Here is a 55,674-nt window from a genome sequence, read left to right as displayed (position 1 = left end):
CAGCACGGCCGGAACCTGGGCTCGCGCCCTGCGCGAGTCCGGCCTGCTGCGGCTGTCCCTGCCGGCTCAACTGGGCGGTAGCGCCAGTCCCTGGCAGGACATCCTGCAAACCCTGCGCGATCTCTGCGAGCGGGACGGCGGGCTGGCCCGGCTGTTCGCCGTCCACCACCTGCAGCTGGCGCGGGTCAGCCTGCTGGGCAGCCGCGAGCAGGTGCAGCGCCTGCTCAACCTGACGCTGTTGCGCGAGCCGCTGTGGGGTGCGCTGGGGGACGGGCAGTCGCTGCAGGCCGCCGAACATGTGCGCGGTGGTTTCCGCGTCAATGGCGCGGAGTGGGACGCCTTCACCGTCGAAGCCGCCGACTGGCTGGTGCTGCGCGCCTGGTACGAACCCGGTCGCGATTTCCTCCTCGCCGCGCTGCCCGGCGCCCGTGCGGGCCTGGTGCTGCGCGGCGGTGCGCAGTGCAACGAACTGCGTCTGCACCCGGAAGACATCCTCCTGCCGCCGGGGCTGGCGATCACGCCTCGGCGTTCGCTGTGCGATGGCCTGGCCCTGCTGCTGGAAGCCAACGTCGCCCTCGGTCTTGCACTGCATGCGGCAGAGCGGCTGGAACTGGCGCAGAGCTCTGAGTTGTTGCGGCTTCTCGGGCTGGGACTGGTGCTCAGCGAACAGGCCGCCGCGCAATTGGACGACGACATCGCCGCTGGCGCCGGGCTGAGCTTCAGCCGCAGCAGCCATTTCTCCAACCTGGCCATCCAGGCGCTGGCGGTGGCTCGTGAGGCCGCGCAGTCGAGTCTCCGCGCGGAAGGCTTGAGGGCCCGGCTGCTGGGGGCTGCGCACTGATCGGCGGGTAAATCCGTCCGGCATTAGTTAAGAACTAAAAATTATTTATTTTGGATTTTTTATACCTGTAATCTTCGCTCTACCGGACCACCGGACTCATCCAGCATCACCTGACCTGTCCAGTGGTCCGCCTCGCTCTGCGGGCGGCCAACCCGTACCCGAGGAGCCGTATCCATGTCCCGCAGTCATTTCCTGCGCCGTTTCGCCGTTGGCCTCAGCGCGTCGGTCGCCCTGTTCGGCGCCCTGTCCGCCCAGGCCGAGCAGACCCTGCGCATCGGCTTCCAGAAGTCCTCCACGCTGCTGACCGTGGTGAAAGCCCAGGGCAACCTGGAGCGCGAACTGGGCAAGCAGGGCATCAAGGTCACCTGGCATGAGTTCCCCAGCGGCCTGCCGCTGCTCGAATCGCTGAATGTGGGCAACGTCGACCTGTCCGCCGACGTCGCCGATACCGTACCCGTCTTCGCCCAGGCCGCCGGCGCGCAGCTGACCTATTTCGCCCGCGAAACCCCGTCGCCCACCGCGCAGTCGATCCTGGTGCCGCACGATTCGCCGCTCAACTCCCTGGCCGATCTCAAAGGCAAGCGTGTGGCCGTGACCAAGGCCGCCGGCAGCCACTACCTGCTGATCGCCGCCCTGCAGAAGGCCGGGCTGAAGTTCTCCGACATCCAGCCGGCGTACCTCACTCCCGCCGATGGCCGTGCCGCCTTCGAGAACCACAAGGTCGATGCCTGGGTGACCTGGGACCCGTACGTGGCCAGCGCCCAGCGTCAGCAGAACGCCCGCGTGCTGGTCGATGGCAAGGGCCTGGCCAGCTACCAGCGCTACTACCTGGCGTCCACCGAGTACGCCAAGGCTCACCCGGAAGTGCTCAAGCAGGTCTTCGCCGAACTGCAGAAGACCGGCCGCTGGGTGAAGGAACACCCCAGCGACGCCGCCAAGGTGCTCGGCCCGCTGTGGGGCAACCTCGATGTCGCCACCGTCGAACAGGCCAATGCCCGCCGCAGCTATGACGTTCAGCCGGTGCGCAAGGACGGCCTCGACGAGCAGCAACGCATTGCCGACGCCTTCTACGCCGAAGGCCTGCTGCCCAAGCCTGTCGATGCCCGCGCGGTGCCGGTGTGGCAGCCGGACGTGGCGAGCAACTGATCCCCTATTTCCCGCTGCTCTCCCGAGCGGCCCGTCACGGCCCGGCCGGCCGCCTTTGTACGCATTTCCAGGAGCTCCACATGAAACACATCAGTGCCCCGCGCCGCCTGCTGGCCGCGCTTGCCCTGGTCGGCGTCGCTGGCGCCGCCCAGGCCGATATCACCCTCGGCTACCAGACCGGCATCGACCCGACCAAGGTGCCCCAGGCCGACGGTACCTACGAGAAAGTCATCGGCGAGAAGCTCGACTGGCGCCGCTTCAACAGCGGCCCGGAAGTGGTCGCCGCCATTGCCTCGGGCGACGTGCAACTGGGCAACCTCGGCTCCAGCCCGCTGGCCGCCGCGACTTCCCGTGGCCTGCCGATCGTCGCCTTCATCGTCTCCGCGCAGATCAACGCCGCCGAGGCCCTGGTGGTGCGCAACGGCAGCAAGATCGAGAAGCCCGAGGACCTGGTCGGCAAGACCATCGCCACGCCCTTCGTGTCGACCTCGCACTACAGCCTGCTGGGCGCGCTCAAGCACTGGAACATCGACCCCGGCAAAGTGAAGATCGTCAACCTCAACCCCACCGAGATCGCCGCCGCCTGGCGCCGTGGCGACATCGATGGCGCCTTCGTCTGGTCGCCCGCCCTGGGCGAGATCAAGAAATCCGGCAAGGTACTGACCGACGCCGCCGAAGTCGGCCAGTGGGGCGCACCGACCTTCGAGGTCTGGGTCGCTCGCAAGGACTTCGCCGAGAAGCACCCGGAAGTCATCGCCAAGTTCGCCAAGGTCAGCCTGGACTCCTTCGCCGACTACAACGCCCACAAGGCCGAGTGGACCGCCGATTCCGAACAGGTGAAGAAGATCGCCAAGCTGACCGGCGCCGATCCGAAGGACGTGCCCGAGTTGCTGGCCGGTTCGGCCTTCCCCGAGTCCCAGGCGCAGCTGTCTTCCGCGCTGCTGGGTGGTGGCACCGCCAAGGACATCGCTGGCACCGCTGCCTTCCTGAAAGAGCAGAAGCGCGTGCCTTCGGTACTCAAGGACTACTCGCCCTACGTCAGCGCGGAATACGTGCGCCAGGCGGAGAGCGTGCAGGTGGGGCAGCGCTGATCGACCTGCAGCGGGGCACCCTCTCCCCAACCCTCTCCCTTCCAGGAAGAGGGTTGGGCGGAGGGTTGGCACCGCAGCATCCCTTTCTCACCCTACGGAGGGCAGAACATGAGCCGTCTGACGGCCGAGGCGGTCAGCCTCACTTTCCAGCAGCGCGGACGCGAGCGCGTCGTGCTGCAGGACCTCACTCTCAGCCTGGCCAAGGGCGAATCCCTGGTGGTGCTCGGCCCGTCCGGCTGCGGCAAGTCCAGCCTGCTCAACGTGCTGGCGGGCTTCCAGGCGCCTGACAGCGGTCGCGTGCAGATCGATGGCCGGACCCTCGAAGGTCCTGGCGGCGAACGCGGCGTGGTGTTCCAGGATGACGCCCTGATGCCCTGGCTCAACGCCCTGGACAACGTGGCCCTGGGCTTGCGCATTCGCGGCGTCGGCGCTGCCGAGCGCAATGCCCGTGCCCACGAAGTATTGAAGCTGGTGGGCCTGGGTGAGCACGCGGACTACCGCATCTCGCAACTTTCCGGCGGCCAGCGGCAGCGCCTGGGCCTCGCCCGCGCACTGGCGGTGGAACCGGATTTCCTCCTGCTCGACGAACCCTTCGGCGCGCTCGATGCTCTGACCCGCGAACGCATGCAGGTGCTGACCCTCGACTTGTGGCGCAAGACCGGCAAGGGCCTGTTCCTGATTACCCACAGCGTCGACGAAGCGCTGTTCCTCGCCACTGACCTGGTGGTGATGGACGGGCCACCGGCGCGCATCGTCAAGCGCCTGTCGCTGGACTTCGCCCGCCGCTACGCCGCCGGCGAGCCGGTGCGCAGCATCAAGTCCGACCCGGAATTCGCGCGTCTGCGCCAACTGCTTCTCGATGAGTTCCTCGAAGAACCGGAGGCCGAGCATGCCCACTGAAACCCTCGCCGCCAAACTCCCCGCCGCCGCGCCGAAACCCCGCAGCGTACCGGGTGATTACCGCCGCTGGGCCGCCGCCGGCAGCATCGTCGGCGTCTTCGCGCTCTGGTGGCTGGCCACGCATCTGGGCTGGGTCGACACCCTGTTCCTGCCGGCCCCGGAGCAACTGGTGGAGGCCTTCCAGCGTGTGCTGGCCGAAGGTTACGTCGACGCCTCGCTGTGGCAACACGTCGGCACCAGCCTGATGCGTGTGCTGCTGGCGCTGGGCGCGGCGGTGCTGACGGCAATTCCGCTGGGCATCCTGATGGGCCTCAATCCGCTGGTCAGCGCGGCGTTCGATCCGCTGGTGGAGTTCTATCGCCCGGTGCCGCCGCTGGCCTACCTGCCGCTGATCGTCATCTGGTTCGGCATCGGCGAGCTGTCCAAGGTGCTGCTCATCTACCTTGCCCTGTTCGCGCCGCTGCTGATCGCTACTGCCGCCGGTGTCCGCCGCGTGGACAAGTCGCGCATCCAGGCCTTGCGCTGCCTGGGCGCGAGCCGCCTGCAGGTGGTGCGTCACGTCATCCTCCCCAGCGCGCTGCCGGAAGTCCTGACCGGCCTGCGCATCGCCCTGGGCGTGGGCTGGTCGACCCTGGTCGCCGCCGAGCTGATCGCCGCCAACCGCGGCCTGGGCTTCATGGTGCAGTCCGCCGCGCAGTTCCTCGCCACCGACGTGGTGGTGCTGGGCATCCTGCTGATCGCCGCCATCGCGCTGAGCTTCGAGCTGGGGCTGCGCTGGCTGCAGAAACGGTTTGCGTCCTGGGAATAACCGCTTCCTTCTTCAAGAACACTGATCCGACGCCCTCACCACGCAGGTGAGGGACAGGGCAGAGCACGCCTCTTCCCGTGAACCTCACGAGAGAACACGAACATGACCACCCTGAGCATCGAACCCATCAGTCCGGCCCTGGGCGCCGTCGTTTCCGGCGTGCGCCTGGCCGATCCGCTGGACGACGCGGCGCAGCGCCAGATCGAGCAGGCCCTGCTCGATCACCACGTGCTGTTTTTCCGCGATCAGCCGCTGACGCCGAGCCAGCAGGCGAACTTCGCCGCGCGCTTCGGTGACCTGCACATCCACCCGATCTACCCCAGCTCGCCGGAACAGCGCGAAGTCATCGTCCTCGATACCGCCGTCACCGATGTGCGCGACAACGCCATCTGGCACACCGACGTGACCTTCCTGGAAACCCCGGCCCTGGGCGCCGTGCTCGCCGCCAAGCAGCTGCCGCCCTACGGTGGCGATACCCTGTGGGCCAGCGGCATCGCGGCGTTCGAGGCGCTGTCGAAGCCACTGCAGCAACTCCTCGACGGCCTTACCGCGACCCACGACATCAGCAAGTCCTTCCCGCAGGAGCGCTTCGGTGCCACCGACGCGGATCGCGCGCGGCTGGAAGAGGCGCGGAGGAAGAACCCGCCGCGCAGCCACCCGGTGATCCGTACGCACCCGGTCACCGGGCGCAAGGCGCTGTTCGTCAGCGACGGCTTCACCACCCGCATCAACGAGCTGGAGCCGGCGGAAAGCCGCGCCATTCTCGACCTGCTGTTCGCCCACTTCGCGCGTCCTGAGTTCACCGTGCGCTGGCGCTGGAAGGAAAACGACGTGGCCTTCTGGGACAACCGCGTGACCCAGCACTACGCGGTGGACGATTACCGCCCGCAGCGGCGGGTGATGCACCGGGCGACCATCCTCGGCGACAAGCCGTTCTGAGTTCGCCACACGGAATTGGCGGTTTGATTTGTAGGAGCGAGCTTGCTCGCGAACCGCATAACTCCGGAGTCATCCTGGAATCCGTTCGCGAGCAAGCTCGCTCCTACAGGCGGCGCGGCGACTCGGAAATTACCGTCATCCCCGTGACTTAAGGCAACAAAGCCGCACGGCAGACCGCATTCGTCGCCATTCTGGGTCGCGGCGGCTGGCGCACTGTCCTACGCTTTGGCAGTTGCGCTTTATGAAGAGACTGCCTACATGCAAGAACGGATTCCCGACGAGTCCAACCTCGCCGAGCTGACGGTTCGCGGCCTGATCCTCGGCGCGCTGATCACCGTGGTGTTCACCGCTTCCAACGTCTACCTCGGCCTCAAGGTCGGCCTGACCTTCGCCTCGTCGATTCCCGCGGCAGTCATTTCCATGGCCGTGCTGCGCTACTTCTCCGGCTCCAACATCCTCGAGAACAACATGGTGCAGACCCAGGCCTCGGCGGCCGGCACCCTGTCCTCGATCATCTTCATCCTTCCGGGCCTCTTGATGATCGGCTACTGGAGCGGCTTCCCGTTCTGGCAGACGGCGGCCATCTGCTCCATCGGCGGCATCCTCGGCGTGCTCTACACCATCCCGCTGCGTCGGGTCATGGTGGTGCAGAGCAGCCTGCCCTACCCCGAGGGCGTGGCGGCGGCGGAGATCCTCCGTGTCGGCAGCCAGGACGAGGAAGAGGAGAAGGCCGGCAAGCCTGCGAAAGCCGGCGGCCCGGGCCTGCGCGACATCCTTGCCGGCGGCGTGGTCGCGGCGGCCTTCAGCCTGTTCAGCAGTGGCTTCAAGGTGCTCGCCGAAGGCTTCAGCTTCTGGATCACCGCCGGGCAGGCGGCGTTCCGCCTGTCCACCGGCTTCTCCCTGGCGCTGGTCGGCGCCGGCTACCTGATGGGCATCACCGCCGGCATCGCCATCCTGATCGGCGTGGTCATCGCCTGGGGCGTGGCCGTGCCGCTGCTCTCGGTGAACAGCGTGCTGGCGGCGGGGCAAACGCTGCCGGAGCTGGCCACCAAACTGTGGAGCAGCCAGGTGCGCTTCCTCGGCGCCGGCACCATCGGCATCGCCGCACTGTGGACCCTGGCGACGCTGTTCAAACCCATGGTGCAGGGCGTCTGGTCGTCGCTCAGTGCCGTGCGCGGCCGCGGCGAAGCCAGCGACCTGCGCACCGAGCAGGACCTCTCCGCCAAATGGATAGTCGCCATCGCCGGCTTCCTGCTGGTAGCGCTGTTCGTGGTCTTCTCCTACTTCCTCAGCGACGCGGCGCCGGACCTGAAGGGCGTCGGCTTCTGGGGACTGGTGGCGGTCTGCGTGATCTTCGCCTTCTTCTTCGGCTTCCTGATCGCCGCCGCCTGCGGCTACATGGCGGGCCTGGTCGGCTCGTCGAGCAGCCCGATCTCCGGCATCGGCATCATCGCGGTGATCCTGGTGTCGCTGCTGATTCTCGGCGTCGGATCGCTGGAGACCGGTTTCCTCGACCAGCAGGGCGGCAAGCTCGCCATTGCCCTGGCGCTGTTCACCACCTCGGTGGTGATCGCCATCGCGGCGATTTCCAACGACAACCTGCAGGACCTGAAGACCGGTTATCTGGTCGGCGCCACGCCGTGGCGCCAGCAGGTGGCGCTGATCGTCGGCTGCCTGGTCGGCGCGCTGGTGATCCCGCCGGTGCTGGAGCTACTGTTCAACGCCTATGGCTTCACCGGCGCATTGCCGCGCGAGGGCATGGACCCGAACGCCGCCCTGGCTGCACCGCAGGCAACGCTGATGACCGCCATCGCCAGCGGGATTTTCCACAACGCGCTGAACTGGAACATGATCCTCATCGGCGTGGCGCTGGGCATCGCGCTGATCCTGGTGGATGTGCTGCTGCGTCGCACCGGCAAGGCCAGCCTGCCGGTGCTCGCCGTCGGCCTGGGCATCTACCTGCCGCCCACCATCGGCATGACCCTGGTGGTCGGCGCGGTGATCGCCTGGCTGCTGGAAACGGCGCTGGCCAAGCGCGCGGCAGCCGCCGGCAAGGATGTGGAGAAGTACTCCGACGAGCCCAAGCGCCGTGGCGTGCTGCTGGCTTCGGGCCTGATCGTGGGCGAGAGCCTGATGGGTATCCTGCTGGCGGCCGTGATCGGCACCACTGGCACGGACGCACCGCTGGCGCTGGTCGGCGGCGGCTTCGAGGACACCGCGCAGTGGCTTGGCTTGGTGGTCTTCGTGGCGATCTGCGTGCTGTTCTACCGCAAGGTGCTGGGCGGCACACGCGGCTGATCCATCGCCGTGATGTGAAAAAGGCGCCTGTGGGCGCCTTTCTCGTTTCAGCCTGGTTCAACGCACCAAGTGCAGGAACTGCAGGTGCCGCTCGTACTGGTCGAGCATGTCGTTGATGATCTGCTCCTTGCTGTAGCCCATCAGGTCATAGTCCTGGCTGCCTTCGGAGAGGTGCACCTCGGCGCGGAAGTAGCGGCGGTTCTTCAGGTGCAGGCCGCCCATGCCGGCGCGGGCGAAGGACGGGGTGAAGTAGCCGCGCATCGACACTTGGTAGAGGAACGTGTGCTGCTCGCCGTGGCCGATTTCCAGCACCAGCTCCAGGTTGCTCAGGTCCAGGTCCGAATCCACCTGCAGGCCCTTCTCGCGGAAGACCTCGGAGACCTCGGCGATCGCCGGGCTGACCACATCGACCATGAAGCGGTACACCTCGTCGCGCGTGGGAAAGTGCACGGCCTGGGAGATACGCCGCTTCCAGCCGCCGGGCTTGGCCGAGGGCGGTGGCGCCAGGGAGTGGGTGCGCGCGCGCTGGCGCTGGGATTCGAGGTAGAACGCCTTGTGCAGGCCCCACATCATCAGCAGCAGGATCAGCGAGAAGGGCAGCGAGGTCAGCACCACTGCGGACTTCAGCGCATCGATGCTGCCGGCGAACAGCAGGCCGCCGGTGACCAGCGCGGTGGCCACGCCCCAGAACACCCGCAGCCACTTCGGGCCGTCATCGTCGGCGTTGCCGCCGTGGGCGGAGAGCGTGGAGAGCACCACGGTGCCGGAGTCCGCCGAGGTGACGAAGAAGACGAAGCTGACCAGCACCGTCACCGCGATCACTACACGGCTCGCGGGGTAGTTCTGCAGCATCTGGTACAGCGCCATGGACGGATCGGCAATGGCCACGCGGCCCAGTTCGCTGAAGCCATGGTTGAGTACCTGATCCAGTGCGCTGTTGCCGAAGATCGACATCCACGCCAGGGTGAAGCCCAGCGGGATGAAGAGCACGCCGAAGACGAACTCGCGGATCGTCCGCCCGCGCGAGATGCGCGCGATGAACAGCCCGACGAAAGGCGCCCAGGCGATCCACCAGGCCCAGTAGAACACCGTCCAGCCACCCAGCCAGTCGCTGCCGTCCTTGCCGTAGGCGTAAAGGTCGAAGCTCTTGGTCGGCAGGCTGCCCAGGTAGTCGCCGATATTCTGCACCAGGGTGTTGAGCAGGTGCTGGGTGGGGCCGGCGAACAGCACGAAGAGCAGCAGCGCGCAGGCCAGCAGCATGTTGATGTCAGAGAGCAGGCGGATGCCCTTGTCCACGCCTGATACAGCGACCAGAATCGCCGCGCCCATCATCAGCGCGATCAACGTCATCTGCACCGGATGGCTGTGGGCGATGCCGAACAGGAAGTCCAGCCCGGCGTTGAGTTGCAGCACGCCGAAGCCCATGTCCGCGCCCAGGCCGAACACCGTGGCGATGATGCCGAAGCAGTCCACGGTGTAGCCGATGGGGCCGTTGATGCGCTTGCCGATCAGCGGGTAGAGCGCCGAGCGCAGCGCCAGCGGCAGGTTGTGCCGGTAGGCGAAGTAGGCCAGGGCCATCGCCACCAGGGCGAACACGCCCCAGCCATGCAGGCCCCAGTGCAGGAACAGCAGCTGCATCGCCTGCCGCGCCGCTTCCGGCGTGCCGGCTTCGCCTTGCGGTGGCTGGGCGAAGTGGGTCAGCGGCTCGGAGACGCAGAAGAAGAACAAAGTGATGCTGATGCCGGCGGCGAAGAGCATGCCGGCCCAGGACAGATAGCTGAATTCCGGCTCGTCGTGGTCGGCACCGAGCTTGATCTTTCCGTAGCCGGAAAGCGCGGTGACCACCACGAAGATCAGGTACAGCGTCATCGCCAGCAGGTAGTACCAGCCGACGGTATCGGCGGCCCAGGACTGTGCGGCGAGCAGCCATTCACCGGCCCGTTGGGGCAGGCTGATGACGATCAGGGCGAAGAGAAGGATCAGCGCGGCCGCACCGTAGAAGACCGGTGGGTTCATGCGCATGGAGGGTGAGGGTGTTACGGACGGGGGCGATTGTGCAACGGACAAAACGGGCGGGGTCCCTCTGACTTTTCCTTGAACAAGCATTCAATGAAAACACGGGATGGCCCTGGAAAGCCAATCGGCGGGACCGATGGTCCCGCCGCCGGCCCTGTCAAAAGGGCCGAGCGGAGCGGGTACTGCTTACTTGCGGCGGTTCTTTTTCGCCTCACGGATCTCACGGCGTTCCGGGTCGGCCTTCGCGGGCGCAGTCAGGAAAGCGGTGGCGGCGAAGAAGTTAGCAAGAGCGGCAAAGCTGGTCACGATAGTCTCCAATGGCGCCGGGGAAAATGGGTCCCGACCGCCTGTTAGCCATTTTCCCTGAAGATTGTGACAAAAAGAAGTGAATGATCTCGATGGCAGGTATTGATATGGTCGATGAGACTGATTTTTACGATATTTGCGAGTAATAGTCATGTTTTTGACTGTTTGCTCAGGATTCCCTCCTGCCGACCTGCGGGTCGGCCCGGCCTTTCACTGCGACCATTCGTCGCCAAAGGTGAAACGGTTCAGCGCAGGCTCTGGCTTTTACGCGATAGACGGCTGTCAACGGCGAGAAACAGGTATTCCCTTAGCACAATCGCCGAAATAGAGCGGGTTCAAGTCTGGAAGCTTGAACGAGTGTGCAGTTTTTCGTGAAAAACTTGTGAATCGGCTATGGCGATTGACTTGTTGATTCCGTTAGTCTCCCCCGGCAGGACAAAAAACCACCAACAGGGAGCATCATCGAGATGGACTTCAAACGCATCGCCCTTGCCACTGCACTCTTCGCTTCGCTGGCTGGCTGCCAGACCATGACCACCAACCAGGCCATCGTTCCGCTGCAGGCCGCCACCGCCCAGATGATCGGTCTGGCTTCCTCCGACGAGTTGGTCGTCAGCGACGTCAAAGCCGGTCAGCCGGACGCCCTGGGTGGCCAGGAACTCTCCTACGTCGCCACCACCACCAAAGGCCGCGTGTTCAACTGCACCTCGCGCATGATGCCGGGCCTGCTGACCGATCCGGCCAAGCTGACCAACCCGTCGTGCACTCCAGTGGTCGCGCACTCCAACACCGCCACCAAGTAAGACTGCCCCGTCGCCCGTGCGCGGCCCTTCGGGTCGCGCTGGCGACTACAGCGCGGCATCAGCCGCGCTCGCGCTCCAGGCGTTGCAGCAGCGCACGCAACTGCGCCTCGACGCCGGGCTGGCGCACCAGGCGTTCCAGTGCCGCTTCGTTCACTTCCGTTTTCCCGCCTGGCCCCGCTACGCCGCCTGACCCGGCCGCGCCGCCCGAAAAATTCAGGTGCTCCGGGCGAATCTCTTCGTCCGGGCTGACCAGCAAGGCGAAGTGGATGACGTTTTCCAGCTCGCGGATATTGCCCGGCCACGAATAGCTTTCCAGCGCGCGCTGGGTGTCGCTGGCGATCTGTGGCACCGGCAGTTCCAGGCGTTGCGCGTGCACGCCTAGGAAGTACTCGGCCAGCGGCTGGATATCGCCGCTGCGCTCGCGCAGCGGCGGCAAGGTCAGGTTGCCGTCGTGCAGGTATTGCTGCAGTCCTTCGAGGAATTTCCCCGCCTTCACCGCCTGCCCCAGGTCGATACTGGTGGCGGCGACCAGACGCACGTCCACCGGCACCGGCTCGCGCGCGCCGACGCGCAGCACTTCACGTTCCTGCAGCACGCGCAGCAGCTTCTGTTGCAGCGACAGCGGCAGGTCGGCGATCTCGTCGAGATAGAGGGTGCCGCCATTGGCCGAGCCGAACCAGCCGGCGCGGCTGCCCACCGGGCCGTTGTGCGCGCCTGGCGCGTAGCCGAACAGCTCGGCGTCGGCGTAGTTGCGGCTCAGCGCGCTGCAGCTCACCGCGACGAACAGGCCGGGGCGCTCGCTGGCGCGGTGGATGTGACGGGCCAGCAGCTCCTTGCCGGTGCCGGTCTCGCCATGGATCAGCACCGGTTGCGGCAATGGCGCCAGGCGCTCTACCTCGTCGCGCACTTCGTGGGAGCGAGGGTCGAAGAACACCAGCGCCTTGGCGCGGATGCTCAGCGGGCTCTTGTCGGCGTCGGGGAAGGTCAGCAGCGGTAGCGGTGCGTGGGGGGCGTTCATGGAAAATCTCCTTCTGCTCTTACAGCGCGTCCAGCGCCTGCAGGAAGTCACTGACGATGTCCTGGCTGTCCTCGATGCCCACCGAGACTCGGATGGTGCCGTCGTGGATATCCAGCGCGGTCAGCGCCTCGGCGGACAGCGCACGGTGCGAGGTCTTGCCGGGGTGGGTGATGCTGCTGGCGACACCGGCCAGCGACGGGGCGAAGGCGGCCAGTTGCAGCGCGCCGATCAGCGTGTCGACCTGGTCCAGGCCGCCCTTCAGGGTGAAGCTGAGCATGCCCGAGTGGCCTTTGCGGAACAGGCGTTGCGCCAGTGCATGGTCCGGGTGCGAGGGCAGGCCGGGATAGTAGACGCGCTCCACCTGCGGGTGCGCCTCGAGGGCCTCGGCCAGTGCCTGGGCGTTCTGCGAATGCGCGCGCATGCGCAGTGCGAGGGTTTTCGCGCCACGGAAGTTCAGCCAGCTCTCGAAGGGACTGGCGCTGCCGCCGGCGTTGATCTGGAAACGCCGCGCCGCGGCGATCCATTGTGCGTCGCCGACCAGTGCGCCACCCATGGCGTCGCTGTGGCCGTTCAGGTATTTGGTCGTGCTGTGGATCACCAGGTCGGCACCATCGCGCAGCGGCTGGTAGAGCACCGGCGAGAGGAAGGTGTTGTCCACCAGCAGCTTGAGGCCCTGGCGATGGGCGAGATCGGCCAGCGCCGGGACATTGCTCACGCGCACCAGCGGGTTGGAGGCGGTCTCGGTGTAGATCAGTTTCGTGGTCGGGGTGATCGCCGCTTTCACCGCGGCCAGGTCGTTGAGGTCGAGCAGGGTGGCCGCGATGCCGAAGCGTGTCAGCTCCTTCTCGATCAGGCTCTGGGTGGTGCCGTACAGCTCGCGGCTGGCGATCAGGTGATCACCGGCGCCGAGCACGCCGAGCAGCGCGGCGGAAATGGCCGCCATGCCGGAGGCGGAGAACAGCGCGTCCTCGCCGCCTTCCAGGTCGCGCAGCAATTCCTCCACGGCGCGGTGGTTGGGGTTGCCGATGCGCGTGTACATGTAGTTGTCGGGGTTGCCGGCGAGAAAGTCGTCGACCTGCTCCAGGGAGTCGTAGACGAACACCGAGCTCTGGTAGATCGGCTGGCTCTTGGCACGGGTGACCATGCGCCGGTCGGCGTCGTGGCCGCTTTGTACGGCGCGGGTGGAAGGGCCTTTGGCGTGGTCGCTCATGGCAAGTCCTTGGGAAAGAAAAACGCCGGTGGAACCTGCCCACCGGCGTTGAAGCGGGTGCGCCAAGGGCGCGCCCAGCGTGGGAGTCGTTGCGCCCGGCGGATGGCCGGGCGACGGATCAGAAGGCGGGCACCACGGCGCCGTTGTACTTCTTCTCGATGAAGGCTTTGACTTCCGGGCTGGTCAGGGCGGCGGAGAGCTTCTTCAGCGCATCGCTGTCCTTGTTGTCCGGTCGCGCCACCAGGTAGTTCACGTAGGGCGAGTTGCGGTCTTCGAGGATCAGCGCGTCCTTCACCGGGTTGAGCTTGGCTTCCAGCGCGTAGTTGGTGTTGATCAGGTCCAGGTCGACCTGGTCCAGCACGCGCGGCAGCAGGGCCGATTCCAGCTCCTTGAACTTCAGGTGCTTGGGGTTCTCGGCGATGTCTTTCGGGGTGGCCAGGGCGTTGCTCGGGTCCTTGAGCTTGATCACGCCGGCCTTCTGTAGCAGGAGCAGGGCGCGGCCGCTGTTGCTGCCTTCGTTGGGCAGGGCGACGGTGGCGCCGTCCGGCAATTGGTCGATGGACTTGTATTTCTTCGAGTAGCCGCCGAAGGGCTCGACGTGCACGCCGGTCACGGTGACCAGGTTGGTGCCCTTGCCCTTGTTGAAGTTATCCAGGTACGGCTTGGTCTGGAAGTAGTTGGCATCCAGGCGCTTTTCGGCGACCTGCACGTTGGGCTGCACGTAGTCGGTGAAGACCTTGATCTCCAGGTCCACGCCTTCCTTGGCCAGGGTCGGCTTGATCAGCTCGAGGATCTCGGCGTGGGGGATCGGGGTGGCAGCGACAACGAGCTTCTCATTGGCGAAGGCAGAGGTGCTGAAGGCAGCGGCGAGGGCGGTCAGAAGCAGCAGCTTTTTCATTGCGATGTCCTTGTGGGGCAGATGACCGCTGGCGTCCGGGCCGGCCGGGATGGGGCCTTCGTACGGGCGGTGGATTCTAGTTCCGCAGCTCACTTGGCAGCGGTTGAGACGAAAGTTACCCGGCTTTTTTATTCCAATAAAATATTAATTTTTCATTTTCATATTCGATTTTGTTCATATCGAACGGGCTGATCGGATGAGACATCCTGTCGCGCGACACCCCGTCGCGCGGCAACCCACCACTCCAGCCCGCACCGCGGGCACGCGTAAAATCGAGTCGTTTTCTTGAGCGGCGTCAATGCGGATGGCGGTCCATTCTGATTGGGCGGCAAAAGAAACCCGAACTGACAGGAGATCGGCGGCTCGAAAAAGATCCATCAAGCAACACAGACATCACGCAAGAACGCCCTGCGCATGCGCAAGGTACGGTGCCGACCCTCCGTGGGGTGGGCGTCAGCCTGAAGAGGAATCGTCATGTTCGGATTAGAGGCGCTCGACCTGGCCCGGATCCAGTTCGCCTTTACCGTGTCCTTCCACATCATCTTCCCTGCCATCACCATCGGCCTCGCCAGCTACCTGGCAGTGCTCGAAGGGCTGTGGCTGAAGACCCAGGAGGAGGTCTACCGCGACCTCTATCACTTCTGGTCGAAGATATTCGCCGTCAACTTCGGCATGGGCGTGGTCTCCGGCCTCGTCATGGCCTATCAGTTCGGCACCAACTGGAGCGCCTTCTCGGCGTTCGCCGGGAGCGTCACCGGCCCGCTGCTGACCTACGAAGTGCTGACCGCCTTCTTCCTCGAGGCCGGCTTCCTCGGCGTCATGCTTTTTGGCTGGCACCGCGTCGGCCCCGGCCTGCACTTCTTCGCCACGGTGATGGTGGCGATCGGCACGCTGATCTCGACCTTCTGGATCCTCGCTTCCAACAGCTGGATGCAGACCCCGCAGGGCCACGAGATCGTCAATGGCGTGGTGGTGCCGGTGGACTGGGTGGCGATCATCTTCAACCCGTCCTTCCCCTATCGCCTGCTGCACATGGCGATCGCCTCGTTCGTTGCCACCGCCTTCTTCGTTGGCGCCTCGGCGGCCTGGCACCTGCTGCGTGGCCGTGACAACCCGGCGATCCGCAAGATGCTCTCGATGGCGATGTGGATGGCGCTGATCGTCGCGCCGATCCAGGCCATGGTCGGTGACGCCCACGGCCTCAACACGCTGAAGCACCAGCCGGCGAAGATCGCCGCGATGGAAGGCCACTGGGATAACAGCAGCGGCGAACCGACCCCGTTGATCCTGTTCGGCTGGCCGGACATGGAGCGCGAGGAAACCCGCTTCAAGGTCGAGATTCCGGTACTCGGCAGCCTGATCCTGAATCACAGCCTGACCGAGCCGATCCCGGCGCTGAAGGATTTCCCGAAGGCCGACCGGCCCAATTCCACCATCGTGTTCTGGTCGTTCCGCATCATGGCCGGCCTGGGGATGCTGATGATCTTCGTCGGCCTGTGGAGCGCCTGGCTGCGCTGGCGCAAGCGGCTGTTCGAGAGTCGCGCCTTCCTCAAGCTGGTGCTGTGGATGGGGCCGTCCGGCCTGATCGCGATCCTCGCCGGCTGGTTCACCACCGAGATCGGTCGCCAGCCGTGGGTGGTCTACGGGCTGATGCGTACCAGCGATGCGGTGTCCAACCACAGCGTGACGCAGATGAGCATCACCCTGGTGATGTTCGTGGTGGTGTACTTCTCGCTGTTCGGCGTGGGCATCGGCTACATGATGCGCCTGGTGCGCAAGGGCCCGATCACCCATGAGGGGCGCGAAACCAGCCAGGGTGGCGCCGGCCAGCAACGCACTCCGGCGCGGCCGCTGTCGGCGACCGCCGAGGGCCTCGACGACGATGAAACCGACAGTCCGGCAGGGAGGAACTGAGCATGGGCATCGACCTTCCGCTGATCTGGGCGATCATCATCATCTTCGGCGTGATGATGTATGTGGTGATGGACGGCTTCGACCTGGGGATCGGCATGCTCTATCCGTTCTGCCAGGACGAGGGCGACCGTGACGTCATGATGAACACCGTGGCGCCGGTCTGGGACGGCAACGAGACCTGGCTGGTATTGGGCGGCGCGGCGTTGTTCGGCGCCTTCCCGGTGGCCTATTCGGCGGTACTCTCGGCGCTGTACCTGCCGCTGATCCTGATGCTGATGGGGCTGATCTTCCGCGGCGTGGCCTTCGAGTTCCGCTTCAAGGCCCGGCCGGCGAAACGGCACATCTGGGACAAATCGTTCATCGTCGGTTCGCTGGTGGCGACCTTCTTCCAGGGCGTGGCGCTGGGGGCCTTCATCGAGGGCATCCCGGTGGAAAACCGCGCCTTCGCCGGCGGCGCGCTGGACTGGCTGGCACCGTTCCCGCTGTTCTGCGGCCTGGGCCTGGTGGTGGCATACACCCTGCTGGGCTGCACCTGGCTGATCATGAAAACCGAGGGCCCGCTGCAGCAGCGCATGCATGACCTGGCGAAGCCCCTGGCGTTGGTGCTGCTGGCAGTGATCGGCATCGTCAGCCTGTGGACGCCGCTGGCCCACGAGGACATCGCCCAGCGCTGGTTCAGCCTGCCGAACCTGTTCTGGTTCCTGCCGGTGCCGCTGCTGGTGCTGCTGACCTTCTACAGCCTGCTGCGCTCGGTGGCGCGCAATGACCATGTGAAGCCGTTCCTGCTCACCCTGGCGCTGATCTTCCTGGGCTACAGCGGGCTGGGCATCAGCCTGTGGCCGAACATCATCCCGCCGTCGATGTCGATCTGGGACGCCGCGGCGCCGCCGCAGAGCCTGGGCTTCATGCTGGTGGGCGCGCTGTTCATCATTCCCTTCATCCTCGTCTACACCGCGTGGAGCTACTACGTGTTCCGCGGCAAGGTGAAGCACGGCGACGGCTACCACTAGAGGTGCGCGTGATGACCCATGAAGAGCAGGAGAAGGCGCCGCTGCGCAAGCGGCTCGGCTGGCTGGTACTGATCTGGGCGCTGAGCGTCGCCGGCCTGGGCGTCGCAGCCTGGCTGATGCGCCTGTTCATGAGCGCGGCGGGGCTGGGCACGCCGCACTAGCCGCGCAATCGATCCCATCCGGGCGCCGTCCCCCGGCGCCCGTTCCCACATCCCTCGCCGGTGCTTCCAGCGGGGGATTTTTTTCAGTGCAGCTTGTCGCGCTTGGCCAGGGTGGGGAACAGCTTCATCCAAGCACCGGTGACGACCAGTGTGCCGACGCCGCCGAGTACAACCGCCGGCACCGTGCCGAGCCAGTGGGCGGTAACGCCGGATTCGAATTCGCCCAACTGGTTCGAGGCACCGATGAACAGGCCGTTCACCGCGCTGACCCGGCCGCGCATCTCGTCCGGGGTTTCCAACTGCACGAAGGCGCCGCGGATGACCATGCTGATCATGTCCGCCGCGCCCAGCACTACCAGCACCGCCAGGGAGAACCAGAAGGACGTCGACAGGCCGAAGGCGATGGTGGTGACCCCGAACACGCCCACGGCGGCGAACATGATCCGCCCGACGTTGCGCTCGATGGGGAAGCGCGCCAGCCAGAACGACATCAGCAGTGCGCCCACCGCCGGGGCCGAGCGCAGCAGGCCCAGGCCCCAGGGGCCGGTCAGCAGGATGTCCTTGGCGAACACCGGCAGCAGTGCGGTGGCGCCGCCCAGCAGCACGGCGAACAGGTCCAGCGAGATGGCGCCGAAGATGTCCGGGCGGCTGCGGATGAAGCGGATGCCCGCCAGCAGCGACTCCAGCGTGGCCTTGCCCTGGGCGGCCGGCGCCTGGCGCGAGGGCAGGGTGAGCACCAGGGTGCAGGCGATGAAGTACAGCACTGCGGTGGGCGTGTAGACCCAGAAGGCGCCGAAGGCATAGAGGAAGCCGCCGAAGGCCGGCGCAGCGATGGTCGCCGCCTGCATGGCCGAGGCGGACGCGGCGACGGCACGGGGGAACAGTGCCGTGGGCACGATGTTCGGCAGCAGCGCCTGGGTGGTCGGCATCTCGAACGCCCGCGCGGTGCCCAGCAGGAAGGCCATCACGAAGATCATCTCGCGGGTCACGTTGTCGGTGCTGGCGCCCACCACCAGCGCCACGGCGATCAGGCCCTGGCCGACCTGGCAGAGCGAAGCGATGCGGCGGCGGTCGTAGCGATCGGCGACGTGACCGGTGTGCAGCATGAAGAGCACGCGCGGGGTGAATTCCACCAACCCGACCAGGCCCAGGTCGAGCACGTTGTGGGTCAGTTCGTAGATATGCCAGCCAATGGCCACGGTGATCATCTGGAAGGCGCTGGCGGTGCAGACGCGGGCCAGCCAGAAGGCGAGAAAAGGGCGGTGACGCAGCAGGGACGTGGCTTCGGCGGTCATCTTGGAGGCTTATCTGGAAGGTTCGTTAGGAGGCTAAGCAAGGGCCATGCAGCGTAGCACGGCGTAACACTTTCCCGCTTGTCGCCGAGGGTTTTTGCTATTGGCGAATAGTCTCGACCCGTCGACTAAAATTTTCATCTCCGCGACAAGCTGTCCGATTGACTTTGCTTCGCACTATTGAGGTGCGTTAAAGTTGACAGAAGAGTCAGGTTTTCCTGCAGGATCTTTCCTCCGGCGCCATCCCCGAGACGCCCGCGATTCCGCGGCCTCCGAACTCTCTCCAGCACCGAAAAAACGACATGGGCGGGCCTTCACCGTCCAGAGGATGAACCATGTCCAACCGTGATATTTCCCGGCGCGCCTTCCTGCAGGGCGGGCTGATTGCCGGTGTCAGCGTGACCATGGCGCCGCTCGGCAGCCGGGCCTTCGCTGCCCTGATGGAAAACTCCGTCACCGTCTCCCCGCAGCAGTGGATGGGCCACGACGGCAAGGCGCGTTTCCGTAACGACGCGCTGTCCAAGGTCTGCGGCAACAAGGTGTTCGCCCGCGACATCCGCTCCAAGGACATGCCCGGCTGGCCGCAGCAGCAGGGCCACGCCATGCTGCTCAAGACCATCAAGGCCGACCGCATCTTCGACGGTATCGACCTCGCCTGGCTGGGCGCCGAGCTGCAACCGGACCGCATCGTCACCGCCGAGGACCTGGACAAGGACGGCATCGTCTTCCCCGAAGCCCATGCCCCGGACCCGCTGCTGCCGCGCGGCAAGGTACCGATGTTCATCGGCCACCCGGTGGCGATCCTGATCTGGAACGACTTCGAGCGCTTCCGTCAGGCCAAGCTGAAGATGAAGTTCAACGACAAGGCGATCCGCTACGGTGCGCAGGCGCCGCTGTACCAGGGCGACCCCTACGGCAGCTTCCGCTACGTGCGTGTGGGCGGGGCGACTTCGGCCGATCCGGACGAGTTTTCCAGCCTCAAGGACTCGATCCTGTTCCCGATGATCCGCGAGCGCAAACCGGTGTGGAACCAGCAGCCCAACCAGCACGGTGACCTCACCGAGCAGGGCCTGTTCTACGCGCAGAAGATCAAGGACCAGATCGAAAACCCGCCGGAGAACTGGCTGGTCTTCGACGAACGCTACAAGACCCCGTCCATCGAGCCGGCCGCCATGGAGCCGGACAACGGCAACGGCTGGTACGACCCGGCGAGCAAGACCCTGCACTTCGTGGTCGCCACCCAGTGCCCGTTCGAGGCGGCCTACGAGACGGCGCACATGATCGCCCCGTCGCGCTTCGGCCTGGCCAAACTGAACATGCACCCCGGCTACACCGTGGGTTACGGCTCCAAGGACCACAACATCTTCGTCTACTACGCGGCCCTCGCTGCGCTGTACGGCAACGGTGTACCGGTGCGCCTGGCCAATGACCGCTACGAGCAGTTCCAGAGCGGCATCAAGCGCCACCCGTTCGACATTCGCTACCAGCTCGCGGTGGACAAGAAGGACATGACCTTCAAGATCTTCCGCACCGAGATGAGCGTGGACGGCGGCGGCCGCATCAACTACAGCCCGTCCGTGGCCGCCGTGGGCGCCACCGCCGCGCAGTCGATCTACTACATGCCGCAGAACGACCTGCAGGTGACCGCCTACCATTCCCGCGCCGTCGAGGCCGGCTCCATGCGTGGCTACGGCACCCTGCAGAGCATGGCCGCCACCGAGATGATGGTGGACGAGATCGCCGGTCGCCTGGGCGTGGACGCCATCGAACTGCGCCGCGTCAACGCGCTGAAGTCGGGCATGAAGAACACCCAGGGCGCGATCCCTGCCGGTGCGCTGCGCCTGCACGAAATCCTCGACAAGGCCGCTGCCCACGAGTGGTGGAAGACCCGCGACGCACGCAAGCAGTCGATGGACGCCAAGGACCCGGACCACTGGTACGGCGTCGGCTTCGCCATCTGCCAGAAGGACTTCGGCACCGGCTCGGAAGCGCCCATGGCGAGCATTGAGTTCGATGCCACCGGCAAGGTGCACATGCGCCACATCGGCATCGAGATCGGTACCGGTATGTCCACTTCCCAGGCGCTGGTGGTGGCTGACTTCCTCGGCAAGCCGGCGGACGAGATGAAGACCGCCGAAACCGAGTGGCCGGAGCTGCAGCTGATCAGCGGCGAAGACCCCTACACCATGAGCCAGCCGACCCAGGACGAGAAGCTGCGCAATCCGCGCTGGGTCGGCAAGTACGCCTCGGCGTCGTCGGCGACCAACTCGGCCTACTACTTCAGCCACGCCACCCGCGAAGCGGCACGCGTGCTGTTCAACCACGGCCTGTGGCCGGCGGCCCTGGAAATCTGGCGTCGCGGCCCGTTCAACGGCGCCGCCAACCCGCTGGTGGTGCGCCGCGAGGACGCCCACTGGGTCGACGGCAAGCTCACCGCCAACGGCCTGCAGCCGCTGTCGTTCGCCGAGCTGGCGCAGGTCGCCCACGAAAAGGGCCTGGTCACCGGCGCCACCGTCCACGGCTTCAACCGCTGGAGCTGGGCGGAGTGCGACTACGTCATCGATGGCGTGCGCGACCGCCTGCCGTTGGACGCCCTGGCCGTGAAGTACGGCGACGGCGCGCCGGGTGTGAAGAAGGCGCAGATGAACAGCGCCGGCTTCCACCTGCTGGATCGCCAGAACGTGGCCTATCCGCCGGTGCAGCTGAACAACGCCGCCGTGACCTACTACAGCCCGGTGGCGACCATCGTCGAGCTGAAGGTGAACAAGGGCAACGGCGAAGTCAGTGTGCTCAACCATCACAGCTGGATCGAGTGTGGCCGCGTGCTGGTGCCGGAACTGGTGAAAGGCCAGATCGAAGGCGGCACCGCCATGGGCATCGGCCACGCATTGCTGGAAGACATGCCGCTGTACGAGGGTGGCCCGGGCGAGGGCGACTGGAACTTCAACCGCTACCGTCTCCCGAAGGCGAAGGACGTGGCCGTCTGGCAGCAGAGCTCGGAAATCCTTCCGCCGCTCTCGCCCAGCGATCCGTCCAAGGGCATCGCCGAAGTGGTGATGATCCCGGTGGTCGGCGCCATCGGCAACGCCGTGGCCCACGCCATCGGCAAGCGCGTCCGCGACCTGCCCATCACCCCCGCTCGCATCAAGGAGGCCCTCAATGGCTAAGCGTCCGCTCAACCTGACCTTGAATGGTCAAACCGTCGGTCCGGTCGAGGTTCCCGAGGACCTGCCGATGATCGACTACCTGCACGAATACCAGAACCTCACCGGTTCGCGCCTGGGCTGCGGCCAGGGCATCTGCCATGCCTGCGTGGTGATCGTCGACAACCCCGACGGCACCAGCGAGGAAGTGCGCACCTGCATCACCGGCGCGCACTACTTCGAAGGCAAGAAGGTGCGCACCATCGAGGGCCACGCCAAGCGCGAGGAAGACGGTTCGGTGAAGGAACTGAACCCGATCCAGCAGAAGTTCGTCGACCGCTTCGCCTTCCAGTGCAGCTACTGCGCACCGGGCTTCGTCAACGCCGCCACCGTGCTGGTGGAGAAGGCCCAGCGCCAGCCGTTGAAGAAGAGCGAACTGGAATCGACCATCGAGGCGAGCCTCGGCCACCACATCTGTCGCTGCACCGGGTACGTGCGTTACTACGACGCCACCCGCGAAGTGCTGACCGATCTCGGCCTGGTCAAGGAGGGTTGAGCATGCAGCGCATTCTTTCCGGCCTCGCGCTGGCTGTCGGCCTCGGCCTGGCGGTCAGTGTACAAGCCGCTGACCAGGAGCTGATCAAGCGCGGCGAGTACGTCTCCCGCGCTGCCGACTGCATGGCCTGCCACACCGCCGAGGGCGGCGCGCCGTTCGCCGGCGGCCTGCCGATCCACTCGCCGTTCGGCACCATCTACGGCAGCAACATCACCCCGGACAAGGACTTCGGCATCGGCAACTACAGCGCCGACGACTTCTTCGCCGCCCTCACCGAGGGCAAGCGCAAGGACGGCGCCAACCTCTATCCGGCCATGCCCTACACCTCGTACCACCTCATCAAGCGCGAGGACAGCGATGCCCTCTACGCCTACCTGATGAGCCAGACGCCGGTGCACCGTGCCGCGCCGCAAACCAGCCTGAGCTTCCCGTTCAACGTACGGATGGGCCTGAGTGGCTGGAACATGCTCTACGGCAAGAGCGTCCAGCTGGAAAACACCGAGGGCAAGAGCGAGCCCTACAAGCGCGGCCAGTACCTGGTGGAAGTGCTCGGCCACTGCGGCGAGTGCCACACCCCGCGCAACCAGATCGGCGCCCTGAAGCAGGACAAGCGCCTGACCGGCGGCCTGCTCAACGGCTACAGCGCCCCGAGCCTGCTGGCCCAGGACCTGGCCGAGCGCGGCTGGACCAGCGCCGACCTGACCGGCTTCCTCAAGCACGGCATGAGCCCGCAAGGCAGCATGTTCAACGAGATGTTCCCGGTGATGCACCTGAGCACCCAGCACCTGGGTGACGAGGACCTCGCCGCCATGTCGACCTACCTGCTCGGCGAACAGCCGCCGCAGGCCAAGGTGATCCAGGCGGTGGCCGAGGATCAGCTCAGCGACAGCGCCAAGCGCGGCCGCCAGCAGTACCTCAACGTCTGCGCCGGCTGTCACGGCAACGATGGCGAGGGCAAGCCGCACATCGCCGTGGCCATGCAGGGCAACACCACCCTGCGCCTGGCCGATTCGCGCAACCTGGCCAAGGTCATCGTCGAAGGCATCCGCGAGCAGCAGTTCACCGGTTTCGAGCGCATGCAGCCGATGCCGGGCTTTGCCGACAAGCTCAGTGACGAGCAACTCACGGACCTGATCAACTACCTGCGCCAGGCCTGGGGTGGCCTGCCGGGCGACATGGGCGTACAACAGATCGCTCAACTCAAAGCGGAGTGAGTCGTGCAGCATCTCGATCTGCAAGTAGTCCGGCAGGCGCTCCAGTGGTCCAACGCCGGCCAGCGCGTGTGGCTGTGCAGCGTGCTCTTCACCTATGGCTCGGCGCCCCGCGCGCCGGGCTCGTTGCTGGCGGTCAACGCCAGCGGCCAGTGGGTGGGTTCGCTGTCCGGCGGCTGCGTCGAGGATAACTTTCTCGAACGCGTCGCCGAAGGCGAGTTCAGCGAGCCGGTAGTCGTCGTGCGCTATGGTGACGGCACCGATACCCGCACGAATATCCGCCTGCCCTGCGGCGGCATCCTCGACGTCCTGGTGGAAAACCTCGCGCCCGATTGCGACGTGCAGGCCCACCTGCGCGAGCTGGAGTCGGCGCTGCTCGGCCAGCGTCGCCTGCTGCGCGAAGTGAACCTGCAGGACGGCAGCCGCCGTCTGAGTGACGACCATGAGCACGGCCCGCGCGTGGAGCGGGACGAAGCCAGTGTTCGCTTGCGCGTGGGTGCGGCACAGCGTCTGCTGCTGGCCGGTTATTCCAGCGTCGCGCATTTCTGCGCGGAGTTCGGCAAGGGCCTGGGCTTCGAAGTGATCCTCTGTGATCCCCGCGAAGAGGCGCTCGATGGCGTGGTGCTGGACGGCATCGAAATCCGCCGCGAGCTGCCGTCGATCTTCATCGCCAACGGCGGCTGCCACGTGGACACCGCCGTGGTGGCGCTGACCCACGATCCGAAGATCGACGACCTGGCGATGCTCGAGGCGGTGCGCACCGAAGCGTTCTACATTGGCGTCATGGGTTCGCGCACCACTTCCGACAAACGCCGCGAACGCCTGCACCGCATCGGTGGCCTGAACGAGACGGAGCTGGCGCGCGTGCACGCGCCCATCGGCCTCAATCTGGGTAGCAAGACCCCGGCGGAAATCGCCCTGGCCGTGCTCGCCGACATCCTGCGCACGCGCAGCGGCATTGCCCGCGAGGCGCTGTGACGGTGGTGGCGCTGGTCCTGGCCGCCGGCCAGGGCTCGCGCTTCGGCGCGGACAAGCGCCGCGCGGTTCTTCCGGATGGGCGCAGCCTGCTCGCGCATAGCGTCGAGCGGGCCCAGGCTGTGTTCGACGACGTGCGGGTGGTGCTGCGTGCTGGCGAGCAGGCGGATGCCTTCGGCCTGCCAGCCGGCTGCCGCGTCATCCACAGCCCGGACGCAGCGCTTGGCATGGGGCACAGCCTCGCCGCGGGTGCAGCCTCATTGCTGGACTCCGACGCCCAGGCCGTGGCCATCCTGCTTGGCGACATGCCGTGGATCGCACCGGAAACCCTGCGTGCGCTGGCCGATGCGGCCGGTGCCTCGACCATTCTCTTTCCGCTTCACGATGGCCAGCGTGGCCACCCCGTGCTGTTCGGTCGTGACTTCTGGCCGGAACTGACGCAGCTCACTGGCGATGAAGGCGCCCGCGCGGTGGTGCAGGCGCATCGTGACAGTTGCGTCGTCGTCGAAGTGAAAGACGCGGGTGTCTTGCGAGACGTAGACACGCCGGAAGTCCTGCGCTCCTGAAGGGTTCGCGAACAAGGACTGGGCGTCCCCCTCGTTCCTGCAAGGTGGCGCTGGAGTTCTCCTGTAGGAGCGAGCTTGCTCGCGAGTCCCGGCAGCCCCGAATCTCACTGTTTCAGCGCTGTTCCAGCCACTGCGCGATACGCGGCCAGATTTCCTGGCTGGCATTGCGCGACAGCAGCAGTCGGTTATGGCTGTAATCCTCTTTCGCGCCGGTCGCCAGGCCGAACAGCTCCAGCTTCGCGTCGTTGCCGCCGAACGCTTCCACCAGGGCCTCGCACCCGGCAACCGGAGCGATGAAGGTATCGCCGCTGCCTGCCACGCCCAGCACCGGTAAATCGACGTTCGCCAGTCCCGCCAGATAGTCGAACCCCGCCAGCGAGTCGAAGCGTCGCCGCAGGTTCCACTGGCACCACTGGCGCATCAGCCGTGCGCTCTCTGCCTCCGGCCCGACGCTCTTCGCCCGGCTCGGCGCGACGCGCCGCCAGCGCAGCAGCCAGTCGTAGCCGAGCACGGCCAGCCGATGAGAAAGACTGGCCCCGGCCGCCGTGGCCTGGGAGCCGATCAGCACCATCGAGCGCAGCCGCCGCTGCGCCAGTTCGGGATGGCGCGCCGCCCACATCGAGACGATCAGCCCGCCGCCGGAATGGCCGATCCAGTGCAGCGCTGTTTGCCCGCTGCGCAGGCTCACCGCATCGAGAATCGCCGGCACGTCCTGCTCGGCGACATCATCGAAGCTGTGGATAAAACCGTTGCGCTCACTGTCGCCATGTCCGCGCCATTCGAACAGCCAGCAGGCGAACCCTTGTCCGGCGAGGTAGTTGGCCAGCCCCTGGCAACTTCGATGGTTGGAAAAGGTGCCGTGGGTCAGCACGACGGGCACGCCATCCGCAGGGCCCACGAGGCGCAGCGCCAGGTTGACGCCGTCGGCGCTGCGGATCAGTTCCGGTGTAGAGGGGGAGGGCTCTTGTGCGGTCATGGCGTGCGTCCTGGCGAAGGCGATCCATGCTGCTCCGGCGCGCGGGCCGGAGCAATGCCAGTCGCTTATTTGGTCGCTTTCAGCACCACGAATTTCGGATTTGCCGCCACCTGCTCCACGCCGCGGAACAGGCGCTTGAGCTTGGCGTGGTAGCCCAGGTGACGGTTGCCGACGATCCACAGCTCGCCGCCCGTCACGAGCGCCGCGCGGGCCTGCTGGAACATGCGCCAGGCGAGGAAGTCGCCGACTACTTGCTGCTGGTGGAACGGCGGGTTGCACAGCACCAGATCCAGCGAGTCGGCAGGTTGGCTGGCCAGGCCATCGTCGGGATGGATATCCACAGGTCGGTCGCCGAGGGCCGCTTGCCAGTTCTCGCGGGCCGACTGCACGGCCATGTAGGACTCATCCACCAGGGTCAGCTCGGCCTGCGGATTGAGCCGGGCGAAGGCAATGCCCAGCACGCCGTTGCCGCAGCCCAGGTCCGCTGCGCGCACGGTGTGGTGGGTCTGCGGCAGGTGCGGGAGGAAGGCGCGGGTGCCGATGTCCAGGCCGTCGCGGCAGAACACGTTGGCGTGGTTGACCAGTGTGAGTGCCGGTTTGTCCAGGCGGTAGCGGCTGGGGTAGGGCGAGGAGGGCGCGGGGCGCTGCTCTGCAGTGGCGACCAGCAGCCGGGCTTTCTTCACCGCCAGCGAGGCCTGCATCGGGCCGATGTACTTCTCCAGCAGATCACCGGCGGCGCGCGGCAGGTGCTTGATCATGCCGGCGGCGACCACCTTGGCGCCCGGCGCGAGCTGGCCGTGCAGGCGGATCAGTTGTTCCTCCAGCAGCGCCAGGGTCTTGGGCACGCGCACCAGCACCTGGTCGAACGGGCCCTGCGGCGTTTCGCTGGCGGGCACGAAGGTCAGCGGGGCGTCGGTCAGGCCGTTGCGTTCCAGGTTGCGCTGCAGGGCGATGAAACCCAGGTGTGAATCGCCGCTGCTGGTCACCTTCACATGGGGCGCGAGGCTGGCGGCGAGTGCGCCGAAACTGTCGTTGAGCACCAGCACCCGGCTATCCACGCCAACGCCCTGTTCGTGGAGGTGCGCGAGCAGGTATTCGTCCGCCGCATCGAAGGCCTGTAGCGGGTCTTCGCGCTGTTCGGGGTGGCGGACCAGGTCGAGCTGGGCGAAGGGGCTGGCGAGGACGGGCATGGGACTCTCGAACGAAGTAGGGCTGGGAACAGCTGGAGCTGGAAGTCGCAATGAGACGAGGCTGATTGCAATGAGATTGTCGTCAAACTGCGAAGCAGTTGGCCATCATCCGCTTGTGCGGGGCGGCGTTATACCGAAAAATTATGACCTATCCGCCCGCTGTCGTCTTTGCATCGCTGCGCGGCGGCCTCCCAATAATAACCGGGCGCTCCAGACGACCCGGTAGGGCCCGATCCCGGAGCTGCGCTCCGCCGACCGACGGCCACCACTCCAAGTCTTCACGAATCCTCGACACGCGACGCTCGTTCGCGCGCCGGGCTATTGCCATTGCATAAGGATGTCGATGTACAAGTCGTTGCTCGGGGTGGCCCTGTCCGCCCTTTTCCTCGTGGCTCCAGCGGCCTTCGCCGATGCGCCCATCGTGATCAAGTTCTCCCACGTCGTCGCCGACGACACGCCCAAGGGCCGTGGCGCGCTGCTGTTCAAGAAGCTGGTGGAGGAGCGCCTGGCCGGCCAGGTGAAGGTCGAGGTATACCCCAACTCCACGCTGTTCGGCGATGCCGACGAACTGCAGGCGCTGCAGGACGGCAAGGTGCAGATGCTGGCGCCATCGCTGTCGAAGTTCGAGGGCTACACCAAGCAGCTGGAGGTCTTCGACCTGCCGTTCCTGTTCGATGACCTGGAGGCGGTGAAGCGCTTCCAGAAGCGCGACAAGAGCCGTGAGCTGCTGCACTCCATGGCGCGCTCGGGCATCTACGGCCTGGGCTACTGGAACAACGGCATGAAGCAGCTTTCCGCCAACCGCGAGCTGCGCGCGCCGGCCGATGCCAAGGGCCTGGCCTTCCGCATCCAGCCGTCCTCGGTGATCAACGCGCAGTTCGGCCTGCTCGATGCCACGGCGGTGAAGATGCCCTTCGCCGAGACCCTCAAGGCGCTGCAGGACGGCAAGGTGCAGGGCACCGAGAACACCTGGTCGAACATCGGCAGCCAGAAGCTGGATACCGCGCAGCCGTTCATCACCGAGACCAACCACGGTGTGCTCAGCTACATGGTGATCAGCAACCAGAAGTTCTGGAACAGCATGCCGTACCCGGTGCGCACCCAACTTGAGAGCATCATCGAAGAGGTCACCGTCGAGGTGAACAAGGACGCCGAAGCGCTGAACCAGAAGGAACGTGACCATGTGGTGGCCAACGGCAAGGCGCGCATCATCGCCCTGACGCCGGCCGAGCGTGATGCCTGGCGCACCGCCATGCAGCCGTTGTGGAAGCAGTTCGAAGTGGAGATCGGCACCGACGTGCTGCGCGCCGCCCAGGTGGTAAACCGCAAGCACTGATCCCCTGGCAGTGATCTGGAGCAGGCTTGTGGCGATCTCCCCGGATAGCCACAAGCCTTGCGGGTGTTTCTATCGCCCTGAATACGGGAAAATGGACCGTTGCCTGCAAAGGAGCGGATGATGACCGCCAGCGAAGAGAAGTTCACCCGCCAGACCCTGGTGGAGGTGCAGACGCTCACCCCGAGCCTGTTCACCCTGCGCACCACCCGCGACAGCGGCTACCGCTTCCGCGCCGGGCAGTTCGCCCGCCTGGGCGTGTACAAGCCCAGCGGCAGCATCGTCTGGCGCGCCTATTCGATGGTCTCGGCTCCCCACGACGACTTCCTCGAGTTCTTCTCCATCGTCGTTCCGGGCGGCGAATTCACCAGCGAGCTCAGCCGCCTGCGCGTCGGCGACCAGTTGCTGGTGGATCGCCAGGCTTTCGGTTTCCTCACACTCGATCGCTTCCCCGATGGTCGCGACCTGTGGCTGCTGTCCACCGGCACCGGCCTGGCGCCGTTCCTGTCGATCCTGCAGGACTTCGAGGTGTGGGAGCGCTTCGAGACCATCAAGCTGGTCTACAGCGCCCGCGAGGAAAAGGAGCTGGCCTACCGCGACCTGATCGCCAGCTTCGGCGCGATGGAGCACCTGGCCGAACATATCCACAAGCTGCAGTTCATTCCGGTGGTCACCCGCGAGCAGGTGCCCGGCTGCCTGAATGCGCGAATCACCACGCTGATCGAGAACGGCGAGCTGGAACGCGCCGCCGGGCTGGAACTCACCCCTGAGCATTCGCGGGTGATGCTCTGCGGCAACCCGCAGATGATCGAGGACACCCGTGCGGTGCTGAAGGCCCGCGGCATGAGCCTGGCGCTGACGCGCAAGCCCGGCCAGATCGCCGTGGAAAACTATTGGTAAGTGTCGCTCGATAGATTTTGAAAAGATTGTCCGCTGAGGGCACCCCGTCTTTGCCCTTAGGATAGGCGTCCGTTTCCCCTTTTTCGGACCTCGATGGACAGTCAAAGTACGAAGCCGACCCCGGTGCCTACCCCCGTAGAGCCGGTGATCGGCGAACCTCCCCCGGCACCCGCGCTCGCGGATGCTGCTTCCCGGCCTGCCATGGCGCGCACCCAGCGAGGTGAGTCCACATGGAATGGCTGATGGACCCCACGGCCTGGCTTGGCCTGCTCACCCTGATCCTGCTCGAGCTGGTGCTCGGCATCGACAACCTGGTCTTCATCGCGATCCTCGCGGACAAGCTGCCGCCGCACCTGCGCGACCGCGCGCGGCTGATCGGCCTGTCGCTGGCGCTGCTGATGCGCCTGGGCCTGCTGGCGAGCATTTCCTGGCTGGTCACGCTCACCGAGCCGTTGATCGAAGTATTCGGCAAGAGCTTCTCCGGCCGTGACCTGATCATGCTGTTCGGTGGCCTGTTCCTGTTGTTCAAGGCGACCCTGGAGCTGCACGAGCGCCTGGAAGGCCGCGTGCACACTTCCAATGGCAAGCGCGTCTATGCCGCCTTCTGGCCGGTAGTGGCGCAGATCGTGGTGCTGGACGCGGTGTTCTCCCTCGACGCGGTGATCACCGCCGTGGGCATGGTCGACCAGCTGGAAGTGATGATGATCGCGGTCATCTTCTCCATCGGCCTGATGATGGTCGCGAGCAAGCCGCTGACCCGCTTCGTCAACGAGCACCCGACGGTAATCATGCTCTGCCTGGGCTTCCTGCTGATGATCGGCTTCAGCCTGACCGCCGAAGGCCTGGGCTTCCACATCCCGAAAGGCTACCTGTACGCCGCCATCGGCTTCAGCCTGCTGATCGAGATGGCCAACCAGCTGGTGCGCTGGAAGCGCCAGAAGAGCCAGCGTGGGCAACGCGGCCTGCGCCAGCGCACCGCGCACGCCGTGCTGCGCCTGATGGGTGGCAGGGTGGATGCCGACGAGGTGGGCGAGGAGATCGCTGACCTGGTCGGCCCGGCGGAGGGCAGCGAGGCGCCGTTCGACCGCCGCGAGCGGGTGATGATCAGTGGCGTGCTGGGCCTGGCCGAGCGCCCGGTGAAAGCCGTGATGATCGACCGCCAGCGGATGCACCGCGTGGACGTCGCCGACAGCCCGGAGGACATCCGCCGCGCGCTGCTGGAGTCGCCATACTCCCGATTGCTGGTGATCCGCGCAGGCAATATCGACGAGCCGCTGGGTTATGTGCACAAGAAGGAACTGTTCGCGGACCTGTTGCAGGGCCGAGAGCTGGACATCCTGCCGCTGTTGCGCGAGCCGTTGAGCCTTCCGGACAGCAGCACCGTGCTGGGCGCGCTGGAACTGATGCGCGAGGCCTCGACCCACCTGGCCTTCGTGGTCAACGAGTTCGGCGGCTTCGAAGGCATGCTGAGCATGACCGACGTACTGGAGGCCATCGCCGGCGAGCTGCCCGATGCCAGCGAAGTCTCCGGCACTGATATCGAGCCCGATGCCGCTGGCTACCGGGTGGACGGTGCGGTGACGCTGAGTGCGCTCGCCGAGCGGGTCGGCTTCCACGCGCGCCCGACAGCGGAGTACCAGACTCTCGGCGGGCTGGCGCTCAAGCACCTTGGCCGCTTGCCGGCCAAGGGAGACACGCTGGAGCTGGGCGGCTGGCGCCTGGAAGTGACGGACGTCAGCGAGCGGCGCATAGGCCGCGTGCTGCTGACGCCGCCAGCCTGACCCGGCTGATGGTCAGCGATCTGCTCAGGGAGCGCGGTTGTTCTGCTGCTTGAGCAGGTCGCGGATCTCGGTCAGCAGGGTTTCCTCGGGGGTCGGCACCGGCGGAACGCTGGGCTCCACGGCCTCTTCGCGCTTGAGGCGGTTGATCGCCTTCACGCCCATGAAGATGGCGAAGGCGACGATGATGAAGTCCAGGCAGGTCTGAACGAACTTGCCGTAGGCCAGGACCACCGCGGGCACGTCGCCTTCGGCGGCCTTGAGCGTGATCGCCAGGTCGGAAAAGTCCACGCCTCCGATCAGCAGGCCGATGGGCGGCATGATCACGTCGCCGACGAAGGACGAGACGATCTTGCCGAACGCGGCGCCGATGATGATACCGACGGCCATGTCGACGACGTTGCCCTTGACGGCGAAGGCCTTGAATTCGCTAAGCAGACTCATGCACTGACTCCTTGTTACGCAAGATAGAGAGGGACAGGCGCAGTTTAGCGGCCTGTCGTCGTCTGAACACCCCGGTGGCGTCCAATTCACACCGTATGACCGGCGGCGCTGGGCGGGTTCACAACCTGGTCTAGGCTTACCGGGCAACCCATATACGCCCACGGATCCACAAAAGGAGGCCCGCCATGCCGCTCGAACATCATCCGCTGTCCCGCGAATTTCCCGAGCAGAAGGCCCTGATGACCCGCTTGCACGGCAAAGACGCCAATTTCACCCGCATGGCCGCCAGCTACGAGGAACTGGACAGGAAGATCTACGACATCGAGGACGGCCGCGAAGCGATGGACGATCTCGCTCTCAACTCCCTCAAACTGCAACGCGTGACACTGAAGGACGAGATCGCCGACCTGCTCAAGCGATCCGGTTGAGCTTGACCAGAGTCAAGGGTGTTGGATGGAGCAAGGCGTAGGCTCCTGTCATCCTTTTCCAACCGGTGCCACCGCCATGCGTAAAGTCATTTCGTCCTCTGGCAAGTCCGTCACCAAGCCCTGCAAGCGTAATGTCGAAGCCCTGCGTGCCCAGGAGCGCCTGGTGCGCATGAAGTTGCAGTACGAATTGCTGGATCAGCGCATCGGCCGCGTGGAGGAGGGCATAGAACGCCCCGACTGCACGCTGGCTTCGCTGCTGATGCGCCGCGAAAGCCTCAAGCACGACATGGAAAGCCAGTACCGCCGCCTGGCGAGCTGAAGCGCCTGGCCCGATTGGCTATGATGCGGGCTTTGTCTTTGACGGAGTCCGCCCATGGCCAAGGCCAAGCGCATGTACGGCTGCACCGAGTGCGGCGCCACCTATCCCAAATGGGCCGGGCAATGCCCTGACTGCGGCGCTTGGAACACACTGGTCGAGGCCGTCATAGACACCACGCCCACCGGTGGCTCTGGCAGCAGCAGCTCCGGCCGCGGCGGTTGGGCTGGCCAGCAGGCCAACATCAAGACCCTCGCCGAAGTCAGCGTCGAGGAGATGCCGCGCTTCTCCACCGCCTCGGCGGAACTGGACCGTGCCCTGGGCGGCGGCCTGGTCGACGGCTCGGTGGTGCTGATCGGCGGCGACCCCGGTATCGGCAAGTCCACCATCCTTCTGCAAACCCTCTGCAACATCGCCACGCGCCTGCCGGCGCTTTATGTCACCGGCGAGGAGTCCCAGCAGCAAGTCGCCATGCGCGCCCGCCGCCTGGGCCTGCCCGAAGACAAGCTCAAGGTCATGACCGAGACCTGCATCGAGACCATCATCGCCACGGCGCGCCAGGAGCAGCCAAAGGTGATGGTGATCGACTCGATCCAGACCATCTTCACCGAGCAGTTGCAATCCGCGCCCGGCGGCGTCGCCCAGGTGCGCGAGAGCGCGGCGCTGCTGGTGCGCTTCGCCAAGCAGAGCGGCACGGCAATCTTCCTGGTCGGCCACGTCACCAAGGAAGGTTCGCTGGCGGGCCCGCGCGTGCTGGAACACATGGTCGACACCGTGCTGTATTTCGAGGGCGAATCCGATGGCCGCCTGCGCTTGCTGCGAGCGGTGAAGAACCGCTTTGGCGCGGTGAACGAGTTGGGTGTTTTCGCCATGACCGACCGCGGACTCAAGGAGGTTTCCAACCCGTCGGCAATCTTCCTCACCCGTGCTCAGGAGTCGGTGCCGGGCAGCGTGGTCATGGCCACCTGGGAAGGTTCGCGGCCGATGCTGGTGGAAGTGCAGGCGCTGGTCGACACCAGCCACCTGGCCAACCCGCGCCGGGTGACCCTGGGCCTGGACCAGAACCGTCTGGCCATGCTGCTGGCGGTCCTGCATCGCCACGGCGGTATCCCCACTTACGACCAGGACGTATTCCTCAACGTGGTCGGCGGGGTGAAGGTGCTGGAAACCGCATCGGACCTGGCGCTGATGGCGGCGGTGATGTCCAGCCTGCGCAACCGGCCGCTGGATCACCAGTTGCTGGTGTTCGGCGAGGTCGGCCTGTCCGGCGAGGTGCGCCCGGTGCCCAGTGGTCAGGAGCGTCTGAAGGAAGCCGCCAAGCACGGCTTCAAGCGCGCCATCGTGCCCAAGGGCAACGCGCCCAAGGAGTCACCGCCCGGCCTGCAGGTCATCGCCGTAACGCGCCTGGAGCAGGCGCTGGATGCGTTGTTCGAATAGAGGCTCTTTGTAGGATCGGCTCAATGCTCGCTGAGCAACATCAGCTCACGCTCCAGCAGCGATTCGTCCCCCAGGTTCAGCTCCACCAGGCGGCGCAGATGGCTGATGGAGTCCAGGTCGATGTGCCGGCAGTTGAACCCCAGCAGGCCTTCACGCTCCCAGGCGAGGTCGGCCTCCATATAGACGTTGACGTCGAAGCCCAGGTAGATGCGCACCTGTACCGGTTCTTGCGCGACTATGTTCCAGTGCTCCGGACGTTGCACCAGCAGCCCCTGGAGGGACAGGTCCAGCAGCGTCACCTTCCAGCGCAGGTCGCCCTGGCTGATCTCAGTGCCGGCGTCGAAGGCGATGCGCTGGAAGCGCCGGCGCTCGTCGTGATCGTCAGTCATGTCGTGGCTCTCCGGCCGTTTCTGCTTCGCCTCACTATAGACGTAAGCCCTTACTGACGCGTCGTACACCGGTTGCTGACGTTTCGTCCGTCAGACGCTGCTCGCGCGGGTTTGACAGTCAGCTGACCCTCGCCAAAGCTCCATGTGCGTCTAACCACTACAACTGCGGAGTGCAGAGCATGGACAATAAACTCATCAAGGGTCTGATCTTTGGGGTTATCAGCGTTGCCAGCCTGGCAGCGCACGCGGACGAAGCCGGCCAGAGCGGCAAGGGCTGCGGCTGGGGCAACATGGTCTTCGACGGTCAACGAGGCCTGTTCCCGCACCTGCTGGCCACCACCACCAACGGCACCTCGGGTAACGCCACCTTCGGCCTGACTTCCGGTACCAACGGTTGCGACGCCAGCCAGCGCATCACCTACGGCGGCCGCTCGATCTTCGCCATGAACGGCATGCTCGACAACATCGCCGAGAACATGGCGCAGGGACATGGCGAGGCTCTGGATGCCTACGCTGTTCTGCTGGGCATCCCGGTGCAGGATCGCGCGCACTTCGCTCAAGTCACCCAGCAGCATTTCGGGGAGATCTTCGCTTCCAAGGACGCCACCGGCGAGCAGGTGCTGAACAACACCCTGGCGGTGATGAGCCGCGATCAGGTACTGGCGCAGTACGCCAAGCAACCGGCCTGATCCCTCCGTGCACCACTCAAGGCCCGCCTTTCGGCGGGTCTTTTCATTTCCTGACTCCAGGGTCGGAACGCGTTGACCTCCGGCAATAAGCGCGTAACCGCCCTAGACTAAGGTCGTATGAATGGGTCGCTGGAAAAGACTAGAATTTTTCTGCGAATTCTCGCCTTCAAACTGTCGGAAGCCTCGCTATGAACAATAACAACAGCCTGCTACGTCACCTTGCCTGGCTGGCGGTGGCGATAGTCGGTGCATTTGCCTTGGGAGTCGTGGCGCTACGCCGCGGCGAAGCCATCAACGCACTGTGGATCGTCGTCGCAGCCGTCGCCATCTATCTGGTCGCCTACCGCTACTACAGCCTGTTCATCGCCACCAAGGTGATGCAACTGGACCCCAATCGAGCGACCCCTGCGGTCCTCAACAACGACGGCCTGGACTACGTCCCGACCAACAAGCACATCCTTTTCGGTCACCACTTCGCCGCCATCGCCGGCGCCGGCCCGTTGGTCGGCCCCGTGCTGGCGGCGCAGATGGGCTACCTGCCCGGTACGCTCTGGCTGATCGCCGGCGTGGTGCTGGCCGGCGCCGTGCAGGACTTCATGGTGCTGTTCATCTCCAGCCGCCGCAACGGGCGCTCCCTGGGTGAACTGGTCCGCGAGGAAATGGGGCAGGTGGCGGGGACCATCGCCCTGTTCGGCGCGTTCCTGATCATGATCATCATCCTCGCGGTGCTCGCGCTGATCGTGGTGAAGGCCCTGGCCGAAAGCCCGTGGGGCATGTTCACCGTACTGGCGACCATCCCGATCGCGCTGTTCATGGGCGTGTACATGCGCTACATCCGCCCGGGCCGTATCGGCGAGATTTCCGTAGTGGGCATCGTGCTGCTGCTGGGCTCCATCTGGCTCGGTGGCCAGATTGCCGCCAGCCCCGAATGGGCCCCGGTGTTCACCTTCCATGGTGTGCAGATCGTCTGGATGCTGATCGCCTACGGCGCCATCGCCTCGGTGCTGCCCGTGTGGCTGCTGCTGGCGCCGCGTGACTATCTGTCGACCTTCCTCAAGATCGGCACCATCATCGCCCTGGCCATCGGCATCGTGATCGTCTCGCCGGAGCTGAAGATGCCGGCCCTGACCCAGTTCACCGATGGCACCGGCCCGGTGTGGAAGGGCGGCCTGTTCCCGTTCCTGTTCATCACCATCGCCTGTGGCGCCGTGTCCGGCTTCCACGCGCTGATCTCCTCGGGCACCACGCCCAAGCTGCTCAACCGCGAACCCGACGCCCGCTACATCGGCTACGGCGGCATGCTGATGGAGTCCTTCGTGGCCATCATGGCGATGGTTGCCGCCTCGGTCATCGAGCCGGGCATCTACTTCGCCATGAACAGCCCGCCGGCCGTGGTCGGCACCGACGTCACCGCGGTGGCCGCGACCGTCAGCAGCTGGGGCTTCACCATCACTCCGGAAGTACTGGCCCAGACCGCCAAGGACATCGGCGAGACCACCATCCTGGCCCGTGCCGGTGGTGCGCCGACCCTCGCCGTAGGGATCGCGCACATCCTTCACCAGGTGCTGCCGGGTGAGAACACCATGGCCTTCTGGTACCACTTCGCGATCCTCTTCGAGGCGCTGTTCATCCTCACCGCGGTGGACGCCGGCACCCGTGCCGGGCGCTTCATGCTGCAGGACCTGCTGGGCAACTTCGTCCCGGCGCTGAAGAAGACCGAATCCTGGACCGCCAACATCGTCGGCACCGGTGGCTGCGTCGCGCTGTGGGGCTGGCTGCTGTACCAGGGCGTGGTCGATCCGCTGGGTGGCATCAACACCTTGTGGCCGCTGTTCGGCATCTCCAACCAGATGCTCGCCGGCATCGCGCTGATGCTTGCCACCGTCGTGCTGATCAAGATGAAGCGCCAGCAGTACGTCTGGGTCACCGCCCTGCCGGCCGCCTGGCTGTTGATCTGCACCACCACCGCCGGTCTGATCAAGCTGTTCGACAGCAACCCGGCCGTGGGCTTCATCGCCCTGGGCAAGAAGTACTCCGCCGGCCTGGACGCCGGTCAGATCATCGCCCCGGCCAAGGATATCGGCCAGATGCAGCACGTGATGATGAACGCCTACATCAACGCCGGCCTCACCGTGCTGTTCCTGCTGGTGGTGTTCAGCGTGCTGGTGTACGCGATCAAGGTGGGCGCCAGCGCCTGGACCAAGAAGGAACGCACCGACAAGGAAGCTCCGTTCCAGCCGATCCCGGACGCCTGACGGAGGTTCATCATGTTCAACGACCTCAGCCGCATGGGTAAGTATCTCGGGCAGGCCGCGCGCATGCTGGTTGGCATGCCCGATTACGACACCTATGTTCAGCACATGCAGAACAAGCATCCGGACAAGACTCCGATGACCTACGAGGAGTTCTTCCGCGAGCGCCAGGAAGCGCGCTATGGCGGCGGCAAGGGGAGGCCGATCCGCTGCTGCTGATGCGATGAAACTGGCTGCGTGGCCGATGCTGCGTTGCCAGCGGCCGGAAAAATGCTCATCTACTGAAGTAGACTCCGCTTTTTCCGGCCACTGGCGCCTTGCCTCGCCTGCCTCGTCGACGTTTCATAAAATAGAAATGCGGGCCGCGAGCGATCGCGGCCCGTTTTCTTTTCCGATTGCCTGGATGTTCCCATGACCGATTCCGCAAGCGTGCCGCAGATTCCGGTGACTGTTCTCACCGGCTTCCTCGGGGCCGGCAAGACCACCCTGCTCAAGCACATCCTCAAGGCCGAGCACGGCCTGAAGATCGCCGTGATCGAGAACGAATTCAGCGAGACGCCCATCGATGCCCAATTGCTCGGCGACGATGCGGTGCAGGTGACGACGCTGTCCAACGGCTGCGTCTGCTGCACCATCAATAACGACCTCGAGCGTGCGCTCTACGTCCTGCTGGAGCGCCGCGACAACGGCGAGCTGGACTTCGACCGCCTGGTGATCGAGTGCACCGGCCTGGCCGACCCGGCGCCGGTGGCGCAGACTTTCTTCGTCGACGAGACCCTGCGCGAGCGCTACCTGCTCGACGGCATCATCACCCTGGTAGACGCCGCCAATGCCGACCGCCACCTGCAGGAAGCGATCGCCCAGGCCCAGGTCGGTTTCGGCGACCGTATCCTGGTGAGCAAGCGCGACCTGGTGTCGCCGGAGCAATACGAAGCATTGGTCGAGCGCCTGCAGCGCATCAATCGGCGCGCCGAAATCCACTCGGTGGAGCACGGCACCATCGAACTGGAGCGCCTGCTCGACGTGCGCGGTTTCAACCTCAACGCCGACGTTGGCCTGCGCCCGTTGCTGCGCCCGGTGCGCCCGGCGGCGGCTACCACCGACCGCATCACCACCCTGGTGCTGCGCAGCGACCAGCCGCTGGAAATCGAACGTCTCAGTGAGTTCATGGACGACCTGTTGCAATGGCACGGCAACTCGCTGCTGCGCTACAAGGGCGTATTGAACATCGCCGGCGAGGAGCGCCGCCTAGTGTTCCAGGGCGTGCTGCGGCTCTATGGATTCGACTGGGATACCGAGTGGAAAGGTGACGAGCAGCGCGAGAGTGTCATCGTCTTCATCGGCGACAACCTGCCTGAAGAGGAAATTCGCCGGGGCTTCGATCGCATCACGGGCGGCCCGACCGCCTGAATGACGAACGCCCGCTGGAAGTCGGGCGTTTTCTCTGCACGCTTTTCGTGGGGCGGATAACGCGCCAGCGTTATCCGCCGGACTGTATCTGGTGCATAACCTGTTCCAGGTTATGCACCCCAAGCCCCATGTTCTTGTGCGGGCAGCCCCTCAGCCACCAATCAGATGCTTGAGCGGGTGGTAATCCGCCTTCAGGTTCCCCGCCGCCTTGATGATCGCCTGCTCGATGGCGTTCAGGTGCATGCAGGTCAGCTCGATGGCCGCCGCCTGGTTGCCCGCCTCGATGTACTCGATCAGCCGCTGGTGCTCGTTGCCGCGGCAGGTCTCGTGCTGGTCGTCGTCCAGGGTCGTGGCATAGAGCGAGGCGCGCTCGATCAGCTTGCGGAAGAAATCCAGCAGCACCGGGTTGTTCAGCGCCGCCGCCAGCTTGAGGTGAAACTCGCCGAGCAGATGGACGAACCGCGCGTGGTCGTGGTCGTGGGTCGCCTCTTCCAGCGCCACGTGGTCGCGCAGGTCCTGGATGATCGCGCTGTCCGCGCGGCGGCAGAGTTCGCTGACGATACCGATCTCGATCAGCCGCCGGGTTTCGAACAGGGAGCGGATCTCCTCGTCGCTGGGTAACGCCACCCATGCACCCTTGTTGAGCGCGCTGGACACCAGCCCATCCGCTTCCAGATGTTTCAGCGCCGCGCGCACCGAAGTGCGGCTGACCTTGAACAAATCCGCCAATGCCGCCTCGCCGAGCTTCATGCCCGGGCGCAGGCTGCGCCTGCTGATCGCCTCGTAAACCCCTTGGTAGACGCGTTCCACCGTGGATTCGGGGTGCTTCTCCGTCATGAGCGACTCCGCCTCTTGCTTGACCCGTCAAAGGATGCCGCAAAACCGTCCGTGCAAAACCAGTTGCAGAAGAAAAATACATCAGCTATTTCTAGATTGCATTCAAATATTGCATACAAAAACAAGAGGAATGCACCAAAATGAATCACTCGTCGTCAGTCGAGGTGCGTCGGGTCAGCAAGCGTTACACCGATGATCCCAACGTCGCTCCCGCCCTCAACGAAGTGTCGGTCGACATCGCCCATAACGAGTTCTTCACCCTGCTGGGACCGTCCGGCTGCGGCAAGACCACGCTGCTGCGCAGCATCGCCGGGTTCGAGAACGTCACCTCCGGCGACATCCTCGTCGGCGGCGAGCGGGTCAACGACCTGCCGCCCTACCGTCGTCGTATCAACACCGTGTTCCAGAGCTATGCGCTGTTCCCGCACATGTCGGTGAGCGAGAACATCGCCTTCGGCCTGGAGATGCAGGGCCTGCAGCGCTCGGAGATTCCGAAGCGGGTGAAGGAAATGCTCGCGCTGGTGCAGATGGAACACCTGGCGCGACGCAAGCCGGCCGAGCTGTCCGGCGGTCAGCAACAGCGCGTGGCCCTGGCCCGGGCGCTGGCGCCCAAGCCATCGGTCCTGCTACTCGACGAACCGCTGTCCGCGCTGGACCTGAAGCTGCGCAAGGAAATGCAGGTCGAGCTCAAGCGCGTGCAGGAAGAGGCGGGCATCACCTTCATCTTCGTCACCCACGACCAGGAAGAAGCGCTGACCCTGTCCGACCGCATCGCCGTGATGTCCCACGGCAACATCATGCAGATCGGCACGCCCAACGAAATCTACGAACGCCCGACGCATCGCTTCGTCGCGCAGTTCATCGGCGACATCAACTTCCTTCCCGGCCAGATGCGCCAGGGCGGCTTCCACCCCAACGCCATGGCCGCGGAAATCCCCTGCGAGATGCCGGCGGGCCTGAGCAGCGCCAGCGTGCAACTGGCCTTCCGCCCGGAGCGCTCGAAGTTGGTCGACCCGTCGCAGCCGCACCACCTGCGTGCGGTGATCGAGACGGTGATGTACGTCGGCACCGCCACGCTGTATCGCTGCCGCCTGCCCGACGCCTCGCAGATCACCCTGCGCGAGAGCAACGAGGGCGGCCGCGCCCGTGACGTCGGCGAGGCCGTGGCGGTGCACCTGCCGCCGCAGGCCTGCCTGCTGATGGAGGCTTGAGATGAAGGAGTCGCCCACCACCCGACGCCTGTTGCTGCTCAGCCCGGTGGCCCTGACGCTGCTCGGGCTGATTGCCATCCCCCTGGCGATCATGGGCTACATCAGCCTGCTGCCGCGCAACCTCTACGGCGGCGTCGACTGGCACGCCGACTGGCAGATCCAGAGTTACGTGCAGCTGTTCTTCCAAGAGGATTTCGACGGCAACCTGGAGCTCAACTGGGTCTACGCCCAGGCACTGCTGCGCTCGCTGTTCCAGGCCGGCGGCACCACGCTGCTGTGCTTCCTCTTCGGCTTCCCGGTGGCGCTGTGGATGACCAGCCTGAGCGAGCGCTCGCGCAACCTCATGGTGCTGCTGATCACCATCCCGTTCTGGACCAACCTGCTGATCCGCAACTACGCCTGGCTGATCATCCTGCGCGAGCACGGCTGGATCGCGCAGACAGTCAATGCGCTGTTTCCCCAGGCTGGCGGCATCACCCTGCTGTACAACGACTTCGCAGTCTGCGTCGGGCTGGTCTACAGCTTCCTGCCGTTCATGATCCTGCCGATCTACTCGACCCTGGAGAAGCTCGACTGGCGTCTCGTCGAGGCCGCCTACGACCTCGGCGCCAACCGCTGGAAGGCGCTGCGTCGGGTGATCCTGCCGCTGTCCATGCCGGGCGTGATCGCCGGCTCCCTGCTGGTGTTCGTGCCAAGCCTGGGCGCCTTCATCACCCCCGCCATCCTCGGCGGCGGCAAGACGCTGATGATCGGCAACCTGATCCAGCAACAGTTCGGCACCGCGCGCAACTGGCCCCTGGGCGGTTCGCTGTCGTTCCTGCTGCTGGCGATCATGCTGCTCGCGCTGATCGCGTTCGCCCTGTACAGCCGCCGCGCGGCCAAGGCCGTCCACCTGGGAGCCTCGACATGATCGCCCAGCACCTGAAGAAACTCCCCGGCACCCGCGAAACCAGCTTGCTGGTGCTGGCCTATCTGTACCTGCCGATCTTCGTGTTGATCGCCTACAGCTTCAACGCCAACCGCTCGGCCACGGTGTGGACCGAATTCTCCTTCGCCTGGTACGGCAAGATCGTCGCCAACCCCTCGATCCAGGCCGCTGCATTCAACTCGCTGGTGGTCGCCGGCTTCGCTACCGTGCTGTCCACGGCGATTGCCCTGGCGGCGGCGCTGGCGACCTCGCGGCCGTTCTACGGACGGCGGCTGGTGGAAGGCGGGATCAACCTGCCGCTGATCCTGCCGGAGATCGTCATAGCGGTGGCCACGCTGCTGCTGTTCATGTCGCTGGGCATCAAGCTTGGCCTGCTGACGGTGATCGTCGCCCATGTCGGCTTCTGCATTCCCTTCGCCTACCTGCCGATCCGCGCGCGCCTGAACGATCTGGACAAGAGCCTGCTGGAAGCCGCCGGAGATTTGTACGCCAGCCCGTACCAGGTCTTCCGCCGGGTGACGCTGCCGCTGCTGTGGCCGGCGGTGCTGTCCGGTGCGGTGCTGGCGTTCGTGGTCAGCCTCGACGACTTCATCATGACCTTCTTCGTCGCCGGCCCCGGCTCGACGACGCTGCCGGTCTACATCTTCTCGGCCATCAAGGCCGGGGTGACGCCCGAGATCAATGCCATCTCGACTCTCATGCTGGTGATTTCCATCGTCCTCGTGGTGCTGTCGTACTGGCTTGGCCAACGCGGCAAACCCGACGCTTGATAACGACTGCCGACCCTGACCTTTAGCTTTTCGGAGAGCCCTATGAAGTTGAATGCCCTGCGTCACGGCCTTGCCGGTTTGTCCCTCGTCCTGCTGGCTGCGGGCGTCGCCCAGGCCGAGGAACCCAAGCAGCTGTTCTTCTACAACTGGACCGACTACTACCCGGTGGAACTGCTGGCCAAGTTCGAGAAGGAGACCGGCATCAAGGTCACCATGGACGGCTACGACAGCAATGAAACCCTGCTGGCGAAACTGCAGGCCGGCGGTGCGGCATACGACGTGATCGTGCCGTCGCACTCGATCATGCAGACGCTGATCAACCAGGACCTGCTGCTGGAAATCGACACGCCCACGCTGGCCAACTTCCAGTTCGTCAAACCGGCCTTCCGCGATCCGGGCTTCGATCCCGGTCGCAAGTACTCGGCGCCCTACCTGTGGGGCACCACCGGTTTCTCCTACGACAGCGCGCGGGTGCCGGGCGGCAAGCTGGATGACTCGTGGAAGGAGTTCTTCGAGCCGCGTCCGGAGCTGCAGGGGCAGGTCGCCGCGCTCGACACGCCGAGCAGCCTGATCAACGCCGCCGCGCATTACCTCAACGTCGACGAGTGCACCGAGAACCCGCAGGATGCGAAGAAGATTCTCGAACTGCTGCAGAAGCAGAAGCCCTTCCTGAAGATGTACAGCTCGGACAACACCGTGGACCGAATGGCCTCCGGCGAAGTGGTGCTGATGCAGAACTGGAACGGCTCCACCGCGCGCGCCACGCTGCAGAAGAGCACCATCAAGTACGTCTACCCGCGCGAGGGCGTGGCGTCCTTCCAGGACAACTTCGCCGTGCCGAAAAGCGCGCCGCACCCGGAGAACGCCAAGGTCTTCATCAACTGGATGATGAAGCCGGAGAACGCCGCCGCGGTGACCAACGCCATCGCCTATTCCAATGGCATCCAGACCGACCAGTTGCTCGACGCCAAGTGGAAGGTCATGGACGCCATCAACATGCCCGAGGAATACGCACAGCGCCTGCGCCTGGAAAAGGAATGCAGCAACAAGTCCCGCGAGCTGCAGGACCGCATCTGGTCCAAGCTGAAGGGCTGATGGTCCGACCGGGCTCCGTACCCGGGGCTGCTCTTCATAGGACCGAGGGGGACGCCTAGTCCTTGCTCGCGAACAGACTCCGGGTTGACCGACGTTGTGCGGTTCGCGAGCAAGCTCGCTCCTACCAGTTTGAACCCGGAGCGCGCGCCTTCGAGCTCATTGGCGGATAACCGCAAGCGGTTATCCGCCCTACGTTTTCAACAAGATCCGAGGTCCCCATGACCGACAGCTACTGGCTGCGCAACATCCGTCCGCTCGGTAACGCGGCGGAAGATTTCCTGATCCACAACGGCCGCATCGCCGAGCGCCGCCCGGCGAGCGGCGTCGCCATTGCACCGGACGACGTCGACGGTGCCGGCCAGCTCCTGCTGCCGCCGCTGGTAGAGAGCCATTGCCACCTGGACAAGACACTCTGGGGCCAACCCTGGCGGCCTAACAGCGCCGGGCCGACGCTCAAGGACTACATTGCCAACGAACGCCGCGTTCTGCGCGAGATCGAGGCGCCGATTTCCGAGCGTGCCGGCGCGCTGCTGGAGCAGTGCATCGCCCGCGGCTCGCTGACCTTCCGTTGCCACGTGGACATCGACCCCGAGCTGGGCCTGCGCCATGTGGTCGCCATGCAGGCGCTACGCGAACGGTACGCTGATCTGATCGACATGCAGTTCGTGGTCTTCCCGCAGACCGGCCTGGTCAGTCGCCCTGGCACCGCCGAGCTGATGCGCGAGGCGATGCAACTGGGCGTGGAAAACGTCGGCGGCCTCGACCCCTGTGGCATCGACGACGACCCCATCGCCCAGCTGGATATCGTCTTCGGCCTCGCCGTGGAATTCGGCCGGGGCGTCGATATCCATCTGCACGACAAGGGCGAGCTGGGCCTCTGGCAGATCGCCCGCATCGCCGACTTCACCGAGCGCCACGGCCTGCAGGGCAAGGTCATGATCAGCCACGCCTACTGCCTGGGCATGGCGCCCTGGGAGCAGGTCGAGCCGCTGGCCGAGCGACTCTCCGAGCTGGGCATTTCCCTGATGAGCTCCGCCCCGGCCGATACCCCGGTGCCGCCGTTCCTCGCCTTGCGCGAAGCCGGCGTGAACCTGTGCCTGGGCAGCGATGGCATCCGCGATGCCTGGTCGCCCATGGGCAACGGCGACATGCTCGAACGCGCCATGCTGCTGGCCTTTCGCTTCGACCTGTGCAAGGACGACGACCTTGCCGCCGCCTTCGCCGCTGCCACTGCTAACGGCGCTCGCGCGCTGGGCCGGGAGCCGGCGCGTATCGAGGTCGGTGCGCCAGCGGACTTCCTCCTGCTACCGGTCGAATCCCTCGGCGAGGCCGTGGTCGCGCGTCCAGCGCAGCGTCAGGTATTCAGGGCCGGCAGGCTGATCGCCGAGCATGGGCGGCTGCTGGAGTCGCGCCTGTGAGCGGTGCGCGCCTCGGCCTGAAAGCCAGCTTCGTGGTCGGCTTCGACGGCACGCAGCATGTGCTCTGGCGTCACGGCGAAGTCGTGTTCGAGGACGGGAAAATACTCTTCGTCGGACGCGGCTTTCCTGGTGACGTCGGCCAGTGGATCGATTACGGCCACGCGCTGGTCGGCCCCGGTTTCATTGATCTTGATGCGCTGGGCGATCTCGATTCCACGGTGCTCACCCTGGATAACGGCGCCGAATGGAACATGGGTCGCGTCTGGTCCGAGGATTATCTGCGCGCCGGCCCGAGCGAGTGCTACAGCGCGGACGAGGAGCTGTTCAAATACCGCTACGCCTTCGCCCAACTGATCCGCAACGGCATCACCACCGCCATGCCGATCACCTCCATGTACTACCGGCGCTGGGCCGAGCACTACGACGAGTTCGCCGGGGTTGCCGCGCTCTCCGGTGAGTTGGGCCTGCGCACCTATCTCGGTCCCTGCTACATGAGCGGGATGACCTACGCTCGCGCTGACGGCAGCCCCGCGCAGCACTGGGACGAAGCCGCAGGGCTCGCCGGATTGAAGGAAGCCGAACGCTTCTTCCGCGACTTCGACGGTGCACACAATAGCCTGGTACGCGGCGCGCTGTTGCCCGATCGCATCGAAACCTGCACACCCGCGCTGCTGGAACGCACCGCCGCCATCCAGCGTGAACTGAACGCGCCGCTGCGCCTGCACTGCTGCCAGTCGCGCTACGAAGTGGAGCTGGTGCGGCGCCTGCGCGACACGTCCTCGCTGCAGTGGCTTGACCATTATGGCTTGCTCAACCCGCGCAGCGTGCTGCCCCACGGCATCCTGCACAGCGGTGATCACGAATTGCAGCGCCTCGCCGACACCGGCGCAAGCCTGGTGCATTGCCCCGTGGTGTTTGCCCGCGAAGGCGACGCGCTGGATTCCTTCGGTGCCTACCGCGCGCGCGGCATCAATCTCGCCATGGGCACCGACACCTTCCCGGCGGACATGCTCGACAACCTGCGCCAGGGCCTGAACATCGCGCGGGTGAAGGAGGGTGATGCCGAGCACACGCGCATGCTCGATCTGTACAACGCCGCCACCCTCGGTGGCGCCCAGGCGTTGGGCCGCGATGACCTCGGCCGTCTCGCCGTCGGCGCGCGTGCGGACATCACGGTGTTCCGCCTGGGTGATTTCCACCAGGGGCCATTCTTCGATCCGCTGAAGAACCTGTTCACCGCCGGCCGCGGCGACGACTGCATCGCCAGCTTCATCGACGGCCGCAGCGTGATGCAGGGCGGCCAGGTGATCGGCGTCGATTACGCCGACCTGCAACACCGCGCTGACGTACTGTTCCAGAAACAGATGCAGCACCACGCAGAGCGTGCCTTTGGCAACCCGCCGTGGCGCACGCTGTTCCGTTCCGCGATTCCCTTTGCCGACTCGTACAGCACCGCCGCACCGCTGCTCGATGCCCACGCACCGCAGGCTCATTGAAGGATCAATCCATGCTCAGCTTCGACTTCCAGCAGCTGTCCGCCCGCGAGAAATACAAGATCCTCATCGGCAGCGTCGTGCCGCGGCCCATCGCGCTGGTCACGACCATCGACTCGGAAGGTCGGGCCAATGCCGCGCCCTTCAGCTTCTTCAACGCCCTTTCTGCCGACCCGCCGATCCTCGCCCTGGGCGTGGAGAACTACAGCGACCTGAGCCCGAAGGACACCACGCTGAACATCCGTAACAATCAGGAATTCACCGTGAACATAGTCTCCGACGCGCTGGTGGAAGCCATGAACGTCTGCGCCGTGCCCTTCGAGCCAGGCTTCGACGAACTGGTCGCCGCCGGCCTCACCGCCATCCCCGGCACCCGCGTCGGCTGCCCGCGCATCGGCGAGGCGCCGGTTGCACTGGAGTGCCGGAGGATGATGGCGCTGTCCATCGGCCAATCGCGAGAGATCATCCTTTGCGAAGTGCTGATGGCCCATGTGCGCGACGACCTGATCGACCCGGCGACGCTTTATATCGATCAGCTCGGCCTCGACGCCATCGGCCGCATGGGCGGGCATGGTTATGCGCGTACGCGGGAATATTTCGACCTGCCGACGCGTTCGCTGAAGCAGTGGGTAGAGCAGAAAGGCGGTGGAGAGCGCCAATGGTCGGATGGAAAAGTTCAGGTGTGAAAATTCCTTGCGGGCACGCTGGGAGTTTTAGGGTGTGGCTGGATGCCGCAGGAATTTGACGAAGCAACTGAACCTTAAGGTTTCATTACTTTTCAGTAATTTCGCCGATATGGTTGTTATCTTGGGAATTTTCTTAAGATCTTCGGAGAATTGAAGATTCTCCGAAGCGTGCTTCACAGACTGGTTTTTTCGCTGCATGAAATATTTGCCGACGAACGCACGGTAATTTTCCCTACCCTGAGTGTTTTTCGCAGCTTATCATTGTGCCATCAATGGGAATTTTCCTACATTTCCATTGTTATTTTGATGTTTCACGAAATTGTCACATTGATGTGACGCGCTTTGCTGTTTTCGGGACGTAAGGGACTGCTTGACTGAAAATACCCTCCGTCTATGCCTGGTCGTTAAAACCTGGGCGCTTCTCGAATCGGTTTAGCAAACTGGTGATCTGCAGCCTTGTTGCGAATCGCCATGCTCAGCTTTTGTCGCTTTGCTCCTGTCTTTTTCGTCCGGCCTCCCGGGCGGTACCCGCAAGCTCGGGTACGAGCCAGGGCAGCAAGCAGAGGTACATCTGCTCCGGCAATTGCAGAGGGATTTCGGCGCGTTTTGCGCTGAGGAATATGGGGTATCTCCGGCGACCTGCTGAGGGGCGTGCGGGAAACTTTGCCTTGAGCTCGACAACTCCGAAGCGCGCGAAATGCGCTATCTGCGGGAGCGGGATCGTTCGGCCTTGAAAAAGTGTGAGGGTGTGTTGTGCGTTTGCAGCTAGGGGGAGGGAACGATATCTGGTCCGCTATCCAGATATCGGTGGAGCGAGCGCGCCTCGGGCTGAAGTCCGAGTCGACGAGGACGCGTCTGGGCTTTGCCTGGTGGCTGATCGAGCCGCTGATCCTTCTCGTGATCTATTACACCGTGTTCGGCCATCTGCTGCGTATCCAGGTGGAGAACTTCGCTGTGTTCCTGATTATCGGCGTCACGTTCTGGACCTGGTTCAACAAGAGCGTGATGAACTGCACCGATGCCATCTACGAGAAGAAGCACATTCTCGAGCATTGCAGGGTCGACCCGCTGATATTCCCGCTGACCTCGATATTCAAGGATCTGGTCAAGGAGTCGCTGGTCGTCGCTTTGCTCCTGGGGCTGCTGCTCGCCATCGGCTTCACGCCATCCTGGCTGTGGTTGTACCTGCCGCTGATCATGCTCGTGCAATTGATCATCACGGCCGGCTGCGGCGTCTTCGTCGCGGGCCTGACGCCCTTCCTGCCGGATGTGCGCATCCTGATTTCCTCCGGGCTTCAGTTCCTGATGTTCGGATCGGGCGTGTTCTATTCCAAGGACAACATCCCGCCGCAGTTCCATCTCCTGCTGGATCTCAATCCCCTGGCGCTGCTGCTTTCGCAGTATCGCGAGGTGCTGATGTACGGTCGCGCACCCGTCATCGGGGATATCTTCGCTCTCTTCTGCGGCGCGCTGGCGCTGTTCGTGCTGGCTGTCCTGTTCGTTGCCGCTAACCGCAATTCCTATGCCATGGCGTTGAGCAAATGACCGAAGTTGCCGCACTGACAGTCGATGGCCTGTCGCTGACCTTCCGCAATGGCCCGCGCCTGTTTTCCCGTCGTCAGAACACGGTGCTGCAGGACATCTCCTTCTCGGTCGAGCGTGGCGAGACCTTCGGTGTGGTTGGCGGCAATGGCGCCGGCAAGAGCACCCTGCTGCGCGTACTGGCCGGAATCTACCAGCCGACGCGTGGGCACCTGACTTCCTCGGTCGCGAGCGTCTCGCTGCTCAACCTGCAGCTGGGTTTCGACGACAACCTGGACGCGAGCGACAACATCGTGCTCAGCGGCATGCTGATGGGCATGAGCCGCAGGCGCATGCGCGAGCTGACCGCCGAGATTCTCGACTACGCCGAGCTGGGCGGCTCGGCCGGGCTACCGGTGCGCAGTTATTCCACCGGGATGCGTGCCCGCCTGGGCTTCGCCATTTCCAAGTATTCGCGTCCCGACGTGATCCTCCTGGACGAGGTCCTGAGCGTCGGCGACGGGCATTTTCGCGAAAAGGCCGAGGCCACCATGCGCGAGATGCTTCAAGGAAATCAGACCGTGGTGTTCGTATCCCACGATTCAGGACGTATCAGAGAGATGTGTAGTCGAGTGTGCTGGTTGAAGGACGGGCGCGTGCAGATGCTCGGCCCGGCCAACGAAGTCATGGACGCATACGACGAATTCATCCTGCGCAAGTGAAGGAAAAGCAGATGCTCAACATAGTAGTTCCCATGGCCGGCGCCGGTAGCCGTTTCGCGGTCGCAGGATACAAGGACCCCAAACCGCTGATTCCGGTGCATGGCGTGCCGATGATCAAGGTGGTGATCGACAACCTCACGCCGGCTTGCGAGCACCGCTTCATTTTCATCTGCCAGGCAGCACACGTCGAAGCCTACGGTCTGCAGGAAAAGCTGCAGGCCTGGGCGCCGGGATGCGCCATCGTCGAGCTCGACGGCCTCACCGAAGGCGCCGCCTGCACGGTGTACGCCGCCAGGGAACTGATCAACTCCGATGACCCGGTGATGATCGCCAACAGCGACCAGTACGTGGATATCGACATCAACGACTACCTGCGCTCCATGGAAGTGCAGCAGGCGGACGGCCTGATCATGACCATGAAGGCGGATGACCCGAAATGGTCCTTCGTCGGCTTCGACGAGGCGGGTCGCATCGACCGCGTCATCGAGAAGGAAGTGATTTCCGACGAGGCTACCGTGGGCATCTACAACTTCCGAAGTGGCCGCGAGCTGATCGCCGCGATCGAGTCCATGTTCGACAAGGACCTGCGAGTGAACGGCGAGTTCTACGTCGCGCCGGCCTACAACGAGATGATCGGCGACGACGCCCGCATCGTGCACTACAGCATCGGTTCCGAAGGCGCTGGCATGTACGGCCTGGGCATTCCTGCTGACCTTGACCTGTTCCTCGGCCTGTCGGTCAGCCAGGCAGCCACGGCGGGTCGCTGATCATGCAGATCATCAGTCATCGCGGTTACTGGCTGGAGCGGCCCGAGCGCAACCTGAAGGTTGCCTTCGATCGCTCCTTTGACCTGGGCTTCGGCACCGAGACCGACGTGCGCGACGTCGCCGGCCGGCTCGTCATCTCCCATGACATGCCCAGCGGTGAAGAGATGTCCCTGGACGACCTGCTGAGGATCATGGCCGGGCGCAACCTGCCGCTGGCGATGAATATCAAGGCCGATGGCCTGTGCGAGCCGCTCAAGGCGACGTTCGAGGCCCATGGTCACAGCAACTGGTTCGTCTTCGACATGGCGGTACCGGACATGCGCAGCTACCTCGTCAGCGGCGTCTGCACCTATACGCGTCTGAGCGAGGTCGAGCCGGTCCCCGCGTGGCTGAACGAAGCCTATGGCATCTGGCTGGATAGCTTCGGCCGCGAGTGGTACTCGCGGGACCAGCTGGCCGAGCTGCTCGCCGGTGGCAAACAAGTCTGCGTCGTCTCCTCCGAGTTGCATGGTCGCGAGCAACTGCCGCTGTGGCAGCTGCTGGCCGAATTCCAGGGTGCTGCGAATTTGACGCTGTGCACCGACCTGCCTGAATCCGCTCGCTCTTTCTTCAAGGAATGATCTCATGATCAAAGCTGTGATTTTCGACATGGACGGTGTGCTGATCGAAGCGAAGGATTGGCACTACGAGGCTTTGAACAAGGCGCTCAATCTGTTCGGCCACACCATCAGTCGTCATGACCACCTGACCACCTACGACGGGCTGCCGACCTCGCGCAAGCTGAACATGCTCAGTGTCGAGCACGACCTGCCGGTTGAGCTGCACAACTTCATCAACGAAATGAAGCAGGCGTACACGATGGAAATCGTCTACTCGCAGTGCAAGCCCACCTTCAATCACCAGTACGCCCTGTCCTCGCTGAAGAACCGTGGCTACAAGCTGGCCGTGGCTTCCAACTCCATCCGCAACACCGTCGAGGTGATGATGGACAAGGCCCGTCTGGACCAGTACCTGGACCTGAAGCTGTCCAACGAAGACGTCAAGAGTCCCAAGCCCGCACCGGACATCTACACCAAGGCTATCCAGTCCTTCGGTCTGTCGCCCGATGAGTGCCTGATCGTCGAGGACAACGAGAACGGCATTCGTGCCGCCCGCGCTTCGGGAGCTCATGTGCTGGTCGTCGAGGACGTAGCCGACGTCAACCTGGACAACATCACACGCCGCATCGAGCAGATCGAAGCACAGCGGCAAGAGCGGCTGGAGGCCTGATCATGCGCAAACTGAACATTGTACTGCTCGCCGGTGGCGAGGGCGCCTCGGTGAAGGCCGAAAGCAGCTACCCCGATTACCTCTCCGAGCGTGACGGCATCCCTCTGATCCAGCACCTGGTGGAGAACTGCCTTACCCTTGAGCCCGCACGCATCATCTGCATGCTGCCCAAGGACGATATCAGCAAGTACCACCTGCGCAACATGCTGCAGCAGATGACCCCGGTCGCCTCCGTGCAGGCTGTCCAGGCGCTGACCATGGGTGCGGCCTGCACCGCGCTGCTGGCGGCAGAAAGCATCGACAACGATGACGAGCTGCTGATCATCAACTGCAACGAGCTGCTCGATGGCTCGCTTCGCGACATCGTCGGCGGCTTCCGCAACGACCAGTGCGACGCTGGCGTGGTGGTCTTCAAGTCCCTGCATCCGCGCTATTCCTTCGTACGCATGAATGCCGAGGGCTACGTCACCGAGGCCGCCGAGAAGAACCCGATCAGCAACCACGCAGTAGCTGGCCTGTACTGGTTCGACCGCGGCGCGGTGTTCGTCGAGGCGGTGAAGGAGATGATCCGCAAGGACGCCAAGGTGAACGATGCCTTCTACATCGCTCCGGCGCTCAATGAGCTGGTGCTGCTGCACAAGAAGATCGGCACCTTCCGGGTCGAGCCCAGCCAATACCACCCACTGAAGAATACCCACCAGCTGCACGCTTTCGAAACGGTAGGTGCCCGATGAATTCCGCCAACCTGAAGGACATGGTCAAGGGCTGGTTCGTCGGCGGTTTCACCCCCACCGCGTTCAGCACCCAGGCCTGCGAAGTCGCGGTCAAGCCCTATCAGGAAGGTGATGCCGAGGCCGCGCATTACCACAAGATCGCCACCGAGGTGACCCTGGTGCTCTCCGGCGAAGTGGAGATGTGCGGCAAGACCTGGGCCGCCGGCGAGATCATCGTGCTCGAGCCGGGTGACATCACGGCCTTCAAGGCGCTTTCCGATGCCGTCACCGTTGTGGTGAAGATTCCCGGTGCACTGAACGACAAGTATCTCGTAGAAGTATGAAGACGATTCAGCTCCAACATGATGCAAGGCTGGGCTATCTGGCGCCCAAGCAGCTCCGCCACATTCCCGCCGAACTGGCCTTGACGGAGAACTGCCAATGGCTGTTTTCATTCCGGCAGTTCAAGGGAAAGAAGCCGGATGTCTCGGTCAGGAAGCTGCACGCCGCGAAGCGGCCGTTGGACATCTATGGGGCTGGCTCGTACTGCTTCTATGGTGTGCAGAGTGACTCTCCGCTAAGCCCGCTTTTGCTGTGGGATGCTGCGCATTTTCTGGCGGTCGGACAGAGCCTGACGCTCATCGAGGATGCTCCCACTGACAGCTTCCTGGACCGCGATTACTTCCGCGACGCATTGGTCTGCACTGAGCGCTCCGCAAGCCGGGTCACCTATCAGAAAAAGGCCACTCTGCCGGCGCAGTCAGATGATGATCTGGACAGCTGGACCTTCGGCCTGCCAGTCGGCCCGGAAGATGCCACGGTGCTTAATGCCGTGGTGCAGCGCATCCTCGAGCTGGATATCCCGAACAAGGAAATCCTCCTTTGCGGTGTGCCGGGAAAGAACTTCCGTTACTTCGATCAGGTTCGCATTGTCGGCGAAGATATCACCGCGCCTCCGGTGCAGATATGCAAGAAGAAGAACCGCCTGGCCCAGGAGGCTCGCTACAGCAATCTGGTGATCCTGCACGACCGTGTATTTCTGCCCAGCCATTTCGGCGAGATGGTTCGTCGCTTCGGTCCGCGTTATCCATTGATGACGTTGCAGAGCCTGTTCTTCGATAACGTTCGCAACTTTGGTCCGCGTCGCTATTCCGACTATGGCATGGCCATGGGTAGCATTGGTCAGGGTATGAAGGGGCTGCATCGTACGGCAGATGCTGCCGTCAGCATCGCTCCGGCACTGTTCGCGGAGATCGAGCGCACCGGCTTCTGCTTTGCCAGCCCCATGCGCTACTCCAAGGATCTGAGCTACCCAACTGGCAGCCTGTACATTTGCCGCAAGGAAGTATGGAACGCCTTCCCGCTGGATGAGTCGCTGCTGTGGGCCGAGTTCGAAGACATCGAGCATGGTATCCGGGCGTCTCATGGTGGTGTGCCAACGCGAGTGAATCCCTACGGCATCACCCAATCGATCACCTCCCGCGCGCTATTGGGCGTGGAGTCGCCGGTTGAATCGATCAACGGACGTTATGTTGCGACCGGTCCCTCGTTGCTGTCGGCCTTGCGCAAGAAGCCTCTGCTTCGCTTCTCTGCCGACGAGGCGTTGATCCGCCTGCAGCGTTTCGCGCAGAAGTACGTTGCAGCGGATGCGGCACTGCACATTCCCACCGGCATGAAGACCATCAGCTCGCGAGCCTGGCTCAAACTGGTGGATCGGGTTGTGCAGAACTGCAGTTTTGGCAACGATCTGGATTCGGTTCTGGCTTTCATCAAGGACTACGAGAAATGGGTGCTCCTTGATCAGTTGCCCAACACCATGGTCGAAGCCATCGCCTTCAGTTTCCAGGACGATCCCCGCGCGGCCAAACGCAATCTGGTCTACGGCAGCAGCGAGTTCCGCAACATGCTGCGCCAGCGACCCTTGCAGAGTTGGTTCTTCCAGAGCCTCGGCGATTATTTCCATCCTCGCGCGCTGGCTTTGCCCGGAACGCTGATGTCCGCCATCAGCCTCTACCGGCGTAACGGAGGGGTTTTCTATTTCCCCGGGTTCACTGATTGCGTGAGAGCGATCCATAACTCCACTCCCTTCCGTTCGTATGTGGAGCGCATCGGATGAAGATATTTCTGATTTCCCAGGAGTCGGCAAGCGGACGGTTGCCTGAGGTGGCTGGCTATCTTTCTCAAATCGAGCTGCCGGCAACGCTACTGACGCCCGTGGTGGTGATCGACGAACGCGAGTGGCGGAGAGAAAAGGGGGCTCAGTTGCCCTCGTCGCGCAGCTTCCAGCTGGATGACTTTCTGCATGCCCGCGGTAGTGTGGCAAACGGTGAAATCACGGCAGACGCGAATGTTGTCGGTGACAAGCTTTGTGCCACCGAGGAGTCCTGGCTTTTCATCGATCTTGGTCTGCATCACCAGACTGTCAGCAAGGATTTCATCCGCAAACTGGCGACTTTCACGTTTCTGTTTCGGGGGCTGCAAGGCCGAAGCCTGGTACTGCTGATGCCTCGGCTGTACCTGGGTTTCATGGGGCGCTATGTGAATGAGGTGTTCAACAACGTTCCGGCGAGCTTCAGTGCGGATGACGGTGCAAGTCGCTTCAGCCTGTTCCTGCTCTCCACCGTGGTGGAAAAGCTTTACATGAGTTCCCCTGTAGTTGCCTGGCCGATCTCCAAGGCCCGGCAGTTGGTTCGCTTCTTCTACGAACGGCTGATTCGGGTGAAAGCATGACGACCCTCGACGACTGCGCAGGAGCCACTGCATGAAGCGCAGAAGTATGGTCCTGGGCATGGGGATCGGCGTTTTTGCAGGGGCTGCTGGAGGCCTGGCCGGTTTCACGCTCGGAGTGCGAAGCACGGAAAAAAGCCCGGATCTCCAGGCCTTTTTGCAACGCAACGTGGGCGTGAAGTTCCACCACCTGCCGACTGCGTTGCTGCTCAAACTCTATTCGCGTCGACTGACGGACGCTGATCGAGTGGCGCTTGTACATGACCTGGTGCATCACAACAGCGCCTTGTTCGTAGTCGATCCGTATAAGCGCTCGCTTGGTACACCCGGTTTCTACAGGGTGGTCAGCTGATGTTCGTGGAGACCCTGATCATCGGTAATGGCTTCGCTGGACGCACGGTGGCCCGCGGACTGAAAGGGTCGTGCCTGATCGTCGAGCGTGGTGAAAAATTCAATATCTTCGAGCGTCGCCAGCGCTTCATGCAAATGCAGGCGGATGATCGCCATGATGCCCTCATTCGCCGAGCCTATCTCTCCAGGCACGCGTTCAATACCCCGGAGGATCTGCCGGACGATTGCGCATCGGATTACATCCTGGTCGATGGTGGTTGCTCCAACCACTGGGGCGGCCTGAGTTTCCGTCTGACAACCAACGTCTTTGCACGCGACGCGGAGTCGTTCCGCTGGCCATTCAGCTACCAGCAGGTCGAGCCCTACTATCGTGATGCTGAGCAGCTTCTTCGCATCAGCGCGGATCCGCGCGACCCTGATGGGCGAAACCCGCTGAGCGCCATCAAGGGCGCCAGCCACTGGCATCAGTCGTTGCAGTCCTATTTCCCGCAGGCATACATCGGTGCTCAAGCGCATAACCTG

At 64.4% G+C, this 55,674-nt stretch carries 54 protein-coding genes (2 of these 54 cut by a window edge); 44 read left to right on the top strand and 10 right to left on the bottom strand.

Annotation, left to right across the window (positions count from 1 at the left end):
• The 7 genes from PNI01S_RS15610 to PNI01S_RS15580 form a co-directional block, all read left to right on the top strand.
• Positions 1–841 carry the 3' portion of an acyl-CoA dehydrogenase family protein gene (locus PNI01S_RS15610; protein ID WP_052239088.1) on the top strand. The gene continues 56 nt to the left of window position 1, outside the view, so 841 of the gene's 897 nt are visible here — the last part of the coding sequence; its start codon lies off the left edge, out of view; it ends in the stop codon at positions 839–841.
• Positions 842–1,015: 174 nt separating this feature from the next.
• Positions 1,016–1,987, top strand: coding sequence for an aliphatic sulfonate ABC transporter substrate-binding protein (locus tag PNI01S_RS15605; RefSeq protein WP_037015267.1), 972 nt, complete (start codon positions 1,016–1,018; stop codon positions 1,985–1,987).
• Positions 1,988–2,067: 80 nt separating this feature from the next.
• A complete protein-coding gene (gene tauA / locus PNI01S_RS15600) occupies positions 2,068–3,078 on the top strand; it encodes a taurine ABC transporter substrate-binding protein (protein WP_024764758.1) in 1,011 nt (336 codons plus the stop codon).
• 108 nt (positions 3,079–3,186) lie between these two features.
• Positions 3,187–3,978, top strand: a complete 792-nt coding sequence (locus tag PNI01S_RS15595; protein WP_037015270.1) for a taurine ABC transporter ATP-binding protein — start codon at positions 3,187–3,189, stop codon at positions 3,976–3,978.
• Entirely contained in the window at positions 3,968–4,786 is an 819-nt protein-coding gene (locus tag PNI01S_RS15590; protein WP_024764759.1) for an ABC transporter permease subunit, read from the top strand. The genes PNI01S_RS15595 and PNI01S_RS15590 overlap by 11 nt, the downstream gene beginning before the upstream one ends.
• A 102-nt stretch (positions 4,787–4,888) precedes the next feature.
• Entirely contained in the window at positions 4,889–5,725 is an 837-nt protein-coding gene (gene tauD / locus PNI01S_RS15585; RefSeq protein WP_024764760.1) for a taurine dioxygenase, read from the top strand.
• A gap of 258 nt (positions 5,726–5,983) precedes the next feature.
• The gene (locus PNI01S_RS15580; protein ID WP_084358555.1) at positions 5,984–8,023 is read left to right on the top strand and encodes an OPT family oligopeptide transporter; all 2,040 of its coding nucleotides are present in this window, start codon (positions 5,984–5,986) and stop codon (positions 8,021–8,023) included.
• Positions 8,024–8,080: 57 nt separating this feature from the next.
• Here the strand turns inward: PNI01S_RS15580 and betT are convergent, their stop codons facing one another.
• The gene (gene betT, locus PNI01S_RS15575; RefSeq protein WP_089285845.1) at positions 8,081–10,039 is read right to left on the bottom strand and encodes a choline transporter BetT; all 1,959 of its coding nucleotides are present in this window, start codon (positions 10,037–10,039) and stop codon (positions 8,081–8,083) included.
• Positions 10,040–10,812: 773 nt separating this feature from the next.
• Here betT and PNI01S_RS15570 point away from each other — a divergent pair.
• Complete coding sequence (locus PNI01S_RS15570; RefSeq protein WP_024764762.1) at positions 10,813–11,148, top strand: hypothetical protein; 336 nt, start codon at positions 10,813–10,815, stop codon at positions 11,146–11,148.
• 58 nt (positions 11,149–11,206) lie between these two features.
• Here PNI01S_RS15570 and PNI01S_RS15565 read toward each other — a convergent pair whose 3' ends face one another.
• The 3 genes from PNI01S_RS15565 to PNI01S_RS15555 all read right to left on the bottom strand — a co-directional run bounded on the left by PNI01S_RS15565 (position 11,207) and on the right by PNI01S_RS15555 (position 14,274).
• Positions 11,207–12,166, bottom strand: coding sequence for a sigma 54-interacting transcriptional regulator (locus PNI01S_RS15565; protein ID WP_084358553.1), 960 nt, complete (start codon positions 12,164–12,166; stop codon positions 11,207–11,209).
• 19 nt (positions 12,167–12,185) lie between these two features.
• Positions 12,186–13,376 (bottom strand): trans-sulfuration enzyme family protein, encoded by a 1,191-nt coding sequence (locus tag PNI01S_RS15560; protein ID WP_084358552.1) that lies wholly within the window; start codon positions 13,374–13,376, stop codon positions 12,186–12,188.
• 118 nt (positions 13,377–13,494) lie between these two features.
• Positions 13,495–14,274: a MetQ/NlpA family ABC transporter substrate-binding protein gene (locus tag PNI01S_RS15555; protein WP_037015272.1), complete on the bottom strand. Its 780-nt coding sequence runs from the start codon at positions 14,272–14,274 to the stop codon at positions 13,495–13,497.
• Positions 14,275–14,748: 474 nt separating this feature from the next.
• Between PNI01S_RS15555 and PNI01S_RS15550 the strand changes: the two genes are divergently transcribed.
• The 3 genes from PNI01S_RS15550 to PNI01S_RS15540 are packed head-to-tail and all read left to right on the top strand — an operon-like array spanning position 14,749 to position 17,359.
• On the top strand, positions 14,749–16,188 hold the full coding sequence (locus PNI01S_RS15550) for a cytochrome ubiquinol oxidase subunit I (RefSeq protein WP_084358551.1): 1,440 nt from the start codon (positions 14,749–14,751) through the stop codon (positions 16,186–16,188).
• A 2-nt stretch (positions 16,189–16,190) separates the two neighbouring features.
• Positions 16,191–17,198, top strand: a complete 1,008-nt coding sequence (gene cydB, locus PNI01S_RS15545; protein WP_024764767.1) for a cytochrome d ubiquinol oxidase subunit II — start codon at positions 16,191–16,193, stop codon at positions 17,196–17,198.
• 11 nt (positions 17,199–17,209) lie between these two features.
• Positions 17,210–17,359: a DUF2474 domain-containing protein gene (locus PNI01S_RS15540; RefSeq protein ID WP_037007166.1), complete on the top strand. Its 150-nt coding sequence runs from the start codon at positions 17,210–17,212 to the stop codon at positions 17,357–17,359.
• Between the two features lie 83 nt (positions 17,360–17,442).
• Here the strand turns inward: PNI01S_RS15540 and PNI01S_RS15535 are convergent, their stop codons facing one another.
• Positions 17,443–18,654: an MFS transporter gene (locus tag PNI01S_RS15535; RefSeq protein WP_024764768.1), complete on the bottom strand. Its 1,212-nt coding sequence runs from the start codon at positions 18,652–18,654 to the stop codon at positions 17,443–17,445.
• A gap of 332 nt (positions 18,655–18,986) precedes the next feature.
• Between PNI01S_RS15535 and PNI01S_RS15530 the strand changes: the two genes are divergently transcribed.
• Genes PNI01S_RS15530 through PNI01S_RS15510 form a run of 5 tightly spaced genes read left to right on the top strand, consistent with a single transcriptional unit; the run spans position 18,987 to position 25,102 of the window.
• Positions 18,987–21,818, top strand: a complete 2,832-nt coding sequence (locus PNI01S_RS15530; protein WP_084358550.1) for a xanthine dehydrogenase family protein molybdopterin-binding subunit — start codon at positions 18,987–18,989, stop codon at positions 21,816–21,818.
• Positions 21,811–22,350, top strand: a complete 540-nt coding sequence (locus PNI01S_RS15525; protein WP_084358549.1) for a (2Fe-2S)-binding protein — start codon at positions 21,811–21,813, stop codon at positions 22,348–22,350. Before PNI01S_RS15530 ends, PNI01S_RS15525 begins: the two co-directional genes overlap by 8 nt.
• 2 nt (positions 22,351–22,352) lie before the next feature.
• Complete coding sequence (locus PNI01S_RS15520; protein WP_084358548.1) at positions 22,353–23,564, top strand: cytochrome c; 1,212 nt, start codon at positions 22,353–22,355, stop codon at positions 23,562–23,564.
• Positions 23,565–23,567: 3 nt separating this feature from the next.
• Positions 23,568–24,539 (top strand): XdhC family protein, encoded by a 972-nt coding sequence (locus PNI01S_RS15515; RefSeq protein ID WP_084358547.1) that lies wholly within the window; start codon positions 23,568–23,570, stop codon positions 24,537–24,539.
• Positions 24,536–25,102, top strand: a complete 567-nt coding sequence (locus PNI01S_RS15510) for a nucleotidyltransferase family protein (protein ID WP_084358546.1) — start codon at positions 24,536–24,538, stop codon at positions 25,100–25,102. The genes PNI01S_RS15515 and PNI01S_RS15510 overlap by 4 nt, the downstream gene beginning before the upstream one ends.
• Before the next feature lie 112 nt (positions 25,103–25,214).
• Here the strand turns inward: PNI01S_RS15510 and PNI01S_RS15505 are convergent, their stop codons facing one another.
• Positions 25,215–26,078 carry an alpha/beta fold hydrolase gene (locus tag PNI01S_RS15505; RefSeq protein ID WP_065085479.1) on the bottom strand — a complete coding sequence of 288 codons (864 nt, stop codon included), beginning with the start codon at positions 26,076–26,078 and terminating at the stop codon, positions 25,215–25,217.
• A 65-nt stretch (positions 26,079–26,143) separates the two neighbouring features.
• A complete protein-coding gene (locus tag PNI01S_RS15500) occupies positions 26,144–27,268 on the bottom strand; it encodes a methyltransferase (RefSeq protein ID WP_084358545.1) in 1,125 nt (374 codons plus the stop codon).
• Positions 27,269–27,611: 343 nt separating this feature from the next.
• On the opposite strand from PNI01S_RS15500, the gene PNI01S_RS15495 reads away from it, so the two are divergent.
• The 3 genes from PNI01S_RS15495 to PNI01S_RS15485 all read left to right on the top strand — a co-directional run bounded on the left by PNI01S_RS15495 (position 27,612) and on the right by PNI01S_RS15485 (position 31,282).
• On the top strand, positions 27,612–28,604 hold the full coding sequence (locus tag PNI01S_RS15495; protein WP_084358544.1) for a TRAP transporter substrate-binding protein: 993 nt from the start codon (positions 27,612–27,614) through the stop codon (positions 28,602–28,604).
• A 120-nt stretch (positions 28,605–28,724) separates the two neighbouring features.
• On the top strand, positions 28,725–29,501 hold the full coding sequence (locus tag PNI01S_RS15490; RefSeq protein ID WP_024764776.1) for a ferredoxin--NADP reductase: 777 nt from the start codon (positions 28,725–28,727) through the stop codon (positions 29,499–29,501).
• Positions 29,502–29,731: 230 nt separating this feature from the next.
• Positions 29,732–31,282: a TerC family protein gene (locus PNI01S_RS15485; RefSeq protein ID WP_024764777.1), complete on the top strand. Its 1,551-nt coding sequence runs from the start codon at positions 29,732–29,734 to the stop codon at positions 31,280–31,282.
• 24 nt (positions 31,283–31,306) lie between these two features.
• On the opposite strand, the gene mscL is transcribed toward PNI01S_RS15485, so the two are convergent.
• Positions 31,307–31,723 carry a large-conductance mechanosensitive channel protein MscL gene (gene mscL / locus PNI01S_RS15480; RefSeq protein WP_084358543.1) on the bottom strand — a complete coding sequence of 139 codons (417 nt, stop codon included), beginning with the start codon at positions 31,721–31,723 and terminating at the stop codon, positions 31,307–31,309.
• Positions 31,724–31,908: 185 nt separating this feature from the next.
• Here mscL and PNI01S_RS15475 point away from each other — a divergent pair, with 185 nt between their 5' ends.
• From PNI01S_RS15475 to radA, 3 genes are all read left to right on the top strand, one after another.
• On the top strand, positions 31,909–32,151 hold the full coding sequence (locus PNI01S_RS15475) for an HP1242/YdcH family protein (RefSeq protein WP_024764779.1): 243 nt from the start codon (positions 31,909–31,911) through the stop codon (positions 32,149–32,151).
• 76 nt (positions 32,152–32,227) lie between these two features.
• Positions 32,228–32,470 (top strand): hypothetical protein, encoded by a 243-nt coding sequence (locus PNI01S_RS15470; protein WP_024764780.1) that lies wholly within the window; start codon positions 32,228–32,230, stop codon positions 32,468–32,470.
• Between the two features lie 54 nt (positions 32,471–32,524).
• Positions 32,525–33,904: a DNA repair protein RadA gene (gene radA / locus PNI01S_RS15465; RefSeq protein ID WP_024764781.1), complete on the top strand. Its 1,380-nt coding sequence runs from the start codon at positions 32,525–32,527 to the stop codon at positions 33,902–33,904.
• A gap of 20 nt (positions 33,905–33,924) precedes the next feature.
• Here radA and PNI01S_RS15460 read toward each other — a convergent pair whose 3' ends face one another.
• A complete protein-coding gene (locus PNI01S_RS15460) occupies positions 33,925–34,293 on the bottom strand; it encodes a PilZ domain-containing protein (protein WP_024764782.1) in 369 nt (122 codons plus the stop codon).
• Between the two features lie 179 nt (positions 34,294–34,472).
• Between PNI01S_RS15460 and PNI01S_RS15455 the strand changes: the two genes are divergently transcribed.
• The 4 genes from PNI01S_RS15455 to yjiA all read left to right on the top strand — a co-directional run bounded on the left by PNI01S_RS15455 (position 34,473) and on the right by yjiA (position 38,644).
• A complete protein-coding gene (locus PNI01S_RS15455; protein WP_024764783.1) occupies positions 34,473–34,982 on the top strand; it encodes a DUF3015 domain-containing protein in 510 nt (169 codons plus the stop codon).
• Positions 34,983–35,170: 188 nt separating this feature from the next.
• Positions 35,171–37,237, top strand: a complete 2,067-nt coding sequence (locus PNI01S_RS15450) for a carbon starvation CstA family protein (protein WP_024764784.1) — start codon at positions 35,171–35,173, stop codon at positions 37,235–37,237.
• A 12-nt stretch (positions 37,238–37,249) separates the two neighbouring features.
• Entirely contained in the window at positions 37,250–37,453 is a 204-nt protein-coding gene (locus PNI01S_RS15445) for a YbdD/YjiX family protein (protein ID WP_015478970.1), read from the top strand.
• Between the two features lie 192 nt (positions 37,454–37,645).
• A complete protein-coding gene (yjiA, locus tag PNI01S_RS15440) occupies positions 37,646–38,644 on the top strand; it encodes a GTPase (protein WP_084358542.1) in 999 nt (332 codons plus the stop codon).
• 150 nt (positions 38,645–38,794) lie between these two features.
• Here yjiA and PNI01S_RS15435 read toward each other — a convergent pair whose 3' ends face one another.
• Positions 38,795–39,481 carry a GntR family transcriptional regulator gene (locus PNI01S_RS15435; protein WP_084358541.1) on the bottom strand — a complete coding sequence of 229 codons (687 nt, stop codon included), beginning with the start codon at positions 39,479–39,481 and terminating at the stop codon, positions 38,795–38,797.
• Positions 39,482–39,621: 140 nt separating this feature from the next.
• Between PNI01S_RS15435 and PNI01S_RS15430 the strand changes: the two genes are divergently transcribed.
• The 18 genes from PNI01S_RS15430 to PNI01S_RS15345 form a co-directional block, all read left to right on the top strand.
• Positions 39,622–40,692 carry an ABC transporter ATP-binding protein gene (locus PNI01S_RS15430; protein ID WP_084358540.1) on the top strand — a complete coding sequence of 357 codons (1,071 nt, stop codon included), beginning with the start codon at positions 39,622–39,624 and terminating at the stop codon, positions 40,690–40,692.
• A gap of 1 nt (position 40,693) precedes the next feature.
• The gene (locus tag PNI01S_RS15425; protein ID WP_024764789.1) at positions 40,694–41,602 is read left to right on the top strand and encodes an ABC transporter permease; all 909 of its coding nucleotides are present in this window, start codon (positions 40,694–40,696) and stop codon (positions 41,600–41,602) included.
• Positions 41,599–42,390, top strand: coding sequence for an ABC transporter permease (locus tag PNI01S_RS15420; RefSeq protein ID WP_038803366.1), 792 nt, complete (start codon positions 41,599–41,601; stop codon positions 42,388–42,390). Before PNI01S_RS15425 ends, PNI01S_RS15420 begins: the two co-directional genes overlap by 4 nt.
• A gap of 42 nt (positions 42,391–42,432) precedes the next feature.
• Positions 42,433–43,485, top strand: coding sequence for an extracellular solute-binding protein (locus tag PNI01S_RS15415; RefSeq protein ID WP_024764790.1), 1,053 nt, complete (start codon positions 42,433–42,435; stop codon positions 43,483–43,485).
• Between the two features lie 218 nt (positions 43,486–43,703).
• A complete protein-coding gene (locus PNI01S_RS15410; protein ID WP_084358539.1) occupies positions 43,704–44,903 on the top strand; it encodes an amidohydrolase family protein in 1,200 nt (399 codons plus the stop codon).
• The gene (locus PNI01S_RS15405; RefSeq protein WP_084358538.1) at positions 44,900–46,399 is read left to right on the top strand and encodes an amidohydrolase family protein; all 1,500 of its coding nucleotides are present in this window, start codon (positions 44,900–44,902) and stop codon (positions 46,397–46,399) included. Before PNI01S_RS15410 ends, PNI01S_RS15405 begins: the two co-directional genes overlap by 4 nt.
• 11 nt (positions 46,400–46,410) lie before the next feature.
• Positions 46,411–47,082, top strand: a complete 672-nt coding sequence (locus tag PNI01S_RS15400) for a flavin reductase family protein (protein ID WP_084358537.1) — start codon at positions 46,411–46,413, stop codon at positions 47,080–47,082.
• Positions 47,083–47,835: 753 nt separating this feature from the next.
• Positions 47,836–48,627 (top strand): ABC transporter permease, encoded by a 792-nt coding sequence (locus PNI01S_RS15395; protein WP_081754022.1) that lies wholly within the window; start codon positions 47,836–47,838, stop codon positions 48,625–48,627.
• Positions 48,624–49,325, top strand: a complete 702-nt coding sequence (locus PNI01S_RS15390) for an ABC transporter ATP-binding protein (RefSeq protein ID WP_038803368.1) — start codon at positions 48,624–48,626, stop codon at positions 49,323–49,325. The genes PNI01S_RS15395 and PNI01S_RS15390 overlap by 4 nt, the downstream gene beginning before the upstream one ends.
• 11 nt (positions 49,326–49,336) lie before the next feature.
• On the top strand, positions 49,337–50,092 hold the full coding sequence (locus PNI01S_RS15385; protein WP_024764794.1) for a glycosyltransferase family 2 protein: 756 nt from the start codon (positions 49,337–49,339) through the stop codon (positions 50,090–50,092).
• A 2-nt stretch (positions 50,093–50,094) separates the two neighbouring features.
• Positions 50,095–50,712 carry a PI-PLC domain-containing protein gene (locus tag PNI01S_RS15380; RefSeq protein ID WP_024764795.1) on the top strand — a complete coding sequence of 206 codons (618 nt, stop codon included), beginning with the start codon at positions 50,095–50,097 and terminating at the stop codon, positions 50,710–50,712.
• A 4-nt stretch (positions 50,713–50,716) separates the two neighbouring features.
• Positions 50,717–51,361, top strand: a complete 645-nt coding sequence (locus PNI01S_RS15375) for an HAD family hydrolase (RefSeq protein WP_038803369.1) — start codon at positions 50,717–50,719, stop codon at positions 51,359–51,361.
• 2 nt (positions 51,362–51,363) lie between these two features.
• A complete protein-coding gene (locus PNI01S_RS15370; protein WP_024764796.1) occupies positions 51,364–52,095 on the top strand; it encodes a glycosyltransferase family 2 protein in 732 nt (243 codons plus the stop codon).
• Positions 52,092–52,418, top strand: a complete 327-nt coding sequence (locus PNI01S_RS15365) for a cupin domain-containing protein (protein ID WP_024764797.1) — start codon at positions 52,092–52,094, stop codon at positions 52,416–52,418. Before PNI01S_RS15370 ends, PNI01S_RS15365 begins: the two co-directional genes overlap by 4 nt.
• Entirely contained in the window at positions 52,415–54,190 is a 1,776-nt protein-coding gene (locus PNI01S_RS15360; RefSeq protein ID WP_024764798.1) for a hypothetical protein, read from the top strand. The genes PNI01S_RS15365 and PNI01S_RS15360 overlap by 4 nt, the downstream gene beginning before the upstream one ends.
• A complete protein-coding gene (locus PNI01S_RS15355) occupies positions 54,187–54,804 on the top strand; it encodes a hypothetical protein (protein ID WP_084358536.1) in 618 nt (205 codons plus the stop codon). The genes PNI01S_RS15360 and PNI01S_RS15355 overlap by 4 nt, the downstream gene beginning before the upstream one ends.
• 31 nt (positions 54,805–54,835) lie before the next feature.
• Positions 54,836–55,153 (top strand): hypothetical protein, encoded by a 318-nt coding sequence (locus PNI01S_RS15350; RefSeq protein ID WP_024764800.1) that lies wholly within the window; start codon positions 54,836–54,838, stop codon positions 55,151–55,153.
• Positions 55,153–55,674: the start of a GMC oxidoreductase gene (locus PNI01S_RS15345; protein WP_024764801.1), read on the top strand. Its footprint extends 957 nt past the window's final position; the window shows 522 of its 1,479 coding nt (coding positions 1–522); it begins with the start codon at positions 55,153–55,155; its stop codon lies beyond the right edge, outside the window. The genes PNI01S_RS15350 and PNI01S_RS15345 overlap by 1 nt, the downstream gene beginning before the upstream one ends.

The sequence above is a fragment of the Pseudomonas nitroreducens NBRC 12694 genome (assembly GCF_002091755.1).
Taxonomy (GTDB): Bacteria; Pseudomonadota; Gammaproteobacteria; order Pseudomonadales; family Pseudomonadaceae; genus Pseudomonas; species Pseudomonas nitroreducens.
Note: the sequence above shows the minus strand (reverse complement) of the source record. Positions and strands in the feature narration are given on the sequence as shown.

Excerpts from the sequence above, each read along its gene's own strand:
- cydB (WP_024764767.1), top strand. The coding sequence starts at position 16,191 with ATGGGCATCGACCTTCCGCTGATCTGGGCGATCATCATCATCTTCGGC.
- PNI01S_RS15455 (WP_024764783.1), top strand. The coding sequence starts at position 34,473 with ATGGACAATAAACTCATCAAGGGTCTGATCTTTGGGGTTATCAGCGTT.
- PNI01S_RS15570 (WP_024764762.1), top strand. The coding sequence starts at position 10,813 with ATGGACTTCAAACGCATCGCCCTTGCCACTGCACTCTTCGCTTCGCTG.
- PNI01S_RS15485 (WP_024764777.1), top strand. The coding sequence starts at position 29,732 with ATGGAATGGCTGATGGACCCCACGGCCTGGCTTGGCCTGCTCACCCTG.
- PNI01S_RS15445 (WP_015478970.1), top strand. The coding sequence starts at position 37,250 with ATGTTCAACGACCTCAGCCGCATGGGTAAGTATCTCGGGCAGGCCGCG.
- PNI01S_RS15370 (WP_024764796.1), top strand. The coding sequence starts at position 51,364 with ATGCGCAAACTGAACATTGTACTGCTCGCCGGTGGCGAGGGCGCCTCG.
- PNI01S_RS15500 (WP_084358545.1), bottom strand. The coding sequence starts at position 27,268 with ATGCCCGTCCTCGCCAGCCCCTTCGCCCAGCTCGACCTGGTCCGCCAC.
- PNI01S_RS15420 (WP_038803366.1), top strand. The coding sequence starts at position 41,599 with ATGATCGCCCAGCACCTGAAGAAACTCCCCGGCACCCGCGAAACCAGC.
- PNI01S_RS15380 (WP_024764795.1), top strand. The coding sequence starts at position 50,095 with ATGCAGATCATCAGTCATCGCGGTTACTGGCTGGAGCGGCCCGAGCGC.
- PNI01S_RS15520 (WP_084358548.1), top strand. The coding sequence starts at position 22,353 with ATGCAGCGCATTCTTTCCGGCCTCGCGCTGGCTGTCGGCCTCGGCCTG.
- PNI01S_RS15460 (WP_024764782.1), bottom strand. The coding sequence starts at position 34,293 with ATGACTGACGATCACGACGAGCGCCGGCGCTTCCAGCGCATCGCCTTC.
- mscL (WP_084358543.1), bottom strand. The coding sequence starts at position 31,723 with ATGAGTCTGCTTAGCGAATTCAAGGCCTTCGCCGTCAAGGGCAACGTC.
- PNI01S_RS15470 (WP_024764780.1), top strand. The coding sequence starts at position 32,228 with ATGCGTAAAGTCATTTCGTCCTCTGGCAAGTCCGTCACCAAGCCCTGC.
- tauA (WP_024764758.1), top strand. The coding sequence starts at position 2,068 with ATGAAACACATCAGTGCCCCGCGCCGCCTGCTGGCCGCGCTTGCCCTG.
- PNI01S_RS15415 (WP_024764790.1), top strand. The coding sequence starts at position 42,433 with ATGAAGTTGAATGCCCTGCGTCACGGCCTTGCCGGTTTGTCCCTCGTC.
- PNI01S_RS15590 (WP_024764759.1), top strand. The coding sequence starts at position 3,968 with ATGCCCACTGAAACCCTCGCCGCCAAACTCCCCGCCGCCGCGCCGAAA.
- PNI01S_RS15365 (WP_024764797.1), top strand. The coding sequence starts at position 52,092 with ATGAATTCCGCCAACCTGAAGGACATGGTCAAGGGCTGGTTCGTCGGC.
- PNI01S_RS15350 (WP_024764800.1), top strand. The coding sequence starts at position 54,836 with ATGAAGCGCAGAAGTATGGTCCTGGGCATGGGGATCGGCGTTTTTGCA.
- tauD (WP_024764760.1), top strand. The coding sequence starts at position 4,889 with ATGACCACCCTGAGCATCGAACCCATCAGTCCGGCCCTGGGCGCCGTC.
- radA (WP_024764781.1), top strand. The coding sequence starts at position 32,525 with ATGGCCAAGGCCAAGCGCATGTACGGCTGCACCGAGTGCGGCGCCACC.
- PNI01S_RS15495 (WP_084358544.1), top strand. The coding sequence starts at position 27,612 with ATGTACAAGTCGTTGCTCGGGGTGGCCCTGTCCGCCCTTTTCCTCGTG.
- PNI01S_RS15355 (WP_084358536.1), top strand. The coding sequence starts at position 54,187 with ATGAAGATATTTCTGATTTCCCAGGAGTCGGCAAGCGGACGGTTGCCT.
- betT (WP_089285845.1), bottom strand. The coding sequence starts at position 10,039 with ATGAACCCACCGGTCTTCTACGGTGCGGCCGCGCTGATCCTTCTCTTC.
- PNI01S_RS15550 (WP_084358551.1), top strand. The coding sequence starts at position 14,749 with ATGTTCGGATTAGAGGCGCTCGACCTGGCCCGGATCCAGTTCGCCTTT.
- PNI01S_RS15425 (WP_024764789.1), top strand. The coding sequence starts at position 40,694 with ATGAAGGAGTCGCCCACCACCCGACGCCTGTTGCTGCTCAGCCCGGTG.
- PNI01S_RS15560 (WP_084358552.1), bottom strand. The coding sequence starts at position 13,376 with ATGAGCGACCACGCCAAAGGCCCTTCCACCCGCGCCGTACAAAGCGGC.
- PNI01S_RS15435 (WP_084358541.1), bottom strand. The coding sequence starts at position 39,481 with ATGACGGAGAAGCACCCCGAATCCACGGTGGAACGCGTCTACCAAGGG.
- yjiA (WP_084358542.1), top strand. The coding sequence starts at position 37,646 with ATGACCGATTCCGCAAGCGTGCCGCAGATTCCGGTGACTGTTCTCACC.
- PNI01S_RS15555 (WP_037015272.1), bottom strand. The coding sequence starts at position 14,274 with ATGAAAAAGCTGCTGCTTCTGACCGCCCTCGCCGCTGCCTTCAGCACC.
- PNI01S_RS15595 (WP_037015270.1), top strand. The coding sequence starts at position 3,187 with ATGAGCCGTCTGACGGCCGAGGCGGTCAGCCTCACTTTCCAGCAGCGC.
- PNI01S_RS15505 (WP_065085479.1), bottom strand. The coding sequence starts at position 26,078 with ATGACCGCACAAGAGCCCTCCCCCTCTACACCGGAACTGATCCGCAGC.
- PNI01S_RS15410 (WP_084358539.1), top strand. The coding sequence starts at position 43,704 with ATGACCGACAGCTACTGGCTGCGCAACATCCGTCCGCTCGGTAACGCG.
- PNI01S_RS15385 (WP_024764794.1), top strand. The coding sequence starts at position 49,337 with ATGCTCAACATAGTAGTTCCCATGGCCGGCGCCGGTAGCCGTTTCGCG.
- PNI01S_RS15375 (WP_038803369.1), top strand. The coding sequence starts at position 50,717 with ATGATCAAAGCTGTGATTTTCGACATGGACGGTGTGCTGATCGAAGCG.
- PNI01S_RS15530 (WP_084358550.1), top strand. The coding sequence starts at position 18,987 with ATGTCCAACCGTGATATTTCCCGGCGCGCCTTCCTGCAGGGCGGGCTG.
- PNI01S_RS15605 (WP_037015267.1), top strand. The coding sequence starts at position 1,016 with ATGTCCCGCAGTCATTTCCTGCGCCGTTTCGCCGTTGGCCTCAGCGCG.
- PNI01S_RS15400 (WP_084358537.1), top strand. The coding sequence starts at position 46,411 with ATGCTCAGCTTCGACTTCCAGCAGCTGTCCGCCCGCGAGAAATACAAG.
- PNI01S_RS15490 (WP_024764776.1), top strand. The coding sequence starts at position 28,725 with ATGACCGCCAGCGAAGAGAAGTTCACCCGCCAGACCCTGGTGGAGGTG.
- PNI01S_RS15540 (WP_037007166.1), top strand. The coding sequence starts at position 17,210 with ATGACCCATGAAGAGCAGGAGAAGGCGCCGCTGCGCAAGCGGCTCGGC.
- PNI01S_RS15535 (WP_024764768.1), bottom strand. The coding sequence starts at position 18,654 with ATGACCGCCGAAGCCACGTCCCTGCTGCGTCACCGCCCTTTTCTCGCC.
- PNI01S_RS15475 (WP_024764779.1), top strand. The coding sequence starts at position 31,909 with ATGCCGCTCGAACATCATCCGCTGTCCCGCGAATTTCCCGAGCAGAAG.
- PNI01S_RS15360 (WP_024764798.1), top strand. The coding sequence starts at position 52,415 with ATGAAGACGATTCAGCTCCAACATGATGCAAGGCTGGGCTATCTGGCG.
- PNI01S_RS15565 (WP_084358553.1), bottom strand. The coding sequence starts at position 12,166 with ATGAACGCCCCCCACGCACCGCTACCGCTGCTGACCTTCCCCGACGCC.
- PNI01S_RS15430 (WP_084358540.1), top strand. The coding sequence starts at position 39,622 with ATGAATCACTCGTCGTCAGTCGAGGTGCGTCGGGTCAGCAAGCGTTAC.
- PNI01S_RS15450 (WP_024764784.1), top strand. The coding sequence starts at position 35,171 with ATGAACAATAACAACAGCCTGCTACGTCACCTTGCCTGGCTGGCGGTG.
- PNI01S_RS15390 (WP_038803368.1), top strand. The coding sequence starts at position 48,624 with ATGACCGAAGTTGCCGCACTGACAGTCGATGGCCTGTCGCTGACCTTC.
- PNI01S_RS15580 (WP_084358555.1), top strand. The coding sequence starts at position 5,984 with ATGCAAGAACGGATTCCCGACGAGTCCAACCTCGCCGAGCTGACGGTT.
- PNI01S_RS15525 (WP_084358549.1), top strand. The coding sequence starts at position 21,811 with ATGGCTAAGCGTCCGCTCAACCTGACCTTGAATGGTCAAACCGTCGGT.